We start from the raw sequence: 56,212 nt of genomic DNA, 5'->3' as shown, positions 1-56,212 counted from the left end.
CTGCTCGGCACGGACCTGGTCAAGGACGAGCAGGTGCTGGTCCGGGCGTACGACGACGCGGCCGGTGTGACGGCCGCGTTCGACAAGAACGTCCTGACCGTGGTCAACCGCGAGCTGGGCGCCGACTTCCACGCCGACGCCTTCGATCATGTCGCGCTGTGGGACGCCGAGAACGAGTGGATCGAGATGCGGCTGCGTTCGCGCACCGAGCAGACCGTGAAGATCCCCGCGCTGGACCTGGCCGTCGACTTCGGTGCGGGCGAGGAGCTGCGCACCGAGATCTCGGCGAAGTTCCGGAAGGAGGGTGTGCGCGCCGAACTGTCCACGGCGGGGCTGGAGTTGGCCCACTGGTGGACGGATGACGAGGGCCGCTTCGCGTTGTCGCTGAGCGTGGCGCGCTGACCGGTCGGTCCCAAGTGTCCAGTCAGTCCAGGGTGTTGAGCGCCTCGGTGATCCGCCGGGACGCCCGCTTGGCCTCCGTGGCCGGGTCGGCCCCGCCGAGCACCTTGGTCATGTACGCCTTGATCGGGTTGTCCGCCTCGACGGCACCCCACTGAGGCGTACTGGGGGTCGCCCGCCCCCGCGCGGCTCCGGCCGCCATGGCGGCGACCCCCTCCTCGTCGGCGACGTCCTTGGCGAGGGACTTCTTGTTGGGCACGTAGTTCATCGCCTTGGCCAGCCGGGTGTTCCACCGGGCACCGGCGAGCGCCGCGACGACGGCGACGGCGCCGTCCTGGTCGTGGGTGTTGTTCGGTACGACGAGGTCGGAGCCGCCGGTGAAAACGGCGCCGGGTCGGCCGGCCGTCTTGCCGGGCACGGCGAAGAAGCCCAGCTTGCCCTCCAGTTCCGGGTTCTGCTGGACCACGGTCCGGGCGAGCCCGGGGACGGCCACGATCTGCGCGACCCGGCCCTTCGCGAACTCGCCCGCCTGCGGCGGGTGTTCCTCGTCGGCGTCGACCGGCCCCTCGCCGAGCGCCTGCAGCCGCCGGTAGAAGTCCATCCCGCGCAGGGCCGCCGGGGTGTCCAGCGTTCCCCGCCAGCCACCGCCGCCCCCGTCGTCCGCGAGGCCGCCGCCCTCCTCCCAGATGAAGCCGGCGAGTGTGTACCAGTCCTGTCCGGCCAGGTAAATGCCTTGGTTCCCACCGGAGTTGAGCCGCTCGGTGAGGTCGAGCCACTCGTCGCGGGTGCGGGGCGGGGCCTTGACGCCCGCCCGTTGGAACAGGTCCTTGCGGTAGATGACGACGCGGTTGGCGGCGTACCAGGGGATCCCGTACTGGTGGCCGATGAACTGCCCCGGTTCGGCGAGGCCGGGCAGCCAGTCGCGGCTCCCCCAGTGCAGTCTCGACTCCAGCGTCAGGTCCAGCAGCCGGTCGCGCTCCACGTACTGCGAGACCTGGGTGTTGCCGACCTCGATGACGTCGGGTCCGTCGCCGGTGTCCTTGTCGAGGGCGGCCTGCACCTTGTCGCCGATGCCGGTCCACTCCTGGATGCGGATGTCGAGCCGGAGGTCGTCGTGGTCGCGTTCGAACGCGGCGGTGAAGTCGCGCACGAAGTCCGTCGAGGCGCTGTCCTTCATCAGCCAGACCTTGACCGTGCGCCGACCGCTGCCGCTGCCCGGCATGGCTCCGCAGGCGCTGACGAGACCGACTGGAGCGAGGGCGAGCAGGCTGCGGCGTCTCACGAGGGGTCCTGTTCTGTCTGGCGACAACTGTCTGGGGACAGGGGAACGGGCCCGACGTGGGGGGACGAGCGCAGGGCTCGTACGGGTGTGCTGGAGTTTGGTATGGACCAATGCGGACGTCAAGAGGTATCGGTTCGACCGCCCGGACGTCTCGCGCTCCGCCGCAGCTTGGGGCACGGTGGAGTGACGCGTGACACACGTGACGTTCCGTTCACCACGGACGCACGGAGAGGAGCACCCGCATGTCGAATCACACCTACCGGGTCACGGAGATCGTCGGGACCTCGCACGAGGGGATCGATCAGGCCATTCGCAACGGCGTCGGCCGTGCCTCACAGACCCTGCGCAACCTCGACTGGTTCGAGGTGACGCAGGTGCGCGGCCAGATCGAGGACGGGGACATCGCGCACTGGCAGGTGGGCCTCAAGGTCGGCTTCCGCCTGGACGAGTCGGACTGAGGCCACTCCCCCTCATCCGCGACTCAGGTCCGCCCGTCCCTCTCCTGCGCCGCGTTCAGGGCGTCGGAGGGGGCGGTCCAGTGGGCGCGTACGACCGTGAAGCCGGCGCGCCGGGCCTCCTCGCACACCAACTCGTCGTCGTCGACGAGCACTTGGACCTCCCGGGTGCGGGCGAGCCGGCGCAGCACCTCCAGCTTGGTGCGGCGAGCCGGCCTGCGGTCGTCGTTGCGCCGCATGTGGACCGGCCCTTCGGGCAGCCCGTGCGCGGTGAGCCAGGCGAGCGTGTCGCGCCGGCAGCGCTCGGGCCGCCCGGTCAGATAGACGACCTCGCACTCCTCGGCGCTCGCCAGCGCCAGCGCGATGCCCTCCGGGATCGGCGGATCGTGCGGCGCGGCGGCGAAGAACGCGTCCCAGTCCCGCGGGCTCCGTTCCAGGAAGCGCTGCCGATGAGCCGTATCGGCAAGGGTGTTGTCCACGTCGAACACGGCGAGGGGCCGTCCGCTGCTGTCGGTCACGTGATCACCCTAGACAGCCAGGGCGCGAGCGGTGTCGGTACGGTCTGGGCATGGTCTTCTACGTTCGCTCTCAGGACAAGCCCGAGGTCGGCGCCGAGTTGGACAGACTCGGCGAGGCGCACTGGTCGTACATGGACCGCTTCGCCGACCGGCTCGTACTCCGCGGGCCCACCCTGTCCGCGGACGGCTCCGAACACACCGGGAGCATCCATGTCGTCGACATGGACGACCGCGCGAGCGCGGAACGGTTCGCGACGCAGGAGCCGTTCTGGCAGGCGGGCCTGTACGAGGAGTTCACGGCCGTCCGAGCGGTCGTACTGCTTCGGGAAGTGGCCGACCCCGACATCCCGCACTCCCTGGTCACGGCCCGGTGGCCCCCGCTCCCCCGCACCGCCGACGACACCGACCCGCGCCTCCAGGACGACCGGCTGTCCTCCCTGCTCCTCCTCGTGGACGACGACGGATCCCGCACCACCGGTGTGGTGGCGACCGTGAGGGCCCTCCCGGACGAGGCACCCGGCCTCGTCCAGCCCTTCGCGGACCGCCTCACGGGCGGACCTGTGGCTCTCACCGCGCAGCGCTGGAGCCGCGGAGGGCGTTCGTAGAATGGATCATGCTCTGATCGGCGGCGCCCGACAGCGCCCCTGCACGCTCGTCGCGTGCCGGGGGTGTTGCTGCGGCGACCCTCGCAAGCATCCCGGCACCGATCACGTCGGGCAGTTGGACCGGCTGCGCGCGGCCGCTGCCGAGCACGGTTTCCAGGTGCGTACGACCGACTGTCTCGGCCCCTGTGACCAGGCGAACGTCATCGTCGTCCAGCCGTCGGCGGTGGGGCGCCGGGCCGGCGGGCGGGCCACCTGGGTCGGCTTCGCGATGGACGACGACTGCACGGAGGAGATCGTGGGCTGGGCGGCGGCGGGCGGGCCGGGCCTGGCCGAGCCGCCGGTCACGCTTGAGCTGCAGTTCATCCGGCCGCCTCGGGGAGCACGCGCGCGTACGGGACGACGATGAGCCGCACGCGCGGGAATCCCCTGGCGCCCAGGGCGTTGAACACCATGTGACCTCTGCATTCGAAGGCGTACGGTTCTCCGTCCTCGACCGGTCCCGCACCCGCGAGGGGCACCGGGACGGGGAGGCGCTGCGGGACACCGTGGCGCTGGCTCGGGAGGTCGAGGCGTTCGGGTACCACCGGTTCTGGGTGTCCGAGCATCACGGCGTGCCCGGGGTCGCCGGGTCGGCGCCGACCGTGCTGGCGGCCGCCGTCGCGGGGGCCACGCGGAGCATCCGGGTGGGCACCGGCGGCGTGATGCTGCCGAATCATCAACCCCTGATCGTGGCCGAGCAGTTCGGGGTGCTGGAGTCACTCTTCCCGGGGCGGGTCGACATGGGGCTCGGCCGGTCGGTGGGCTTCACCGACGGCGTACGCAAGGCACTTGGGCGCGACAAGGGGGACGCGGAGGACTTCGCCGGTCAACTCGACGAGCTGCTCGGGTGGTTCGGCGGTACGTCACCCACCGGCGTCCACGCCCGCCCGTCCGAGGGCCTGACCGTGTCGCCCTTCGTACTCGCGATGGGCGAGGGCGCCGAGATCGCCGCCCGCGCGGGGCTGCCGATGGTGATCGGCGACCTGCGCGGCCGGGAGAAGATGCAGCGCGGCATCGACCACTACCGCGGCTCGTTCCGACCCTCCCCCTGGGCGCCCGAGCCGTACGTCGTCATCTCCGGCACGATCGCCGTCGCCGCCACCCCCGAGGAGGCACGCCGCCTGCTGGTCCCGGAGGCCTGGTCGATGGCGTACTCCCGCACCCACGGCACCTTCCCGCCGCTGCCGCCCGCCGAGCGGGTCGAGAGCCTCGCCATGACCGCGAAGGAACGCGGGTTCTACGAGGCCGGGCTCGCCGGCCATATCGCCGGTACCGAGGAGCAGGTGGCCCACGAGCTGGAGACGGTGCTGAAGGAGACGGGGGCGGACGAGGTGCTCGTCACGACCAGCACCTACGACCGAGCGGCGCTGGTGGACTCGTACCACAGGCTCGGTCGAGTCTTCGGCGGCTGAGAACTCACCGGCCGGGCGCTCAGGCCTTGAGGCCGTCGACTATCAGGGCGAGGATCCGTGCCGCCCGCTCCTCGGCGCCGTCGCGTGCGGGGTCGATCCGCCACAGCACGCTGAGCTGGAGCAGCACGTCCTCCGGGTCGAGCCCGGACTTGAGGGAGCCGTCGGCGGCGCCCGCGTCCAACAGGACGCCGATGGCGTGGACGAAGGGCTCGTAGTACTCGTCGTCGAGGCCGCCATTGGTCGCCGCGTGGATGACCTCCGAGACCCCGAACTTGAGCCGGCCGTAGTGCGCGACCTCGTCGAACCAGCGGCGGAGGGCGACCAGGGGCTCGTGCTCCGTCAGCAGCGCGGGGGCGCGGTCCATCAGGTACTGGATGTCGTGCCGGTACAGCTCCAGGACCAGCGCCTCGCGGGTCGGGAAGTGGCGGTAGAGCGTGCCGATGCCGACGCCGGCCTGCCTGGCGATCGCCGAGAGGGACGCGGAGCCGGAGGTACCGAGCGTCTGGCGGGCGACCGTGAGGATCCGCTCCCGGTTGTCGAGCGCGTCTCTGCGGGTCGGTTTCGCGGGCGGCGGGGTCACGGGTACGTGGTGTCCAATCGGCTCGGATGTCGGCTCGCATTGCTAAGCGGAGGGGTCTCCGGTACGTTGCAGTCGTAGCGGAGGGGCCTCCGCTTCATTCTGGCACAGCACATCCCAAGCCGTGGAGGACAGTCATGCCCGAGCTCGTTCTGGTCACCGGGGGCAGCGGTTACATCGCCGGCTGGTGCGTCGCCGAGCTGCTGCGGCGCGGCTACCACGTACGGACCACCGTGCGCTCCCCGGAGCGCGAGAAGTCCGTCACCGAGGCGGTGTCGACCGCCGTCGACCCGGCGGGCCGGCTGAGTTTCGCGGTCGCCGACCTCACGGCGGACGAGGGCTGGGACACGGCCCTGAAGGGCGTGGACCACGTCCTTCACGTCGCCTCACCGCTCGGCGCCACCTCCGACGACCCCGCCGCCCTCATCGGCCCCGCCCGCGACGGCGCGCTGCGGGTCCTGCGCGCGGCGACCGCGGCCGGCGTACGGCGCGTGGTGATGACGTCGGCGGCGAACGCCGCGAGCCCGTCCTCGTACGCCACCGAAGGCGTCACCGACGAGACACTGTGGACCGACCCTGAAGACCCGACGCTCATCCCCTACCGCCGTTCGAAGACCCTCGCCGAGCGTGCCGCCTGGGGCTTCATGGAGACCTACGACGGTCCGACCGAGCTGACCACCGTGCTTCCCGGCGCCGTGTTCGGGCCGATCCTGACGTCGGACAACCTCGGCTCCGTCGGCATCGTCGCGCGCATGCTCTCCGGCGAGATGAGGGGCGTCCCGCGGATCGGACTGGAGGTGGTGGACGTCCGCGACCTCGTCGACGTACACATCCGGGCGATGACGTCACCGGCGGCAGCGGGTCAACGCTTCCTCGCCACCGGGGAGTTCGTGTGGATGGCGGACATGGCGCGCACCCTGCACGACGGCCTCGGCGAGCAGGGGAGCCGGGTCTCCACCCGGCAGGTCCCCGACTTCGTCGTCCGTCTGGTGGCACGCTTCCGGGACCCGTCGCTCCGCGAGATCACCCCGGCCCTGGGCCGCCGCAACCGGCACAGCACCGAGAAAGCCCGCACGCTCCTGGGCTGGGAGCCGCGCCCCGCTCGGGAGGCGGTGCTGGACTGTGCGCACAGCCTGATCGCGCACAAGGTCGTCCAGGACTCGCCCGGTCGGCCGTCTACGACCCACCCTGGTCCCGGACCGCGCTGACCTTGAGCTCCCCGTCCGCCGCGTCCACCCGCGCCCGGTCGCCGGCGTTCAACTCGCCCGACAGCAGCAGGTCCGCGAGCCGGTCGTCGACCTCGCGCTGGATGGTGCGGCGCAACGGGCGGGCGCCGAAGTCGGGTTGGTGGCCGATGTTCGCGAGGAGGTCCGCCGCCTCGTCGGTGACTTCCAGGGTGACGTCCTGGGCGTGCAGGCGGCGCCGGGTGTGTTCCAGCAACAGATCGACGATCTGGCGCAGTTGGGTGCGGTCGAGGCCGCGGAAGACGATGATCTCGTCGATGCGGTTGAGGAACTCCGGGCGGAAGTGCTGGTTCAGGACCGGCATCACGGTCTCGCGCACCTTGGCGTAGTCGTCCACCCCGGCCGCGAGGATGCGGTCCGCGCCGATGTTCGACGTCATGATGACGACGGTGTTCTTGAAGTCGACGGTACGGCCCTGGGAGTCCGTCAGCCGTCCGTCGTCGAGGAGTTGGAGCAGCGTGTTGAAGACGTCGGGGTGCGCCTTCTCCACCTCGTCGAGCAACAGCACGGCGTACGGCTGCCTGCGCACCGCCTCCGTGAGCTGCCCCGCCTCCTCGTGACCGACGTATCCGGGCGGTGCGCCGACCAGCCGGGAGACGGTGTGCCGCTCCTGGAACTCGCTCATGTCGAGGCGGATCATGCGGGTCTCGTCACCGAAGAGCGCGGCGGCGAGCGCGCGGGCCAGTTCGGTCTTGCCGACGCCGGTGGGGCCGAGGAAGAGGAAGCTGCCGACCGGGCGGTTGGGGTCGCTCATGCCGGCCCGGGCCCGCCGTACCGCGCGGGCGACCGCCGTGATCGCCTCGTCCTGGCCGACGACCCGCTCATGGAGGTGCTCCTCCAGCCTCATCAGCCGGGCCCGCTCCTCCTCGGTGAGCTGGGCGACCGGGATGCCGGTGGTGCGGGAGACGACCTCGGCGATGTCCTCGGCGGTCACCTTCGGCGCGTGTTCCTCGGCCTGTTCCGCGCCGGCCCGTTCGGCCTCGGCGTCCTTGATCCGGTCCCGCACCTCCTTGGCGCGCTCGTACTCCTCGTCGGCGACGGCCTGGTCCTTCTCGCGGTTCAGGGCGGCGATCCGGTCGTCGATGTCGCGGGTGTCGGCGGGCTGGGTCTTGGCGCGCAGCCGCACCCGGGCCGACGCCTGGTCCATCAGGTCGATGGCCTTGTCGGGCAGGAAGCGGGCGGTGATGTACCGGTCGGACAGTTCGGCCGCCGCGACGACCGCCTCGTCGGTGATCCGGACCTGGTGGTGGGCCTCGTAGCGGTCGCGCAGGCCGCGCAGGATCTCGATGGTGTCGTCGACCGTCGGTTCGCCGACCAGGATGGGCGCGAAGCGGCGCTCCAGCGCGGAGTCCTTCTCGATGTACTTGCGGTACTCGTCGACGGTGGTGGCGCCGATGAGGTGCAACTGGCCGCGGGCCAGGGCGGGCTTGAGCATGTTGCCCGCGTCCATGGCTCCGTCGCCGCCACCACCGGCGCCGACGACGGTGTGCAACTCGTCGAGGAACAGCACCAGTTCGTCGCTGTGCTCGCTCACCTCGTCGAGGACCTTCTTGAGGCGCTCCTCGAACTCGCCGCGGTACTTGGTGCCGGCCACCATCCCGGCGAGGTCCAGCGACACCAGCCGCTTGCCCTCCAGTGTCCTCGGCACATCGCCGGACACGATGCGCTGGGCGATGCCCTCCACGATCGCGGTCTTGCCGACGCCGGGGTCGCCCATGAGGACGGGGTTGTTCTTGCTGCGCCGGGAGAGGACCTCGATGGTCTGCTCGACCTCCTCGCCCCGGCCGATCACGGGGTCGAGCCGGCCGGCCCGGGCGTCCTCCGTGAGGTCACGGCCGTACTCGTCGACCGTGGGCGTACTGCTGGGCCGCTTGCGCTCGGACTCCGTACCCGAGGGCCGCCGGCCGCCCTCCCAGCCGCTGCCCGCGAGGGCCTGTCCGGCGGCCGACTCGGGGTTGGCGGCGAGGGCCCGCAGCAGGTGTTCGGGGCCGATGTACGAGGAGTCCTCGGCGCGGGAGAGCTGGTAGGCGTCGAGCAGCGCCCGCTTGGCCGCCGGGGTGAGCGTGGCGGGCTCGGTCTTCGCGCCGCCGCCTCCGCCGACGGACAGCCGCTCGCGGAGCCGGTCGGGATCGGCGCCCGCCTCGGCGAGCAGCCGGCGGGTCGACTCCTGCTCGGTGGCGGCGGCCAGCAGATGCCGGGCGTCGAGTTCCTCGCTGCCTTCCACGGCGGCGATGTCCCGCGCCTGGGCGACCAGTTCGCGCGCCCGCTCGGACAGCAGGCTGCCGATGTCGACGCGCTGCGCCCGACGCGACGGCGCCGCCGGGCCCGAGCCGCCGAAGTACCGGGACATCAGCTCGTCGAATTCCTCGAAGGGGCTGCGTCCGAAACCGAATCCGGGAGTGGTCATGACCACGGACCTTCCGTGCGGCGACTGACATGCGTGCGTTCTGGGCCTGCTGTACCTCCCACGCCTCTGTGCCTTCCAACGTGGCACAGGGCCGACGCCCCCGCACCCGAGCAGGTCAGCGGACGTCACGGGGTGGGGTCGCATAGACTCGCGGGGTCATGCAGACCCCTCACGACCCGTACGTCCGCGTCCGTGGCGCCCGCGAGCACAACCTCAAGGGCGTGGACGTCGACATCCCGCGGGACGTGTTGACCGTGTTCACAGGCGTGTCCGGTTCCGGGAAGTCGTCGCTCGCGTTCGGCACGATCTACGCGGAGGCCCAGCGCCGTTACTTCGAGTCGGTCGCGCCGTACGCCCGCCGCCTCATCCACCAGGTCGGCGCGCCGAAGGTCGGCGAGATCACCGGCCTGCCGCCCGCGGTCTCGCTCCAGCAGCGCCGCTCGACGCCGACCTCCCGCTCGTCCGTCGGCACGGTCACCAACCTCTCGAACTCCCTGCGCATGCTGTTCTCCCGCGCCGGCACCTACCCGCCCGGAGCCGAGCACCTCGACTCGGACGCGTTCTCCCCGAACACGGCCGCCGGCGCCTGCCCCGAGTGCCATGGGCTCGGCCGGGTGCACGGTACGACGGAACAGTCGCTGGTCCCCGACCCGTCGCTGTCGATCCGCGAGGGCGCGATCGCCGCCTGGCCGGGCGCCTGGCAGGGCAAGAACCTGCGCGACATCCTCGACGCGCTCGACTACGACGTGGACCGCCCCTGGCGTGAACTCCCCGCCGAGCAGCGGGAGTGGATCCTGTTCACGGACGAGCAGCCGGTCGTCACCGTGCACCCGGTCCGGGACGCGGACCGCATCCAACGCCCGTACCAGGGCACGTACATGAGCGCCCGCCGGTACGTCATGAAGACCTTCGCCGACTCCAAGAGCCCGGCCCTGCGCACCCGCGCTGAACGCTTCCTGACCAGCGCCCCCTGCCCGGTGTGCGGCGGCGGCAGGCTGCGCCCGGAGTCCCTGGCGGTGACGTACGCCGGCCGCACGATCGCCGAGGTGGCCGCGCTGCCGCTGGTGGAGCTGGCGGCGACCCTGGAGGGCTCCTCGGCGGCGGCCCGCGTCCTCACCGACGACCTCAAGTCCCGTATCGCGCCGGTCGTCGAACTCGGCCTGGGCTACCTCAGCCTGGACCGCCCGGCGCCCACCCTGTCCGCAGGCGAACTGCAGCGCCTGCGACTGGCGACCCAGCTGCGCTCCGGGCTCTTCGGTGTCGTGTACGTCCTCGACGAACCGTCCGCGGGACTGCACCCGGCGGACACGGCGGCCCTGTTGACCGTCCTGGCCCGGCTGAAGGCGGCGGGCAACTCGGTGTTCGTGGTCGAGCACCACCTCGACGTGATGCGCGGCGCCGACTGGCTGGTGGACGTGGGCCCGTCGGCCGGTGAGCACGGCGGGGAGGTGCTGCACAGCGGTCCGGTGGCGGAGCTGGCCGACGTGCCGGAGTCGGCGACGGCCCGCTTCCTCTTCGACCGCTCCCCCGCTCCGGTACGCCAAGTACGCACCGCGCGCGGCCAGTTGAAGGTCGGCCCGGTGACCCGGCACAACCTGCGCGGAGTGACGGCCGAGTTCCCCGTCGGCGTCTTCACCGCGGTCACCGGCGTCTCCGGGTCCGGCAAGTCCACGCTGATCGGGGAGCTGACCGAGGAACTGCCCGGCGTGGAGCGCCTGGTGTCCGTGGACCAGAAGCCCATCGGCCGCACGCCACGCTCCAACCTGGCCACCTACACAGGCCTGTTCGACGTCGTACGCAAGGCGTTCGCCGCCACCGACCAGGCCCGCGAACGCGGTTACGGCGTCGGACGCTTCTCCTTCAACGTGGCCGGCGGGCGCTGCGATACCTGCCAGGGCGAGGGGTTCGTCAGCGTCGAGCTGCTGTTCCTGCCGAGCACCTACGCCCCGTGCCCGGACTGCGGCGGGGCCCGCTACAACCCCGAGACCCTCGAAGTGACGTACCGGGGACGGAACATCGCGCAGGTGCTGGACCTGACGGTGGAGGGCGCGGCGGAGTTCTTCACGGACACCCCGGCGGTCGCCCGCAGTCTGGAGACCCTGCTCGACGTAGGTCTCGGCTACCTACGACTGGGCCAGCCCGCCACCGAGTTGTCCGGCGGTGAGGCACAACGCATCAAGCTGGCCAGCGAGTTGCAGCGCGGCCGTCGCGGCCACACCCTCTACCTCCTCGACGAACCGACGACCGGTCTCCACCCGGCTGACGTCGAGGTCCTGATGCGCCAACTGCACGGACTCGTCGACGCCGGCCACACCGTGATCGTCGTCGAGCACGACATGTCGGTCGTCGCGGGCGCGGACTGGGTGATCGACCTGGGGCCGGGCGGCGGGGACGCGGGCGGGCGGATCGTGGCGACGGGGACGCCGGTGGAGGTGGCGGGGGCGACTGCGAGCGCGACGACTCCGTATCTGGCGGCGGTGTTGGAGCCGTAGGTCGGTGGGGCCGTCGGCGTCGCCGCATGAAAACCCGCACCCGCGTCAGTGGTCGGCGTGCCCCCGCAAGCAGTCGATCAGAGTGTTCAGGGACGCTTCGAGCGCGACGGTGTCGCGGCGGGCCTGGGTGAGGACCAGGCCGCCCTGGACGGCGGCGAGCAGTGCGAGGGCGAAGGACTCGGGGTCGACCCGGTCGGGCAGTTCGCCGCGGGCACGCATCGCGCGCAGGCCGTCCCGCAGCGCCTCCTCCCAGCGGTTGAAGCCGGCCAGCAGGTCGGCCCGCGCCTCCGGGGCCGACCGGGACAGTTCGCTGGTCAACCTGCCCATCGGACAGCCCTGTTGGTTGCGCCCGTCCCGGTGGATGCTCAGGATGACGTCACGCCACGCCTCCAGTGCCTCGACGCTGTCGAGGTTGGCGAGCAGCGGCGTGTGCACCCCGAGCACGCTCTCGCACTGGTGGTCGATGACGGCGCGGACGAGGCCGTCCTTCTCGCCGAAGTAGTAGTAGATCTGCGAGGCGCTCACCCCGGCGGCGGTCTGCACGTCCTCGATCCTCGTGGACGCGACGCCGCGCTCGTACATCAGGGCGGCGGCCTCGGAGACGATGCGCCGGTACGTCTGCTGCCCCTTGCGGGTGAGGCGCTGACCACTTGCCGATTCCACGACGGGTGCAGTTGCCATGAAATCAGCCTAGCACCGAATGGAATACCTACTACATAAAATGCCCCGCCACCTGGCCTTCGAGACGGCCGCACCTCAGTAGCCGCATGGCAAGGAGCGGGATGCCGACCCCCAGCCGTGGGTTTTGTAGTTGTGACTCCATTTTTTTCAAGGAACCATCTGGAGACGTCACTCCAAACGGCCTGCCCGTGGAGCGGGTGGGTCACCGGCGCGGAACGAAGGTGGTCGGCATGGCCCAGTACAAGACCGAGGTCCGGGACGGTATGCGCGTCGACTGGGACGTGCCGATCACCATGGAGGACGGTGTCGTACTGCGCGCGGACGTCTTCCGCCCCGTGGCCGAGGGCCGGTATCCGGTGATCATGAACCATGGCCCGTATGCCAAGGGAATGGCGTTACCGTGCTGTTCCCGGTGGGCCTGGCGCTCACCGCGCTCTCGCTCTACCGGCCGTCCCTCGCACTCGTCCTGGTCGCCGCCGGACTGTCCGGCGCGGGCGCGGGCCTGCTGTTCATGGGGTCGGTCACCCAGAGCGCCACCGCCGCCGTCCCCGCTTCGCGCGCGGGCGTCCTGGCCGTCTTCTTCGCGATCGCCTACCTCGGAATGGGCTTGCCCTCGGTGGCCTTCAGCCTGCTGATCGAGCACGCCCCGCTGAAGACCACGATGATCGGCTTCGCGGCCGTGCTCTCGGTCGGCACGGTCGCCGCCGTCACCACCGCCGTCCGCGCCCATCGCAGGCCATAGGCGGCACACAGGCATCACCCGCCCCGTTCCCGCAGCCTTAACCTCGCCTCCACCCCACCACAATGACGTCCTGTCAGGGCCGCGACAGACTGGGGTAACCAGCGGTAACTTCTGCCATGTCCCTATGGCAACCGCTTACTTCCCCCAGGAGAAACAAGCCCATGCGCAGACTCCTCGCCTGCCTGGTGGCGGCAGCCGCCGCCGTCGGCGGGCTCGCCGTGGCCGCCCCGCCCGCGGCGGCCGCCGACTCGGGCACCTTCAGCGTGCTCAGCTACAACGTGGCCGGACTGCCCGAGGGGCTCTCCAGCGCGCCGACACCCCGTGAGTCCAGCACCACGACCATCGGCCAGCGGATCGCCCCGTACGACATCGTCCACGTCGAGGAGGACTTCAACTACCACGCCAACCTCTACGCGGCCGACACCGCGCACGCCTACCGCACCGCCACCAGCGGCGGGGCCGGCATCGGCAGCGGGCTCAACACGCTGTCGAAGATCTCCTACGACGCGGACGACTTCGAGCGCGTCGGCTGGAACTCCTGCCAGATCGACTCGGGTGACTGTCTGACCCCCAAGGGCTTCACCTTCATGCGCGAGCGCCTCGCCGAGGGCGTGTACGTCGACTTCTACAACCTGCACACCAACGCCGGTACCAACGACGGCGACCTGGCCTCCCGCGCCGACAACCTCAACCAGCTCACCGCGTTCATCGGCAGCCACTCGGCCGGCAACGCCGTCGTGGTGATGGGCGACACCAACACCCGCTACACGCGCTCCGGCGACACCATCGCCGAGTTCGCCGCCGCCAACGGCCTCACCGACCCGTGGGTGCAGCTGATCCGCGGCGGCACCCCGCCCGCCAAGGGCAGCGACGCGCTGGTCTGCGACCAGACCGGCACCACCGTGCCCAACACCTGCGAGGTCGTCGACAAGGTCCTCTACCGCGGCAGCAAGCTGGTCTCGCTGAACGCGACCTCGTACAACAACGAGCACTCCAAGTTTCTCACGGCCGACGGGCTGATGCTCTCCGACCACGACCCGCTCGCGGTCGGCTTCAGCTGGTCGCGCAACGCCTCCTTCCAGCTCAGCGACCAGTTCGGCGGCCCGCACGGCGACTACTTCACGGACATCAACGGCGTGCCGGCCGCCGCCCGGGCCACCACCATCGGCCTGCGCGCCGGATCCCGCGTAGACCAGCTGAGCGTGACGCTCTCCAACGGCACCACCCTCGCCCACGGCGGCACGGGCGGCACCGCGTCCTCACTGACCCTGGGCAGCGGCGAGTACGTCACCAGCGCCAACCTCTGCCAGGGCCAGAAGGACAGTCAAACCCGCATCTTCTACGCCAAGTTCACCACCAACCTCGGACGCACGCTGGCCGGTGGCACCACGACCTCCGACTGCGTGACCCGTACCGCGCCCTCGGGCTGGCAGATCGCGGGCTTCCACGGGCGCACGGGCGACGAGGTCGACAAGGTCGGCTTCATCTACACCCAGCGCTGATCCCGGTGACCAGCTCGCGGGGCAGACCGTAGGTGTCGTGGAGGTAGGCGTAGTCCTCCTCGTCCAGCGGCCGGTCGCGGAACTCCGTCCGTGACAGGACCCGCCGTCCCCTGTCGAGCAGTTCGCCGAACCGCCGTTCCTCGTCCAGGAGCACCTCCCGGACGAGGTCGGCGCGTTCGGTCTGCCGGAAGTGGTCCAGCGTGTGCTCGATCAACTCCGTGGGTACGTCGGTGAGTTCGCGCGAGGTGTCGTCGGGGCGCAGGGCGGTGAGGAGTCAGCGGATCAGACGGCGCAGTACGTAGCCGCGGCCGGTGTTGGAGGGGCGTACGCCGTCGCCGATGACCACGAGGCTCGACCGCAGGTGGTCGCAGACCAGACGCGTGGACCGCTCGTCCAGGTCCCACAGCGAGGGGATCGTCCGCATCCACGGCTCGAACAGGTCCGTCTCGTAGACCTCGCGGCGGCCCTGAAGGACCGTCACCAGCCGTTCCAGGCCCATGCCCGTGTCGACCCCGGGCTGCCGCAGAGGCTCCAAGGTGCCGTCCTCGTGGCGGTGGTAGCGCAGCTGGACGTGGTTCCAGACCTCGACCCAGCGCGGGTCGGTGGTCGGGGTGCGTCGGGGTGGGACGTCGCCGGTCCACACGAAGATCTCGGAGTCGGGGCCGCAGATGCCGACGGGTCCGTTGGACCACCAGTTGTCGTCGCCGGTGAGCTCCACCGGCACGCCCAACTCCTGCCAGGTGCGCAGTGATTCGTTGTCGGGGCCGACCTGGTCGTCGCCGCCGAAGACGGTGGCGTAGAGGCGCTCGCGCGGGATACCGAAGCCGTCGCGCAGCAGCTCGTACCCCCAGCGCAGGCTCTGTGGGTGTCCGTAGTCGCCGAGCGACCAGGAGCCGAGCATCTCGAAGACGGTCAGGTGTGTGGCGTCGCCGACCTCGTCGAGGTCCGTGGTGCGCAGGCAGCGCTGGACGTTCAGCAGGCGCCGGCCCTGCGGGTGGGGTCGGCCCTGGAGATAGGGCGTGAGGGGGTGCATGCCGGACGTCGTGAAGAGCACCGGGTCCGTGGGCGGGGGCAGCAGCGAGGTGCCGGTGACGGTCCGGTGCCCGCGCTCGCGGAAGAAGTCGGTGAACGTCCGTACGGTCTGGTGGGTGTCCATGGCGGTGTTCCTTCGCATCTGGTCGTGGAGACCGGGAAGGACCGCGCGAGCACGAGGAGTGGGAAAACGGAAGGTCGTCCCGGCGGTCCGTCTCCGGCCGCCGGGGAAGAGTGACGAGGTCAGACGTCGGCAGCCGGGGAGCTGGTCGCTCGCGCGGCTGCGATGTGGGTACGCCTGGTGTCCTGCATGGGCTCCACGCTAACAGCGTCCCTTCGGAACGTCCTCGGGATTTCCGCCCGGGCCACCAGCACAGTGTGGGTCCAGTCCGGCTGGGCGGTCTTCGCGGGCTGCGCGGCCCGGGCCAGCGACCGGCGGTCGGGGTGGGTGCCCGGCGCGATGACGGCCCGTACGTCGACCTCGGCCACCAGGCCGCGCGTCGACACCACCCGCCACACCGAGGACAGCAGCGAGTCCTGCCCTATGAACGCGGGCGCCGTGGTCGCCGGGCCGCCCTCGATCCGGTACTGCAGCCGCACCGGCTGCACGGGGACCCCGGCGTCGAGGGCGGCCTGGAAGACGGCCCGGCGGAACGAGCCCTGCGCCCGCCCGCACCAGGTGCTGCCTTCCGGGAAGACGGCCACCGCGCTGCCGGAGCCCAGCGCGCCCGCGATGCGGGCGACCGTCTCGGGGAGCGCGCGCAGCCGGTCCCGGTCGATGAACAGGGCACCGCTCCCGGCGGTCAGCGCCCCCGCCACCGGCCAGCCCCGGATCTCCGCCTTGGCGAGCATCCGGGCCGGACGTACGGCGGCCATCAGCGGGATGTCCATCCACGAGATGTGGTTGGCGACCAGCAGCAGGCCGCCGCCGGACGGCGCGACGCCGGTGATCCGAAGCCGCACCCCCGCGGCCCGTACGATCCCGCGGCACCACAGCCGCACCGCCGCGGCGGGGATCAGCCCGCCGAGCGGCATCAGCGTGATCCCGGCGAGCACCACGACGACGACCGCCGTGAGCCGCAGCACGGCGCGGGGTACGGCCGTGAGGGACCGCGTGGGTTCGATGCACGCCCTGGGGGTGCAGGGCGCGCTCGGCAGCCAGACGCTCATCAGGCCGGGACGAGCGAGAGGAAGTGCCGCAGATAGCGCGGGTTGACCCGGCGCATCGACAGCAGCACGTACAGGTCGGCGACGCCGAAGTCGGGGTCGTGGGCGGGTTCGCCGCACACCCAGGCACCGAGGCGGACGTACCCGCGCAGCAGCGGCGGGAGTTCGACGCGGCCGGTGGGGCGGGCGACGCCGTCCGCGCTCCAGGGCAGCAGCGGTCGCACCCGGAACTCCTCCGGGGCGAGGTGCTTGGCGCTGACCCTGTCCCAGGTGCCGGCGGCGAGAGCACCGCCGTCCGCGAGCGGGATCGAGCAGCAGCCGGCGAGCCATTCATGGCCGCGGTCCACCATGTAGCGGGCTATGCCGGCCCAGATGAGGCCGATGACCGTGCCGTCGCGGTGGTCGGGGTGGACGCAGGAGCGGCCGACCTCGACGAGGCCGGGGCGGATCCCGTCGAGCGGGCTGAGGTCGAACTCGCCCTCGGAGTACAGCCGTCCGGCGACCGCGGCCCGGGCCGGAGGGAGCAGGCGGTAGGTTCCGACGACCTGTCCCGACACCTCCTCGCGGACCAGCAGGTGGTCGCAGTAGGCGTCGAAGGGGTCGATGTCATAGCCGGGCTGCGGGGTGGCCAGCAGGGCACCCATCTCCCCGGCGAAGACGTCGTGCCGCAGCCGCTGCGCGGCCCGCACGTCGGCCTCGTCCCGGGCGACGGAGACGGTGTAGCGGGTGGGCGCCGCGGGCTGCGGGGGGCGGTCGAGCGTGGAAACGCCGGTCATGGCTCTCTCCTGGTCGCGGGGCCGGATTTCGGCGGAGCAACGAGTGGGGCCGGTAACGTAGAACCGGCCGCAACAGTTCTTCCGACGCCGGTTGGCGTGCACGTGACGAGTGCCGAGAGAGCGGATGTGGACCTGTTGAATGGCGGGGGGCGGCGAAAACGCGAGACGGGGCCGGGGGTTGAGCACCACATCCGGCCCCGCCCGTCCGCACCCTCGGCGAACGTCTGCGGCGCTACCTCTTGGCCACCTTGCGCGTGGCCCGCAACCACTCCTTGTTCATGCTCGTGATGGACACCAGGGGAATTCCCTTGGGACAGGCGGTGGCGCACTCGCCGGCGAGTGTGCACCCGCCGAACCCCTCCTCGTCCATCTGCGCGACCATGTCGAGGACGCGGGTCTCGCGCTCGGGCGCACCCTGCGGCAGCACGTTGAGGTGGTTGACCTTGGCCGAGGTGAACAGCATCGCCGCGCCGTTCGGACAGGCCGCCACACACGCCCCGCAGCCGATGCACTCGGCGTGCTCGAAGGCGAAGTCGGCGTCCGGCTTCGGGACGGGGGTCGCATGGGCCTCGGGCGCGGCGCCGGTCGGGGCGGTGATGTAGCCGCCGGCCTGGATGATCCGGTCGAACGCCGAGCGGTCCACCACCAGGTCCTTGATCACGGGGAACGCCGAGGCCCGCCAGGGCTCGATGTCGATCGTGTCGCCGTCCTGGAAGGACCGCATGTGCAGTTGGCAGGTGGTGGTGCGCTCGGGGCCGTGCGCGTCGCCGTTGATGACCAGCGAGCACGCGCCGCAGATGCCCTCGCGGCAGTCGTGGTCGAAGGCGACCGGGTCCTCGCCCTTGAGGATGAGCTCCTCGTTGAGCGTGTCGAGCATCTCCAGGAAGGACATGTCGGAGGAGATGCCGTCCACCTCGTACGTGGACATGGCGCCGTCGGCGTCGGCGTCGCGCTGCCGCCAGACGCGCAGGGTGAGCTTCATGCGTAGCTCCGCTGAGTGGGGTGGACGTACTCGAAGACCAGGTCTTCCTTGTGCAGGACGGGAGCCTCGCCGGTGCCGGTGAACTCCCAGGCGGCCGCGTAGGAGAACTCCTCGTCCCTGCGGGCCGCCTCGCCGTCCAGGGTCTGGGACTCCTCGCGGAAGTGGCCGCCGCAGGACTCGGCGCGGTGCAGCGCGTCGAGGCACATCAGCTCGGCCAGCTCCAGGTAGTCGACGACCCGATTGGCCTTCTCCAGGGACTGGTTGAACTCCTCGCCGGTGCCGGGCACCTTGATCCGCCGCCAGAACTCCTCGCGGATCTGCGGGATGCGCTCCAGTGCCTTGCGCAGTCCGGAGTCGCTGCGGGCCATGCCGCAGAACTCCCACATCAGCTCGCCGAGTTCACGGTGGAAGGAGTCGGGCGTACGGTCGCCGTCCACCGACAGGAGCAGGTTGAGCCGGTCCTCGGTCTCGGCCAACACCTCCTGGACCTCGGGGTGTTCGTCGGTGACCGCGCTCTGGTGCGGGTTGCGGGCGAGGTAGTCGTTGATGGTCGCCGGCAGCACGAAGTAGCCGTCGGCCAGGCCCTGCATCAGCGCGGAGGCGCCCAGGCGGTTCGCCCCGTGGTCGGAGAAGTTGGCCTCACCGATCGCGAACAGGCCGGGCACGCTGGTCTGCAGGTCGTAGTCGACCCAGAGGCCGCCCATCGTGTAGTGCACGGCCGGGTAGATCCGCATCGGGACGGTGTACGGGTCCTCGGCGGTGATCCGGGCGTACATGTCGAAGAGGTTGCCGTACTTCTCCTCGACGGCCTTGCGCCCCATGCGCTGGATGGCGTCGGCGAAGTCGAGGTAGACGCCCTGTCCGCCGGGCCCCACTCCCCTGCCCTCGTCGCAGACGTTCTTCGCGGCCCGGGAGGCGATGTCACGCGGGACCAGATTGCCGAAGGACGGGTAGATGCGCTCCAGGTAGTAGTCGCGCTCGTCCTCGGGGATCCGGTTCGCCGGCCGGTCGTCGCCCTTGGCCTTCGGCACCCAGATCCGGCCGTCGTTGCGCAGCGACTCGCTCATCAGCGTCAGCTTGGACTGGTGGTCGCCGGTGCGCGGGATGCAGGTCGGATGGATCTGCGTGAAGCAGGGGTTGGCGAAGTGGGCGCCGCGCCGGTGCGCCCGCCAGACGGCGGTGGCGTTGGAGTTCATGGCGTTGGTCGACAGGTAGAAGACGTTGCCGTAGCCGCCGCTGGCGAGGACGACGGCGTCGGCGTAGTACGTGTCGATCTTCCCGGTGATCAGGTCACGGGCGACGATCCCGCGCGCCTTCCCGTCGATGACGATCAGGTCGAGCATCTCGGTGCGCGGGTGCATCTCGATGTTCCCGGCGGCGATCTCCTTGCTGAGCGCCTGGTAGGCGCCGAGCAGCAGTTGCTGGCCCGTCTGGCCGCGGGCGTAGAAGGTCCGGGACACCTGCACGCCACCGAACGACCGGGTGTCGAGCAGGCCTCCGTACTCCCGGGCGAACGGCACGCCCTGCGCCACGCACTGGTCGATGATCTCGACCGAGATCTGCGCCAGGCGGTGGACGTTGGACTCGCGTGCCCTGAAGTCGCCGCCCTTGACGGTGTCGTAGAAGAGGCGGTGGATGGAGTCGCCGTCGTTGCGGTAGTTCTTGGCGGCGTTGATGCCGCCCTGCGCGGCGATGGAGTGGGCGCGGCGCGGGGAGTCCTGGTAGCAGAACTGGACGACGTGGTAGCCCTGTTCGGCCAGTGTGGCGCCTGCCGAGCCGCCGGCGAGGCCGGTGCCGACGACGATCACGGTGTGCTTGCGGCGGTTGGCCGGGTTGACCAGCTTGGCCTCGAAACGGCGGGTGTCCCAGCGCTCGTTGACGGGGCCGGTCGGTGCCTTGGTGTCGACGACGGGTTCCCCGGTCGTGAAGTCCGCGTATTCAAGGGGCATTTCAGCTCACCACTCCGGTCATGACGCCCACGGGGACGGCGATGAAGCCGGCCGTGAGCAGCAGTGCGAGGGCATTGGCGGTGGTCTTGAGGGCGCGGTCGCGGCTGCGGCTGCCGGCGCCGAGGGTCTGGGCGGCGCTCCAGAAGCCGTGCCGTACGTGCAGGCCCAGCGCGAGCATCGCGACGATGTAGATGACGTTGCCGTACCAGGTGGAGAAGGTGTCCACGACGTTCTGGTAGGGGTGGCCCTCCTGGAAGCCGCCGGAGTGCACGGTGCCCGTGGTCAGGTCCAGGATGTGCCAGGCGATGAACAGGCCGAGGATGATCCCGCCCCAGCGCATCGTGCGCGTCGCGTAGCTGGCCCGCGCCTTCTTGTGCACGTACTTGCTGGGCCGCGCCCTGATGTCGCGGCGGCTGAGCTGGTAGGCGGAGGTGGCGTGCGCGACCACGGCGACGACCAGGACGATCCGGATGAGCCAGAGCGTCCACTCATAGTGCATGAAGGGTTCGCCGACGGTGCGCAGCCAGTGCGCGTAGTGGTTGAACTCGCCCGACCCGAAGAAGATCTTCAGGTTCCCGATCATGTGGACGACCAGGTAGAGCAGCATGATCAGGCCGCTGACGGCCATCACGGTCTTCTTGCCGACGGAGCTGTCCCAAACGGTCCGCGCCATCGACGGCCGTCGGTCCGTCCGCGTTGCCAGAGCCATGGCAACGACGCTAGGCCCCGGAATGCCGATCGGTCCAAGACATGGTCCGGCTTGATTCGATAGGCAGCAGCTATCGTACGAGTATGCAGTTCCAGCAGCTCCAGTACTTCGTGGCCGTCGCCGAGACGCGTCACTTCACCCGGGCCGCGGACCTGGTCCACGTGGCCCAGCCGTCCCTCTCCCAGCAGATCAAGGCGCTGGAGCGGGAGCTGGGGGCGGATCTGTTCCTGCGGGCGCGCGGCAACATCGCCCTCACCGACGCAGGCGAGGCGCTGCTGCCGCTCGCCCGCCGCATCCTGGCCGACGCGGACACGGCCCGGCACGAGGTGCAGGAGCTGGTGCAGCTGCGCAGCGGGCGGGTACGGCTGGGGGCGACGCCGAGTCTGTGCACGGGCCTGCTGCCGGATGTGCTGCGTGCCTTCCACGACCGCTATCCCGGCATCCGGCTGTTGATCGAGGAGAGCGGCTCGCACGACCTCGTACGGGAGCTGGCGCGCGGGGCGCTGGATCTCGCGCTTGTCGTGCTCCCGCTGCCTACGCCGTCTCCGGCACTGACGACGGTGGAGCTGCTGCGGGAGGACCTGGTCGTGGTGTCCTCACCGGAGGCGCCCGCGCCGGGTGGGCCGGGGCGGCGGACCGTGCGGGTCTCCGACCTGGAGGGTGAGCGGCTCGTCATGTTCCGGCACGGGTACGACTTGCGGGAGTTGACCGTCGCCGCGTGTCGCTCCGCGGGGTTCGAGCCGACTTTCTCTGTCGAGGGGGGTGAGATGGACGCGGTGTTGGGGTTTGTGCGGGCGGGGTTGGGCGTGGCCGTGGTGCCTCGGATGGTTGCGGCTCGGTCGGGGCGGGGGTTGCGGGTTACTCCGTTGGCTCGGCCGGGGTTGTCTCGGACCATTGCGTTGGCTCATCGGAGTGATGTGGCTCCGCCTCGGGCTGCGCGGGAGTTGCAGAGGATGCTGTTGGAGGGGTGATGGATCGTGGTTGTCTGCGGCGCCGATGTGGCTGGTCGCGCCCGCGCGGCGGAGCCGCAAATCGATACGGCCCCGCGCCCCTTACGGGGCGCTCCAGGTGCCCCTCACTCCTTCGTTGAACCCGCCAACATTCCTGACACCAACGTGCGTTGGGAGAACAGGAAGAGGACTAGCACCGGCAGGATCGCCACGATGATCGCCAACGCCAGTTCGGGGATGGTGATGTTGAGGCCCGCGCCTGCTACCGGGTTGAACGACGGTGTGGACGTGAGGAGTTGGTTCAGGCCTACCTGGACGGGGAACTGCTTGCTGTTCGGCAGGACCAGGTAGGGGAGGAAGAAGTTGTTCCAGTTGCCTACGAAGCTGAAGAAGGCGACGAGTCCGATCACCGGCTTCGCCAGCGGGAGCGCGATGCGTGCGAAGAGCTGCCATTCGGTGCAGCCGTCGATCCTCGCCGCCGACAGCAGGTCTCTCGGCAGGCTGCTGCCGAAGTAGATGTACACGAGGTACACGCCGAACGGGTAGAAGGAGAAGGGCAGGATCACCGACCAGACGGTGCCGATGAGGTGGAAGCGGTTGAGCTCCAGGAAGACCGGGAGCACCAGGGTCGCCTGCGGCATGATCATGGTGACGAGCGTGATCACGAGCAGGGTCTTGCGTCCCCTGAACTTCGTCAGGGCCAGTGCGTAGCCGGCCGGCACGCTGACGGCGAGGGTCAGGATGAGTGAACCGCCGGAGTAGATCGCCGAGTTGCGCAGCCAGGTGAGCATGGCGCCGTCCTGGAAGGCGAACAAGTGCCGCCAGGCGGCGCCGATCTGGTGGAACGAGCCGAAGGAGAGCGGGTTGTCCCGGACCGCCTCGCCGGCGGTCTTGGACGGCGCGAGCAGCAGCCAGACGACCGGCAGGACGAAGAACACCAGCAGGAAGGACAGCAGCAGGGCCACGACCAGGAAGGAGAGGGCTCGGGACGGCCGGACGTGCCGGATCGCCGCTGCCGGGGGGAGAGTTGATGGCGTCATGACTCATCCAACTTGAACAGGTTCGAGCGGGCGACCAGCAGGCCCGCGGCCAGCAGGCCAACGGCCAGGAGAACGACGGAGATGGCTGCCGCGCCGTTGAAGTCGCCCTGCTGGAAGGCGTAGACGTAGGCGAGTTGGTTGGGCGACCAGGTGGGGCTCACCCGGCCGAGGCTGGCCGTCTGGAGCAGCTGGGGCTCGACGAACAGCTGGGTGCCGGTGGCGAAGGCCATGATGGTCATGTAGACGATCCACTGACGGATCATCGGGATCTGGATGTGCCAGGCGGTGCGCCAGGGGCCCGCACCGTCCATGCGGGCGGCTTCGAGCACCTCGTCGGGGATGTTGTTGAGCGCCCCGTACATCACGACCATCCAGCCGCCCGCGCCCGTCCAGAAGGCGATGAGCATGAGGATCAACGGCAGGTTGCCGGGGGCCAGTACGGCCGCGAAGGTCTGCATGCCCAGGCTCTTCAGGAGCCAGGACACCGGGCTGACGTCCGGGTCGAGCATGAACAGCCAGACCAGGACGCTGGCCACACCGGCGAGGGCGCCGGGGATGTAGTAGAGGAAGCGGAAGAGGGCCGAGGTGGCGGGGCGGACCCGGCTGCGCAGGATCACGGCGGTCAGGACGACCAGGACCACGAGGGCGACCAGCCACAGCACCAGGTAGACGAGCATGTGGGCGAAGGCGGGGCCGACGCGGTAGTCCTGGACGACCTTGACGAACTGGTTGAGGCCGGTGAACTGGCCCTGGTCGTTGGTGAACGCCAGCCAGAAGGAGTAGGCGGTCGGGACGATCCCGAACGCGAGCAGCAGGACGGCGTATCCGGCGACGAAGTAGTAGCCCGCGCGGCCGCGGGCCCTGCGCCGCGGCGGGGTGCCGCGGCGCAGGGGGGAGACGGCGACGCGCTCGGTCTCCAGCAGGGTCACTGGTCGGCCACCTTGTATCCGTGCGCCTTCGCCTCGTTGGCGATCTCCTTCTGCCAGGCCGGGAGCGTCTCGGTCAGGCTCTTGCCTGCGGTGAGGGCGGGCAGGACGACGCTGGACCAGGCGGTGGCGTCCGAGAACCGGGTGTTCGACCAGCCGGTCCACACCTCGTCGGCTGCCTGCTCGAACGCCCCGCTCACGTCACCGGCGAAGTAGTCGCTGTTGGCGGGGTTCTTGAGCCAGGCCTGCGCGGCAGCGGTGTACGCGGGGTAGGTGGGCGCGGACGCCTGGTTCTCGTCCGACGTGGTCAGCCAAGTGACCAGGTCCGTGGACGCCTTGAGGTTGGCGCTGTGCGAGGACACCATCCAGACCCCGCCGCCGACGTTGCCGGTGGCCGCCTTCGTCTCCCCCTGCCAGGTCAGCGGGGGCGCCGCGGCGATCTGCTTGGCCGGCGCGTTGAACGCGGCCTTGAAGAGGTACTGGCCGTACCAGGACGGGCCGTACGCCATCAGGACCTTGCTGCCGCTCTCCTTGGCGAAGCCCTGACTGAAGAAGCCCTTGGTGGTGACGGCCTTGGCGTCGATCAGGCCGTCCAGGAGCTTCGCCGTGCGGGTGCAGTTGGCGTCCTGGAGATCGGTGCGCAGGGTGTCCGGCTTCACCAGGTCGAAGGCGGGGCACTGGCCGGACCAGAAGTACGACTCGTGGGAGTTGGTGTCGCCGACCGAGCCGACGAGGTAGCCGGGGTGGTCCCTGGCCACCCGCTTGCCGAGGGCCTCGTACTCCTCCCAGGTGGTGGGGACCTGGTAACCCCACTTGTCCATGAGGGACTTGTTGTACCAGAGGACCACCTGGGCGATGTCGTTGCGCAGGCAGTAGGTGTGGCCGTCGAACTGACAGGGCGTCAGGGAGCCCTTGGCGAAGCCCTTCAGGGTGCTCTGCGGGACGAGCTTGTCGTCCAGCGGGGCGGCGAACGGCCGCGCTCCCGGCTTGGTCGGTTCCGACGCCCAGGTCACGTCGGTGGGCGAGCCGAACACCACGTCCGGCCAGCCGCTGCCGGTCCGGTCGAAGAGCTGCACCTTGGACTGCAGGTAGGTCGAGCCGTCGGCCCCGCCGTCGTACGTGACGATGTCCATCTTCACGTCCGGGTGCGCCTTCTGGTACTTCTGCACCGACGGCAGGCGGGTCGAGTCCGCCCAGACCGTGATCTGCGAACCCTCCTTCTGCGTGGCCGGCTTGAAGGCCGACCGGTCGGCGGAGGACCGGGAGGTGGTGTCGGCACTGGCACAGCCGGCCAGGAGCGCCGCGGTGGTCAGGGAGAGCACGGCGGCGGCCGTACGCAGCGCGGTGCGGCGGCGGCCCGCCCTCATGATCCCGGCTTCCGTGGCCCCAACTCTCGTGGCCCCGGCTCTCGTTGACGTGGAAGACCTCATCGTCTTGCCTTTCTGTTCTGCCGTCAGCGCGGCTGTTCGACGAACGGCAGGAGTTCGCTGCCGTAGCCGTAGTCGAGGGGGAGCGCGATGCCGGGTGCCGTGGGGGCGTGCACCAGGCCCTGGTCGTCGACGTGGCGCTCGCGCACCACCCGGGTCGCGGTCACCAGCGACTCGTAGTAGGTGGTGTTGGAGATCGCCATGCACAGGTGGTGGTTGGGGATGTCCGAGCCGTGCACCTCGGCCCGCAGCCGGTAGGCGTCGGCGAGATGGGCGGTGCGCATGGCGCCGGTGATGCCGCCGCGCAGGGTGGTGCCGGCCCGCACCCCGAAGGTGGCGGCGCCGGCACGGATGAAGTCGGCGGAGTTCATGTGAGCCCCGTCGGAGGTCTCGGCCACCAGCAGCGGGACGTCCACGGACTCGGCGAGCTGCCGGTACGCGGAGACGCTGAACTCGCGCATCGGCTCCTCGTACCAGAGGTAGTCCGCCTCGGACAGCGCCCGGCCCACGCGGATCGCGTCGGGCAGGTCGAAGCCCGCCGAACCGTCGTACATCAGAGGGACGTCCGGCCCGACGTGCTCGCGCAGGGCCAGACACAGTCGGGCGTCCCGGCGGGCGTCGCCCCAGGCGTGCAGCTTGATGCCCCGGTAGCCGAGGGCCAGGCACTGGTCGGCCACGTCGAGGAACTCCTCGGTGCTGGAGAACGTCGAGGTGGAGGCGTAGGCGGGAATGGACTCACGGAAGCCGCCGAGCAGCCGCCAGACCGGCTCGCCGTGGTACCGGCCGGCCAGGTCCCACAGCGCGGTGTCGATCAACCCCAGGGTGGGGAGCGGGAGTTCGTGGATACGGTCCAGCTCCCACACCCGGTGCCACAGCCACTCCCGCTGGACCGGGTCGGCTCCGGTCAGCTCCTCCCGGAAGACCCGGTCCACCAGCTCGGTGAGCGTGGTGAACGCTCCGGGGCGGGCGAACAGGGCCACTCCCTCGGCTCCCTCGTCGGTCCCGATGCGCAGTACAGCGCCGTCGCCGACCGGGGCGCTTCCGCTCAGCCCGTTCCGCCAGCGGAAGGGCGGGGCGGCCGCCGGAACGTCGATCCGGTGTACTTCGACATGGGTGATCTTCATCCTGGCTTTCGTCTCTGTAAGGGGAGATGCCGACGTCAAGGGCGGTGCCGACGTCTGTGTACCGGGAGCTGCCGACCGGGAGCCGTCGGCTCAGAAACCGCCGTACGCCTGGAGTTCGTAGACGCTGCCGCCGTTCCAGTTGGAGCCGGTGACGGTCAGGCGCAGGTAGCGGGCGGTGACGGGGGTGTCGGCGAAGGAGTAGGTGGCCTGGGTGACGGTGCTGTCCGCGGTGTGGTCCTCGAACGTCGACCAGTTCTGGCCGTCGGTGGAGTACTCCAGGCGGTACTTGTAGCCGCTCGCCAACTCGAAGGTGGTGACCACGGCGGAGACGCTGGTGTCCTTGCCTAGGTCCACCTGGAGCCAGGACGGGTCGGGCAGCCCCAGCCCCTGGGCCCAGCGCGTCGACAGGTCGCCGTCGACGGCCTTCGCCGGGGTGTGGCCCTCCGAGTCGGAGGACGCGGTCGCCGTCTTGTTCACGGCCAGGTCGTTGTCGGCGGGGGTGGTGAACTCCGCCGTCCGGCTGGGCTCGGAGGCGTTGAGTTCGGCGTCCCTGGCCACGACGGTGAACGAGTACGCCGTCGCCGGCTTCAGGTTCGCGACCCGCAGTGTCGTCGCGTCGGTGACGGCGATCCGCCTGCCGTCCTGGTAGACGACGTAGCTGGTCACTCCGGTGTCGTCGCTGGCGGCCGGCCAGCTGACGTCCACGAGGCTGGGCAGCAGCGCCTTGACGGTGGGCCGCTCGGGGCTCGTGGGGGCGGTGTGGTCGGAGGCGGGGGCACTGGCGGTGCCGTAGGCCTGGAAGTCGTAGATGCTGCCGCCGTTGCCGCTGGAGCCGGTCACGGTCAGTCGTACGAAGCGGCCGGTGACCGGGGTGTCGGTGTGGGCGTAGTCGGTCTGCGCCGCGGTGTTCTCGGCGGTGCGGTCCGCGAGCGTCGTCCAGTGGACCTCGTCGCGCGAGACCTGGATACGGTACTTGTAGCCCTTGCTCAGCTCGAAGGTGGTGATCGCCCCGCTCACGTCGTACGAGGCTCCGAGGTCCACCTGGATCCAGGACGGGTCGGGCAGCCCGAGGCTCTGGGCCCAACGGGTCGTCAGGTCACCGTCGTTCACCTTCGCCGGGACGTTGCCCTCCGAGTCGGAGGACGCGGTGACCGGCTTGTTCAGGGCCAGGTCCTGGCCGTCCGGCATGGTGACCTTCAGGGACATGCTCGGCGCGGACTCGTTGCCGGCCGCGTCACGGGCGGTGACGGTGAAGGTGTACGTCCGACCCGCGGTCAGGCCGGAGATGCGTACGGAGCTCTTGCCGGAGGCGTTGACCAGCTTGCCGTCCTGGCGGACCGAGTAGCCGGTGACGCCGGTGTCGTCCGTGGCGGCGGGCCAGTTGAGGTCGGCGACGGTCGGGAAGTCGGTCGTCGCGGTCGGGGTGCCGGGGGCGGTGGGTGCCTGGTGGTCGGTGACCACGGGGCCCGGGTCTAGGTGCCTGTAAGGCGCTTCGAGACCGGCGTTGTTCACGATGGAGGCGGGGAGCTGGTCGCAGGCGCCGACCGTGATGTTGCCGTTGACGTCGTTGTTCTTGCTCAAGTACTGGACGCTGAAGGCGGGTTGGGTCGTGTAGTTGCCCTTGGCCGTGTTCTCCTCGGCGTGGTTCATCAGCAGCCACTGGAAGGAGATGTCGCAGAAGGCGTTGCCGGTGTTCTGCCAGTGGCGGCTGCCCTCGTCGTGGTAGACGGCGCCGTAGGCGGGGGCCGGGACCCCGTGGATGTAGTTCCCGGACACCGTGCCGCCGGGGTTGCTGCTGAGCGTGTAGATCGCTCCGCCGTCGGCCTGCGACTTCATGATGTCGCTGATCTCGTTGTCGGTGACGACGGTGTCGCGGCTGATGGTGGGGGCGTCGGAGACCGGGATGCCGGCGTTGTTCGGGTAGGCAGAGTTGCCGCCCTGGTCGGTCAGGCCCCAGCCCCAGCCGACGGAGATGCCGGAGTAGGGCAGGTCGTGGACCTTGTTGTGGGTGATCACCGTGGAGTCGGTGTAGCCGGCCAGGATGCCCACCGAGCCGTTGTACTGGTCGGCGACCTGGGTGACTACGTTGTCATTCACCAAGGTGTCCTTGGTGACGTCCCGTGCGTCGTCGGGGTGGGCGTCGCCCCACTCGACCCCGCCGACCTGGATGCCGGTCGCGGCGATCTGACGGAAGACGTTGCCGGTGATCGCGGTGTGCTGGGTGCCGGTGTTCAGGTTCAGGCCCACGGCACCTAGGTTCGTGAAGGTGTTGCCGGCGAACTCGACGTCCCTGCCGTGGCTGACGTTGACGGCCCCGGGTGTCTTCTTCCAGTGCAGGCGCGTGGAGTCGAAGTCCGGGTTGTCCTCGCCGACCATCCGGAAGCCGGCCTGGCCCTCGATGAAGCCGTCGGGCGAACTCGGTTCGAGCCAGGTGGAGTCGGAGAAGGTGATGCCCCGGAAGGACACGTCCGTGACGGGGTGCGCGCTGGTGCCGTTCAGATCGACCAGGTCCTGGACCGCGGGCACGGTCACGTCCACGGTCTTCATGTTCTCGCCCTGCTCGGGCTGGTAGTAGACGTAGCCCGCGCTCGTGTCCAGGTACCACTCCCCCGGACTGTCCAGCAGCTCGCGGGCGTTCTCCAGCCAGGTCGGGTTCTGGATCTCCTGGCCCGACTGGAGGTGGGCGTTGCGCCAGCACGGCTGCTTCATCGTCATCGCGTTGCCGGAGATCGACTCGACGGGGCAGCGCATGAGCTTCCAGCCCCAGGAGCTGACCACTTCGAGGTCCGACGGGTGCTTGTACGCGCTGATGGCGGAGTCGGTGAAGGTGTAACCGGTGGACGTCTTGCTGAACCCGGCGGGGTTCTTCCCGCTGCGGGCCCGGGTCCTCAACTCGCCGTTCACGTAAAGCTGTCGGGTGTCGAGGCCGGTCAACTTCGCCTTGTAGACCTTCCCTTCGGCGTCGGCCTTGGTCCAGCCGGTGACCTGCTTGCCGCCGCTGATCACGGGGTGGGCGCCGGGCGCGGCCTCGTAGACGATCCGCTGCCCGTCCGTGCCGGAGTCCTTGGCGGTCAGGGCGAAGGTGCGGCTGAGCTGGTACGTGCCCGACTTGAGCCGGACGTGGATGTCGCCGTGCGCCTTGGACTTGGCGTCGCGCACGTAGTCCCGTGCGTGTTCCAGCGTCCTGAAGGGGTGGTCGGCGGTGCCGCGGCCGGTGTCCTTGCCGGACGGGGAGACGTAGACGGTGAGGCCGGACGATCGCGCGGCGGCCTGCGCCGGGGTGACGGTCAGCGGCGCCACCGCGGCGGCCAGGGACACGGCGGCTATGAGGGCTCTTCGCAGGGGCACCCGCGGCCCACTGCGCACAGACGGAACAGACACGGAAATCCAATCGCCTGAAGGATGTGGCGCGGTAGGCCGGTCGTCCACCGGCCTACCGGGACATGGGACGGGAAGGCGCCCGTGCGAAGCCGGTTTACGACGCCGACGTCTGCGGGGGCTGCGAGGAGTCACCGGGACCGGCGCCCGTCGACGGCCGCGCGGGTGCCCCGGGGGCGGCGCGGTCACCGAGGTTGAACAGCCGGTCGCGGATCTTCCGCTCGAACTGGGTCCGCGTGGTGGCGATGTGCTCCACCATCAACTCGCTTGCGAGATCGGCCTCCCCCGCGGCGACCGCCTCGGCGATGGCGAGGTGCTGTCGTGCGGCGACCTCCAGCGAACCGGGGGCGTCGCCGTGGAAGAGCAGCACGTCGGACTGGGAGGCGAGGCGCCGCACGCCGGCGACGCTCGACCTCAGGAACACGTTGTGCGAGGCCGCGCCCAGCGCGTCGTGGAAGGCCTCGTCGGCCCGGGCGAAGGCGAGCGCGTCGTCGTGCTGGGCGGCCGTCAGTGAACTCTGCGCGCCCTCCCGGACGGTGCGGACCTCGATGGGGGTGGCCAGGCCGGCGGCCCGGCGGGCCGTCTCCGACTCGATCACCGTGCGGTAGTCCAGGAGCATCAGGACGTCGTTCATGCTCGTTGGACGGAAGTGCGCGAACTGATCGTCCACCAGTCCGCCGGAGGCCTCCGCGACGAAGATGCCGGCGCCTCGCCGCACGCTCAACCGGCCGATGGCGGCCAGGACTTTGACCGCCTCGCGGGTGACGTTGCGGGACGCGCCCAGGACTTCGGCCAGTCCCTGCTCCGTGGGGAGCCGGTCGCCCGGCCGCAGGTTCTGCTCGGCGATGTACTCCAGCAGCTGCTCGGCGACCAGCTCGTACCCCGGCCGGTAGGGACCGTCGGACCCCGGTGACGGATCGGCCACTGTGCAACCCTCCATGCCTGCGGATTAATCAGGTTCATCGGCGGTGGCCACTATGGCATCCGCGTCACAGGGAGGGAAGACGTCGAACGGAACCGGATTCATGTGACGGACGAGGCAGATGCATCGCCGAATGAAACAGATCTATTTTCCGGTGGGAGTGTCCGGCCGGGGAACGAGAAAGGGCGTCGGCCGAGGAGAAGGATCTCCTCGGCCGACGCCCTTTGCGTGCGGACGGCTCAGCCGGTCGCGTCCACCAACGCCAGTTCGTGCAACCGCTCCGGCGGGCCCGGGCGGGCGTAGTACCAGCCCTGGGCCGTGTCGCAGCCCAGTATGCGGAGTTGTTCGGCCTGGGCTCCGGTCTCCACGCCCTCCACCGTGACCGCGAGGTCCAGGCTGTGGGCGAGGGAGACGATGCCTTCGACGATCTTGAGGTCGACCGGGTCGGCCGGGAACTGCTGCATGCTCTGGGTGAAGGAGCGGTCCAGTTTGAGGATGCTCACCGGCAGGCGGCGGAGGTTGGCCAGGTTGGAGTAGCCGGTGCCGAAGTCGTCGAGGGCGATGTCGACGCCCATCTCGGCGAGCCGGCGCAGCGGTTTGAGGAGGTCGTCGTCGGCGCCGATGAGCGCGGACTCGGTCACCTCCAGGCAGAGGACGTCCGGCGGGACGCCCATGCGCTCCAGGATGTCGACGGTGTCCTGGACCAGGCCAGGATGGGTGAGCTGGCAGGGCGAGAGGTTGACGTTGATGCGCATCGGGCCGGCGTCGTCGTACCGCTCGCGCCACTCGCGCGCCTGGCGGACGGACTGTTCCAGGACCCAGCGGCCCAACGGGACGATGAGGCCGGTGTGTTCGGCGAGCGGGATGAAGCGGTCCGGGCCGAGGACGCCGTGCTGCGGATGCAGCCAGCGCACCAGGGCCTCGGCGCCGCGGACGCTGCCGTCGCCGAGGTGGACCAGGGGCTGGTACTCGATGAAGAACTCGCCGCGCTCCAGGGCGGTGGGCAGGGCCGTGGTGAGTCCGTGCCGGGTGATGGCGCGGGCGTCGGCCTCCTCGTCGGCGAGCTCGTAGCGGTTGCCGCCCGCCGACTTGGCGCGGTACATCGTGATGTCGGCGCTGCGCAGCACCTCGGCGGGGGTGCGTTCGCCCGCCGGGCCCTCGACGATGCCGATGCTGCCGCGCACGAGGAGTTCCCTGCCGTCCACGCTGACCGGCGTGACCAGGGCGTTCATGATGCGCTCGGCGAGTTCGTCGACCTCGCGCTCGGTGCTGGTTCCGGTGGTCAGGGCGACGAACTCGTCGCCGCCGAGGCGCGCGACCATCTCGCCGGGCGCGGTCGCGCAGGCCTGGAGCCGGTCGGCGATCTCGACGAGCAGCCGGTCGCCGGCCGCGTGGCCGAGGCTGTCGTTGATGGCCTTGAAGCCGTCGAGGTCGAGGTAGCACAGGCCGAAGCGCTGGCCCGCGGCGGCGCTGAGTGCCTTTTCCAGACGCTCGAAGAAGAAGGTCCGGTTGGGCAGGCCGGTGAGCGCGTCGTGGGTGGCCTCGTAGCGCAGCCGGAGATTGAGCAGCCGGCGCTCGGTGGTGTCCTCCATGAGGGCGAGCTGGTACTGCGGGTTGCCGTCCGCGTCGCGCAGCAGGGAGACCGTCAGATTGGTCCAAAGGGCCGTTCCGTCGGGCCGGGAGAAGGCCTTCTCCACGTGGTAGTGCTCGCGCTCGCCGCGGACCAGCTCGTCGTAGAGCGTCCAGGTCTGGGGCGCGTCCTCGGGGTGGGTCCACTCCTGGACCCGACGGCCGCGGATCATCTGGTCGGTGAGGCCGAACATGCGCAGCAGTGCGCCGTTCACCTGCAGGATGTTGCCTTCGAGGTCGGCGATGCCGATTCCTATGGCCGCGCCCTCGAAGACGGCCCGGAAGCGGGCCTCGCTCGCGTGCAGCGCCTGGGCGACCACGCCCTGCGCCTTGAGGGCGGCCGCCGAGATGGCTTCCTGTTCGGCCAGTGTGCGCTCGCGCAGCGCCTGGGCGTACCCGGCGGCCATGGCGTGCTGCAGGCGGGCGGCGCGGGCGCGCAGGTCCTCCTGGTCGCCGTCCTCGCCGCAGTAGAGCACCAGATAGGCGTGCACACAGTCCATCGAGCGGCTGAGCGCCTCGGGGTCGGTGCAGTGCGCGGTGACGAGGCCCGCGCCGACCGCCCTGCCCTCGTCCGCGTCGAGCGTCCGGGTGTGCAGCGCCTGGCTCAACCGGCGTGCCAGCGGCAGGAGTTGCTCCTCGAACTCCGGCCGGGTCAGCGACGTCGAGGTCACCGGGAACACCGCACGGCTCCAGATCGTCGCGAACCGGCGCAGTCTGTCCTCCGGCCCGTCCGGCTCCGCGCTCACGCCGTGCGCCCCACGCCGGCGAACCCGGAGAACGCGTATGGATCCTCGTCCTCCAGTGCCGTCTCCGGCCGCCAGTGCGGCATCGGCACCAGTCCCGGTTCCACCATGTCGTACCCCTCGAAGAACCGCGCGATCTCCTCGCGCGAGCGCATGATCAGCGGGTTGCGAATGTCCTTGTACACGTCCACCGTGCCCGCGGCCCGCTCCGGGGGGAGCGGGATTCCCTCGTACGAGGCATGGGTGAGGATCAGCAGGCTGCCGGGCGCGAGCGCGTCGCGCAGCTGGGCCACCGCTTCGTACGGGCTGTCCTCGTCCTCCACGAAGTGCAGTATGGCAACGAGAAGCAGAGCCACCGGCCGGTTCACGTCGATCAGTCGCTGCACCTCGGCACTGGCGAGGATCTCCTGGGGCTTGCGGAGATCGGCGGCGACGACGTCCGCGTCCTCGTTGCCCGCCAGCACCGCCTGGCTGTGCGCGACGGCCACCGGGTCGTGGTCGACGTAGACGACGTGCGCGCCGGGCCGGGCCGACTGGGCGACCTCGTGGACGTTTCCGAAGGTCGGGATGCCGGAGCCGATGTCCAGGAACTGCGTGATGCCCTCGTCGAGGGCGAACCGCACCGCGCGGCGCATGAACGCCCGGTTCGCCTGCATGATCTTGGGAAGTCCCGGCAGGAAGTCCATGGCCTTGCGGGCCGCTTCCCGGTCGACCTCGAAATTGTGCGAACCACCGAGGTAGTAGTCGTAGATGCGCGAAACGCTGGGCACCGAGATGTCGATGCTCCGTGGGGCCCAGGCGGGACGCTCCATCTATGTCTCCAAGGCGTAGGCGATCCGGTGTTCGAGCTGAGGCTACTGATCGCCTGCCAACGGGGCGAGCCCAAACGGAAATTGACCGTCCGTTCCCGGTCACTGCCCGCGGCACATGCCGTTACTCACCCATTCAAAAAGGGCAACTCGACAACACGGGAAAACACAAAAGCGGTCCGCCCCCTCCGTGCGGTGCGGAGGGGGCGGACCATTCGATCGTGCGCTGCCCGGTGCGATCAGCCCTGGGGAGGTGATCCCTACTTCTTCGGAGCGCCGATCGGCTTTCCGTCGGGCGCCATGACGTACCAAGTACCGCCGACGCCCTGACCGTTGGTGTCCCCGGGGGCCTCGTCACCGGCGAAGGTGTACGCCGGCCAGCAGTCGACGGTCATCTGCTTGATGCCGTCGGGCCGGGTGATGGCCATGAGGCCGCTCTTCTTGAGGCCCTTGGTGTCGTTGGCCTCGACCGGGCCGACGGCCGGCCACTTGTCCAGGCAGGCACCGATGCAGTTCGAGATCGGGTCGGGCCAGGCCACGTCCTTCAGGAAGCGGTAGACCGTGTGACCGTTCTTGTCGACGACGATGTCGCCGAGCTTGGCGTCCTTGCGCACGGAGAGTTCGGGCAGGCTCGCGAGGGTGGCCTTCTTGCCGTCGGGGGCCAGCGCGAACCACTTCTTGCCCACGCCCTGGCCGGTGGTGTCGCCGGCCTTGGCGTCCTTGGCATAGCGGTACGCGGGCCAGCCGCCGATGGTCAGCTGCTTGGTGCCGTCGGTCCGGGTGACCTCGCCGAGCAGGGCCTTGTCGACACCGGCGCCGGCCGAGGCGTCGTCCGCGGGCACGGGCGGCCAGGCGGTGGCGCAGTCGCCGTCGCAGCTCGACTTGGGCGGCTCGGCGGTGTCGTCGTCGAATCGGTAGAGCGTCAGCCCCGCACCATCGGTGAGCATCTTGCCGAGTTCCGCGTTGTCGGTAACGGCGAGCTTGCCCGCAGGGGTTGTCTGGGTCCCCAGATTCTGACCGTCGGCGCCGTAGCCATTGCTGGGGCTGGCACTCGTGCCGGCCGCCGGAACGCTTCCGTAGTCGCCCGCGGCGGCCGTGGCGCCCACATTCTGGCTACCCACCGCCGACGTTCCGCTTTCCTGACCGCACGCCGTCGTCAGCGCCAGTACAGCCGCAGCGCTTGCCACGAGTGAGGCGCTCCGCCAGGAGGTCTTCATCTTCAACTCCCCATAATCCCAAGGCTATTGCAGCGCCCTGCTGCGCCGCCGCACGGCACTGAGTACGCATGGGGCCTGCGGTTGTGTTCAACCGCCCCGCAAATTTCTTTCCGGAACCTGTGACACAGGCGCACCGACCTGTACGACTCGCCCTGTTTCTCGCACATACGTACGCATTAGCGGAGACGTGAGCGAGTCCTGATCAAACCCCCGGGCCCACTACTTCCTCCGTTCGGGCCAATCCTTCTGCGCCATCGCGTGCGCGGGCCCGCGAGGGCTCATGATCTCCGTCGTGCATCGACCCGAACCGACCCGATCCGGCCTCACCGCCCGGCTGTTGGCCCTGGTGACGCTGGCTTGGCTGCTGACGGGGGCACCGGCGGGCGTGGCGGTGGCCGACGCGTGCGCGTACGCCTCGACCGGCCCGGACGGCACGGAGGCGGTGGCGGTCGCCGGAAGCCTCGACCGGCCGACTCCGCCGGCCTGCCCCAAGCCCCCGCCGCCTCCGCCCTGTCCCGAGCCCACGCCGACCCCGACGCCCAGCCCCCCGCCAACTCCCCCGCCACCCAAGCCGAAGCCCACGCCCAAGCCCACGCCGAAGCCGCCGCCTCCGAAACCGAAGCCCACCCCGAAGCCCACACCCACCCCGCCACCTGCCCCCGCCCCACCGCCCGCCGCCCGGCCGGTGCCGCGCCCGGTGGCCCCGACTCCCCCGCCGCCTCCGAAGCCCACACCCACTCCCCCGCCGAAGCCCTCGGTCAAGCCCGCCCCCGGCCCGAGCCCCGGCCCGGTGAGCTACCCGCACTACCGGGCTCCGGCCCCCAGACGGCCGACCCACAACAGTCCGTCCCCGCTCACTTTCGTCCTGCTGATCACGACGCCCGCCGTGATCGCCGTCGCCGCGCTGCGGCCACGATGATTCCTGGAGGCACCTCTTGCCGGAATGGCTTGTTCTCACTCTCGCGATGCTCGCTGCCTGCGTCGTGGTGGTCATCATCACCTTCCTGCGGCACCGCACGGCGTCCGACGACGAGGACACCAGTGAGACCCCGGACGTCATCGAGTACATGACGATGTGGATCGGCGTGGTGTACGCCATCGTCCTGGGCCTGGCCATCGCCGGGGTGTGGGAGGCCCGCAGCGCCGCCCAGGACCACGTGCAGGCCGAGGCCGTCGCGCTGCACGAGATCTCGGAACGGGTCCGGGTCTACCCGCCCGACGTACGAAACCGTATTCGGGACGATGTCAACGCCTATGTCGGACAGGTCGTCCACGCCGAGTGGAAGTCGATGGCCGACCACGGCGAGGTCACCCAGCGGGGCACCGATCTCCTGCAGCGGATCCGCGTGGACGTCACCGACTACCGGCCGACGACGGACTTCCAGGCGCAGGCCTACCAGCCGCTCGTCGACCAGGTCATGGCGGCGGACCAGGCTCGCAACGCACGGGCGGCCGCCATGGGGGCGACCATGCCGGGCGTGGTGTGGTTCGGGTTGCTGACCGGAGCCGTGGTCACCATCGGGATGGTCTTCGCCCTGCAGATCCGGCGCACCATGCGCGAACTGATCCTGGCCGGGCTGTTCTCCGCCCTGATCGCCTTCCTGCTGTTCCTCATCTGGGACTTCGACTCGCCCTACAGCCGGGGCATCACGGCCTCGGCGGAGCCCTTCCTGCGGCTCTTCCCCCACATCGGGGGCTGACGGCCCTTCAAACGCCGTTCCCCTGAGCGGCCCACACAGTTGCCCCATTCGCACGACTGCGATCGCGCACACGTACACATGTTCCTAGCGTTTCGATCATCGAGGTGCATTTCCGGCGCAAGCGGAAAAGGTCCGCTGCTGCTCCTCGGGGACCGGAGGAACCACCATGCGCGCGATACGCGTCGCTTCGGCCGCACTGCTGGGCATCAGCGCCCTCGCCCTTTCCGCACCCGCAGCCGTCGCGAGCGGCGGCGGCAACATCACGCCGTTCGGCTTCAGCGTCCTGCCCTCGACCATCGCGGCGGGCGGTCAGGTCACGCTCCAGTTGAACCGTGACGGCGGCTGCAGAGGCGCGGCGACGGTCACGTCGGGCGTGTTCGACACGGTCACGATCCGCCCCGGCCAGTCGTCGGCGACGGCGATGGTCGACTGGGACGCCAAACCGGGCGCGATGTACCAGGTGACGTTCGCGTGTGACGGCGCGAGCGGATCGACGGATCTGACCATCGCGGGCGGACGCCCGGTCAATCCCACACCGGTGCCGCTCAACCCCTACCGGGGCGTGCACGCCGGTGAGGGCGGCAGCATCGCCGGGTTCGACGTCAAGGAGATCGGCATGGGTGCCGCGCTCATCGTGGGCTCGGTCGGGGCGGCGTACCACTTCTCGCGCCGCCGCACCGGCGAGGACGGCGCCTGACCCGCGCCCCTCACCCGCACAGGCCTTCGCCCCGGATCCTGACAAGGGATCCGGGGCGAAGGCCTGTTGTGCGTGCGATCCGCCCTCCGAAGGGGGTGAGGTCAGATGCGCCGCTCGGACCTCCTGCGCATCCAGAACAGTCCGCTGCCGACGACGGCCGCGGCCACCAGACCGCCGCCGATCGCCATGTCGGTCGGCGTCGCCCCGCTGGTGCTGCTGCCGCCGAGACCGCCGCGGACACCGCCGATGACGGTGAACGCGGCCGGGTTGACCACGGACCCGTTTTGGCAGGTGACCGTGATGCTGTGCGAGCCCGTCCGCACGTTCCGGTGAACCGTCGCGGTGCCCCTCATCAGGCTGCTGGTGCCCGAGAGCGTGGTCGCCGGGAAGGCGTCCGAGGTCGCGGTGGCCGGGCCTGTGCAGTTGTCGACGGTGAGGGTCAGCTGCCCGCCCCGGGCGATGACGCTGGGCAGCGCGACGATGTTGCTGGGACTCAGGTTCATGCCGTCGCGCGCGACGGCTGCCGGGGCGGCAAGTCCGAGTGCGGCGACCGCGGCGGCCGAGGCCGCCAGGGCACGAGTGGTACGCATGTGATCCTCCGCGGAAGACGCCCCGGGACCCGTTCCCCGGTAGATCGGCGAGAAAGCGCCTCCCAGACAGACCCTCAGTTGCCGTGCGCCCGGCCGCATTTCGGCACTGGTCCGTCCTGGTGAGAAGACACGCCGAAGGATAACCGCACAATCGGATATCGCCGCAGGTCACAGACCGTCAGAAAATTCCTGTGCACGGCAACTCGGATGGCGCACCAAAAGAGTGCGGCCACCCGTTCGCTTCTCCCCCGTCGCCGGTTTCGCACGCGGCACTTAGCGTTCTCGTATGCGCGAATGACGTGGCGACGGCCGCGTCGAGAGGGGAAATCGAATGTCTGCGTTCGAGCTGGCCGACGAGGAGGAGCCGCAGCCGAAGAAGCGCGCTCCTTGGGGCGTGATAGCGCTTGTTCTGCTGACCGGCCTCGCGCTCATTCGGAATGGTTCGGGAGAGTTCGACGTGGGTCCGCCGCAGCCGGCCTCGGCGGCCGCGGCCGACAGCCGGGTGCCGGGGACCTTCGCCAAGGCCCAGCCGCTGGCGTTCTCCATGCCCGACCGGGTGCGGATTCCCTCGATCCGGGTCGACGCGCCCGTCATGCCGGTCGGCCTGGACGCGGACGGCTGGGTCGGGGCGCCGCCGCCGGAGGATCCGAACCTGGCGGGCTGGTTCACCGGCGCGGTCTCGCCCGGCGAGAAGGGCACGGCGGTCGTGGTCGGCCACGTCGACAACAAACAGGGCCCCGCCGTGTTCTACGGACTCGGGGCCCTCAAGAAGGGAAATCGCGTCGACGTCGCGCGCAAAGACGGGAAGACCGCCGTGTTCGAGATCTACGGCATCGAGGTCTTCGCGAAGAACGACTTCCCCGGCGACCGTGTCTACGGCTCCAAGGGCACCCCCGAATTGCGGGTCATCACCTGCGGGGGCGGTTTCTCCAAGCAGCACGGATACGACGGGAACGTCGTGGTCTTCGCCCGCCTGGTCGAGGTCCGCTGAGCGTTCCCCGACCGGGCGGGCGTAATGCGGTCTACGCGGTACGCCTTCTCGGCACGGTCATGTGATAGCCGGAATCCAGCAGTTGCGGCAGATAGTCACGCAGGGCCCGGACACTCTGGGAGCGGTCGCCCCCGGCGTCGTGCGAGAGCACCACGACGCCGGGGGCTGCGCCACCCTCCACCCGGTGGACGATGGAGCGGGTGCCCGGGGTGGTCCAGTCGAGGGTGTCGACCGTCCAGGCGAGGGGCTCCATGCCCATCTCTGCGCCGAGTTGGAACGCGGCCCGGTTCCAGGCCCCGTAGGGCGCGCGGAACCACTGCGGCCGCTCCCCGTACGCGTCCTCGATCACGTCGCTGGTGCGGTCCATCTCGGAGCGGATCTGCCCGCGGGTCATCCGGGTCAGCAGCGGGTGGGACCAGGTGTGGTTGCCGACGACGTGCCCCTCGTCGGCCATGCGGGCCAGCAGGTCCTGGTTGTCGACGGCCATCTCCCCGCACACGAAGAACATGGCCCGGACGTCGTACTCGGCGAGGGTGTCCAGGATGTGCGGGGTGTAGCGGGGGTCGGGTCCGTCGTCGAAGGTCAGCACCATGGTGCGGCCGCGACCGGACATCTTCAGAAAGGGCTCGTGCCGTACGAGGGTCCGGCCGGGGGTGGTGCGGGGCGGGCCGTAGCCGGTCAGGGGCTGGAGCCGGTAGGCGGACGGCTTGAGCGGGCGGCTCGCCTGCGGTCCCGCGGCGGGAGCGGGCGGCTTTGCCTGCCCGCCGCCGGTCCCCCACAGCACCGCGCCGGCGGTGCCGGCCGCCCCCAGAGCGGCGGCGCCGGCGAACAACGCCCCGCGCCGCGTGAGCAACTGATCCTTCTTCATGACTCATGAGTCGCCCGGCCGAAGGCCGACGCACCACAGCAACACCGGCGCGGCGGCAGTAATACACCCACACGGCCCAACGATCGGTGTCAGCGGCGGCGCACCAGGGGGAACGGGAGCGTCTCACGGATCGTCAGGCCCGTGAGGAACATGACCAGTCGGTCGACTCCGATGCCGAGGCCTCCGGTGGGCGGCATGGCGTATTCGAGGGCGTCGAGGAAGTCCTCGTCCAGCTCCATCGCCTCGGGGTCGCCGCCGGCGGCGAGCAGCGACTGGGCGGTGAGGCGGCGGCGCTGTTCGACGGGGTCGGTCAGTTCGGAGTAGGCGGTGCCGAGTTCGGTCCCGAAGGCGACCAGGTCCCAGCGTTCGGCCAGGCGCGGGTCGGTGCGGTGCTGGCGGGTGAGCGGGGAGACGTCGGTCGGGAAGTCCTTGTAGAAGGTCGGCAGCTGGGTCCGCTCCTCCACCAGCCGCTCGTACATCTCCAGTACGACGTCCCCGCGCCCGTCCTCGACGCCATACGGCACCTTCGCGTGGTCGCACAACCGGTGCAGTGCGGGCAGTTCCGTGTCGGCGTCGATCTCCTCGCCCAGCGCCTCGGAGATCGCCCCGTAGACCGTCTTGACCGGCCAGGGCCCGGAGATGTCGTACTCCTGGCCGTCCTTGCGGGCGACGGCGGAGCCGAAGGCGGCGGTCGCGGCACCCTGGATCAGTTCGCGGGCGAGGTCGAGCATCACGTCGTAGTCGGCGTAGGCCTGGTAGGCCTCCAGCATCGTGAACTCGGGGTTGTGCTTGTAGGAGACGCCCTCGTTGCGGAAGGTGCGACCCATCTCGAAGACCTTCTCCAGGCCGCCGACGCACAGCCGCTTGAGGTACAGCTCGGGCGCGATCCGCAGGTAGAGGTCGAGGTCGTAGGCGTTGATGTGGGTGGTGAAGGGGCGGGCGTTGGCGCCGCCGTGGATCTGCTGGAGCATCGGGGTCTCGACCTCCAGGTAGCCGCGCGCCAACAGGCCCTGGCGCAGGGCCTGTACGGCGGTGGAGCGGGCGCGGACGACGTCGCGGGCGGCTGGGCTGGAGACCAGGTCGAGGTAGCGCATACGGACCTTGGCCTCGGGGTCGGTCAGGCCGCGGCGCTTGTCGGGCAGGGGGCGCAGGCACTTGCCGGTCAGCTGCCAGGAGGTCACGAAGACGGTGGTCTCGCCCCGGTCGCTGGTGCCCGCGCGGCCGGTGGCGGTGATGTGGTCGCCGATGTCGGTGTCGGCGGTGAAGCGGTCGAGGGCGGCGCCGGACTCCGCGCGGGTGAGGGCGAGTTGGCCGTCACCGGACCAGTCGCGCAGCCCGACGAAGACGATGCCGCCGAAGTCGCGCACCAGCATGACCCGGCCGGCGACGGTGACCTCCTCGCCCGGGCGGACCTCGGCGAGGGTGTGGGTGCGGGCCGGGATGCCGACCGGGTAGGGGTCGGTGCCGTCGGCGCGCAGCCGGTCGAGCGTGCGGTGGCGGACGCGGACCTGTTCGGGCAGGCCGGTGTGCTGGTCGCCGGGCCCGGCCTCGTCCCCTCCGGCGAGGCCGAGCGCCGACAACGACGGCAGGCCCTCGGTCGTCGCGGGCCTGGGCGCCCCTTTCGAGTGCCCCTTTCCCCAGAGTTTGCGCAACGACGGTACGGAGACGAAGCCTTCGGCGATTCCGGAGGCGAGGCCGATCCGGGCAAGGGAGGCGGTGTCGCCGTAGCAGATGAAGCGCGGGTACCACTCGGGGTGGTACTTGGCGTTGGAGCGGTAGAGGGCCTCCAACTGCCACCACCTGGAGAAGAACAGGAGCAGACGACGCCACAGGCGGAGCACCGGGCCCGCGCCGATGCGGGCGCCCTCCTCGAAGACCGAGCGGAAGACGGCGAAGTTGAGGGAGATCCGGCGCACGCCCAACTTGGGTGCGGCGGCGCACAGTTCGGCGACCATGAACTCCATGACCCCGTTGGGCGCGGTGCGGTCGCGGCGCATCAGGTCGAGCGAGACGCCGTCCTTGCCCCAGGGCACGAAGGAGAGCAGGGCGAGCAACCGGCCGTCCTCGCCCAGGGCTTCGACGAGGAGACAGTCGCCGTCGGCCGGGTCGCCGAGGCGGTCCAGGGCCATGGAGAAGCCGCGTTCGGTCTCGGTGTCCCGCCATGCGTCGGCCTTGTCGACGACCTCCTCCATCTCCTGGTCGGTGAGGGCGGAGTGGCGGCGGACGCGGGTGGTGGCGCCGGTGCGGCGGACGCGGTGCACGGCCTGCCGGGTCACCCGCATCTCGCGGCCGCTCAGGTCGAAGTCGGCCACGTGCAGGATGGCCTCGTCGCCGAGTTCCAGCGCGCCGAGCCCCGCGCGGGCGAAGGCCTTGGCGCCGTCCTCGGAGGCGCCCATCGCGGCGGGCGCCCAGGCGTGCTTGCGGGCCACGTCCAGCCAGGCGGCGAGGGCGTGCGGCCAGGCCTCGCGGTCACCGACGGGGTCGCCGCTGGCGAGGCAGACGCCGGCCTCGACGCGGTAGGTGACGGCGGCCTTGCCGCTGGGCGAGAAGACGACGGCCTTGTCGCGGCGGGTGGCGAAGTAGCCGAGGGAGTCCTGCTCGCCGTAGGCCGCAAGGAGGGCGCGGATGCGGGACTCCTCGTCGCCGTGCAGGGCGGCTTCCATGCGCTGTGAACGGAACATGGTGGCGGCGGCGCTGAGCAGGGCGAGCGCGCCGAACAGGCCGAGCGGGAAGTACAGGGCGCGCGGCGGACGGCCGTCGAAGGAGCGGGCGGAGACCAGGCCGCCGCAGACCCGGTTGGCGGCCCAGGCCAGGCGCTGGCCGTGCGGCAGGGTGCCGGGGAACAGCTCGACCAGGCCCCAGCCGGCGAGGACACCGAGGACCAGGCCGACGAAGAGGACGAGCAGGGCGCGGCGGACGGCTGCGCGACGGGAGGCGGCGTAGAACTCCTTGCGGGCGACGATCAGCAGGATCAGGGCGAGGCCGCAGACGATCAGGGACGGCAGGGAGTCGAAGTACAGGCCGACCGCCACGCCCAGGGCGTCGGTGAGGACGAGCAGGCCCAGATAGACGACGACCAGCCACCAGGCGGCCTTCTTGCGGGCGGCGGTCGCGGCGGCCAGCAGGAACAGGAAGACGGCGTAGGCGAGGTTGGCGCTGACCGGGACGATCAGCAGGTCCAGGAAGCGGACGACCGGGCGCAGCAGGGTGCGCAGCGGTGGGATGAAGGCCAGCAGGACGCACAGCAGGCCCAGGGCGCCGAAGAAGGCCGCGAAACCCTCGGGCACCCTGCTCAGCGGCCCGCTGCCGGGCGGCCGGGCCGAGCCCGCGATGTCCTTGGGCGTCGCGGCCTCCACGGTGGCAGTCATGGTTCCGACTGTAGGAAGGCCCCGGCCACCGCGCCCGTCGAGGCGTCCCGACCGGGGGCGGGACCTGCGGTTTCCGATAGCCTCTGCGCCGTGACGGAACAGCACTCGCACCAGTTCGAGCGGGGCACGGACGGCCCCAAGGTAATCGTGGTCGGCGTGGACGGCTCCGCCTCCTCGCTCCGCGCCGCCTCCTACGCCGGTGGCCTGGCCCGACGACAGCACGCGTTGCTCGCCATCGTGTACGTGCAGCCGGTGATGGCGGCGGGCGCCGCGCTCGGCGCTCCGGTCGCCGAGACGACGGACGAGATCGCCGAGGAGCTGATGGCGCAGATCCGGCAGGCCACCGAGCAGGTCAAGGGGATATTCGACGTGCGCTGGGAGTTCCACACCTTCCGCGGCGACCCCTACGGCGGGCTGGCGAAGGCGGCGGACGATCTCAAGGCCGACGCGGTGGTGGTGGGCGCCTCGGAGCAGGCCGGTCACCGCTTCGTCGGTTCGGTGGCGGTGCGGTTGGTGAAGACGGGGCGGTGGCCGGTCACGGTGGTGCCGTGACCGGCGCTGGGCGCCGACGGGGCGTCAAAGAGTGCGCGGCCGCCAGAGGCCGCGCGGTCAGAGGCAGCGCAGGAAGTCGAGCAGCGCCGCGTTGAAGGCGTCCGGCCGCTCCAGGTTGGGGAAGTGTCCGGCGTCCTCGATCGTCACGGAGCGGCCGTTCGGGACGGTCCTGGCGAAGCGTTCGGCCATGTCGATGCCGTCGTCCGCGTCGAGTGCGCCGTGGACGGCGAGAACGGGTACGTCGATCTTCGGCACCCTGCTCCAGGGGGCGTCGAGCGGCACGTACCAGTTCGTCTCCCCGACGGTGTGCTTGGCGACGGTGTGCGCCGCCATCTCCCGCATCCGGCGCACCAGTTCCGGGTCGATGTCGGCGACTGAGCGGTGCGGTCCGGCCACGTTCTTGGCGAAGGTCTCGATCCAGCCGGTGAGGTCACCGGCGGCCACCAGCCGGGCCGACTCGGCCGCGCGCTCCAGTGTCCACGGGTCGGTGTGCTCGAACACGCTGGTGCCACCCCCGGCGACGACCACGGCACGGACCAGCTCGGGGTGTTCGAGCACGGTGTCGGTCACGACGGCCGCGCCCATGCACGCACCGACCAGGACGGCGGGTCCCCCGTCCAGGTGACGCAGCAGTGCGCCGAGGTCGTCGGCCCAGCGGAACGGCTTGCTCGCGTTGGCCGAGCAGCCGTGGCCGCGCACGTCGGGGGCGATCACCCGGTACCCCGCCGAGACGAGGGCCGGTATCTGGTCGTCGAAGATCCGGTGGTCGACGTATCCGGGGTGCACGAGGACCACGAGGTCACCGGCACCGCTGTCGCGGTAGGCGAGGTCGCCGTCGGCGGACGGGAAATGGCTCAGATCTGAATGGCCCAGTTCCGCATTGCTCAGTTCCGAAGCAGCTGTCATGACAACCAAGGTGTCATCTCCAGTCGACTTTGGCAACCAAGGTGTCATCATGGCTGGGTGAACGACATCGACGCACCGCTGCCCCCCGACGATCTCGGCGACCGCGTCAGCGAGGTGTTCGATCTCATCGGCGCGCTCTACCGGCGCGGCCTGCGCAAGCTGGAGCAGGACGAGGCGGTCGAGGGGGTGTCCGTCGGCGTGCGCTCGGTGCTGGTCCTGCTGCACAGGTACGGGCCCATGACGGTGCCCCAGATGGGCCGTGTCATGGCGCTGACCCGGCAGTTCGTGCAGCGCATGGTCAACGACGCGGTGGACCGGGACTGGGCCGAGGCCACACCCAACCCCGCGCACCAGCGATCCTCGCTGATCCGGATCACGGGCGAGGGCGAGGCCGTCATCACCGCGATCCTCGCGCGCGAGCACGCCCTGAACCGACAGGTCGGCGGGGATCTGACCGACGCCGAACTCCGGGCGTGCGCACGCGTGTTGAAGGAGATGCTGCGGACCTTCGACCCCGCGGACGCGGACTGACCCACGCCCCGCCGGCCACTCCCCCGCCACCAGCCCCCCCGGCTACTCGCCCATCACCAGCCCGTCCTTGCCCGCGCCCCGGCTGAGCACCACGTCCCGGATGCGGTCGCGGACACTGCGCACGTCGGCCCCCTCGGCGAGCGTCCGGTTGAGGTCGGTCACGCGTCCCGCGTCGATGTCGAACTGCTGGGGGATGAACTCGGCCTTGGTCACTCGCCACCGGGTACCCGGCGACGCCGGCGGGGCGAAGGTGAAGCGGGCGATGGTGGACTCGTTGCCGCGCGGGTCCTGGACGCCCTCGTAGTTGGTCATCTCGCCGGCGATCTGGTCGCCCATGCCGTAGACCACCCAGGTGCCGTTGACCTTCTCATAGGCCTGCGGGACGTGCGCGTGGGTGCCGAGGACGAGGTCGATGTCGGGGCGGCCGTCGGTCTGTGCGGCGGTGAGTGTTTTGGCCAGGGCGAGTTGCTGCTCGTCGGGGGCGTCCTGCCATTCGGTGCCCCAGTGCAGCGAGACGACGACCACGTCGGCGCCGGCCCGTCGGGCGGCCCGGGAGTCCGCCAGGATCTTGTTCTGGTCGATGAGGTCGACGGCCCACGGCTCGCCCGGCGGCAGCGGGAAGCCGTTCGTGTCGTAGGTGTAGGCGAGGTGGGCGACCTTGGCCCGGCCGGCGCGCAGGACGGTGACGGCGCTTGCCTCGGCCGCCGTGCGCGCCGTGCCCGCGTGGCCCACGCCCGCACGGTCGAGGGCGTCGAGGGTGCGCAGAATGCCGGCGGCGCCGTCGTCGAGGCTGTGGTTGGAGGCGGTGGAGCAGCCGTCGTAGCCGGTGGCGGCGAGGGCCCGGGCCACCTCGGGCGGGGACTTGAAGGTCGGATAGCCGGTGTAGTCGCCGTTCGCGCCGTAGACGGTCTCCATGTGACACAGCGCCAGATCGGCGCCGGAGACGATCGGCTTGACGCCTTCGAGCATCGGCCGGAAGTCGTAGCCCTTGCCGCCCCCGTCGAAGAGCGCGCGGTCGATGATCGAGCTGTGCGGGAGGACGTCACCGGAGGCGACGAGCGTGAACCCGCCGTCCGGCGACGCCGCCGGGGCCGGGTGTCCGGACCGGGCGGACTCCTGGTGGTCCTGGGCCTGACAGGCGGCACCTCCGACGAGGATCGCGGTGAGGGCCAGGGCCATCTGCCGTCTGCGTGCAATCATCAGCTCACCCCACTGTGGTCATCTTTAATGACAAAAGGTACGGAGCCGAGGGCGCCCTCGAACGCCCTCGACACGCCGATTGACCCGTCCGGTGCGCGGGATGGGGCTTCCCGGCGCAGCGCGCGTAGCGGACGGAACCGTTCATCGGACCGTTCGTCGACGCGATCGACCGTCCGCCGCAGATCCTTGTGCGCGCCCTGTCCCGAAACGGCCCCCTGCGATGCCATACGCCCATGACGGCCGGAACCACCCTCACGAACGGGACGACCGCCGAGCACGAGCTCGTCGCGCTGCAGCGCGAGCACGGCCGGCCCCTCTTCGCGCTCCTGCTCCGGCTCTGTGACGGCGACCGGCAGCGCGCCGAGGACCTCGTCCAGGAGACGCTGGTGCGGGCCTGGCAGCATCCCGAGGCCCTGCGCGCCGACGACTTCGACTCCGTACGGCCGTGGCTGATGACCGTGGGGCGGCGGCTCGCCATCGACGCGCGGCGGGCCCGGCAGGCACGTCCGCCCGAGGTCGGGGACGCGATCCTGGAGAACTCACGCGTGATCGCCGACCACGCCGAGCGGGCGGCCGCCGCCCTCGACGTACGCGAGGCTGTGAAGACACTCACTCCGGAGCACCGTGAAGTCCTGGTGCTCGTGTACTTCCAGGGGGCGAGTGTGGCGGAAGCCGCCGAAACGCTGGGGATCCCTGCCGGTACCGTGAAGTCCCGCGCGTACTACGCGCTGCGTGCCCTGCGTCGGGTGCTTCCCGGATATGCAGCCGACCTGCGGTGAAACCGAAGGCTTGGTCAAACCTCTGTAAAGCGCCTTGCTGACGACCATGGTTGAGTAATCGGCTGTCTTCATCCGTGTTCCGCACTGGGGCCCGGCGACGGGCATCGCGCACGCACCGGAGGAAGGCAGGAAGGGATGCTGCACAGAGGTCACGAGAGCGCGGACGGCACAGGCGAAGGCGAACTCATCGTCCCCATGGCCTGGTTGTACGCCGAGTACATCGCCGACGAGCTGTTGCGGACGGGCGATCTCATGCCGCCTACGTCCTTCGAGTTCCGCGCCGGGCGGGATGCCCTGGCGCTCACCATCTTCCTGTCCGACACCGACGGCGAACTCTCGGGCATCCGGGTGGTCTCCCAGTTGGAGACCTGGCTGTCACTGACCGCGTACGACCAGCCCTGGCAGGACTGGGTGGGCGAGCGGATGACCCTGCTCGCCACCGAGGCGCTCGAATCCGGCGCACCCGCACCGGACTTGGCCCTGGCGGAGGAGGCCTGGCGCTGGCTGGAGGAGACGGAGTTGCTCGCGCCCGACCTCAACGCGGCGGTGCCGGGCGGCGGTCCGGCGGTCGGCGAGGACGAGGGACCCAAGGTGTGGACGAAAGCGTGGCAACTCGGCCTGCCCCTCGGCCACCTCGCCATCCACCTTTTTTAAGTCCGTTTCGAATCCGGACCAATCCGGGGGCTGGGGCGCTACGAATCCCTTGATTGCGATTCTGTATGTGCCTTGAGTGATTCGGCGGTCTGGTGCGTACCGGTGGGAGCAACGAGTAACCCAACCCGCACCCAACGGCACGAGGATTCGGCATGAGGTCCCTGGAGAGGCATCGCGACGTCGCCGCGTACGCGCTCGGCGTGCTGGACGAGGCGGAGGCCTTCCGCTTCGAGGACCACCTCATGGAGTGCGCGCGCTGCGCGGCACACGTGACCGAGTTCGGGCCCATCACCCGGCAGATGATGCTGTATCGCCGGGCGACCCCGCGCTTCGTGCACCCCATGGCCAAGCCCGGTCCGCAGCTGCTCGACCGGCTGCTGGGCGCGGTGGCGGCCCGACATCAGGCCGGACGCCGGCGCTTCCTGTACGCGGTCGCCGCCTCCGTGGCGATCGCCGTGGCCGGCCCCGGCATCGCGATGTACGCGGGCGGCGGCGACCACGACGTGCAGGTCGCCGCGACCGACGCGAAGACGGGCGTGTGGGCGGAGGTGAAGGTCGCCGACGACGAGTCGGGCAGCGCGATCCAGGTCCAGGTGAAGGACGGCGCGGGACCGCGCTCCTGCCGCCTCGTCGTGGTCGGCCGCGACGGCTCCGAGCAGACCGTCACGAGCTGGACCGTGCCCAGCCACGACGCCCGGCCCAACACCATCCAGGGCACTGCGGCCATGCACCCCGACGAGATCGACCACTACGAGGTGCGCACGGCGGACGGCGAACACCTGGTGACGCTCGACCCGGCCTAGGGCTCGTCGAGGACCGCCCGCGTGCGGCGAGCGAGAGCCTCCTACTTCAGCAGCTTCGACATCCGCCGGTCCGCGAGTGGCTTGCCGCCGGTCTGGCAGGTCGGGCAGTACTGGAGCGAGGAGTCGCTGAAGGAGACCTCGCGGATGGTGTCGCCGCACACCGGGCACGCTTCGCCGGTGCGGCCGTGGACGCGCAGGCCGCTCTTCTTCTCCGCCTTCAGACGGCCGGCGGCCACGCCGCGGGAGCGCTCGACCGCCTCGGTGAGCGTGCCGCGCAGAGCCTCGTAGAGGCGGGTGGTCTCCTCCGGGGTGAGCGACGCGGCAAGTTTGAACGGGGACATCTTCGCGGCGTGCAGGATCTCGTCGCTGTACGCGTTGCCCACGCCCGCGATGAGGGTCTGGTCGCGCAGTGCCCCCTTGAGTTGGCGTCTCTCGGTCTTGAGGAGCTCCGCGAAGGCCTGTTCGTCGAAGGCGTCGGCGAGCGGATCCGGACCCAGGCGGGCGACGCCCGGGACCTCCTGGGGGTCCTGGACGACATACACCGCGAGGCGTTTCTGGGTGCCCGCCTCGGTGAGGTCGAAGCCCTCTCCGGTCTCCAGGGCCACACGCAGGGCGAGGGGGCCCTTGCCGGGGCGGGGCGGGCCGTCGGGGAGCTTGTCCTTCCAGTGCAGCCAGCCGGCGCGGGCGAGGTGGGTCACGAAGTGCGGGCCGCCGGCCGTCTCCAGGTCGAGGAACTTGCCGTGCCGGTGCACGGCGACGACCTCGCGGCCCTCGACGGCGGTGAGCGGGGGGTCGTACGTCTTCAGGACGCTGATCGCGACGGGCAGCACGCGGACGATCTCGCGTCCGACCAGGTGCTCGGTCAGGAAGTCCTTGAGCGCTTCGACCTCGGGGAGTTCCGGCATACGTCCAGGGTGCCATCCGGCGCCGACAACGCCAGGTGGGTTCAGTCGCGGTCCGGCACCACGAACTCGCACCACACGCACTTGCCGCCGCCCCGCGCCTCCACGCCCCACACGTCCGTGAGCAGGTCGACCAGGAGCAGGCCGCGTCCGGAGACGCCCGACTCCCCCGCCTCACGGCGGCGCGGCAGGGCGCTGGAGGAGTCCTCGACCTCGACACGCAGGCGGCGGTCGCCGTCGGTGAGGACCCTGAGGGTGACGATCGCGGCGCCCTCGGTGTGCATGAGGGCGTTGGTGATCAGTTCGTCGGCGACGAGTTCGATCTCGTCGGCGCGGTCGCGGGCGCCCCAGGCCCGGACCGCCGCCCGGATCATGTGGCGGGCCTGGGTCAGCGCCTCGGGGTCGCCCGGTGCCACGTGCTGCTGGAGCCGGCCGCCGGACTGCTGGGCCTCCAGGCCCCGGCGGCGCAGCAGGAGCAGGGCCACGTCGTCGTCGCCGTTGCGCTCCTCGGCCACGTCGATCAGACAGTCCGCGAGATCCCGTACGTCGTCCGGTCCGTTGCGGATGAGGGCGGTGAGGGTCTGCATGCCCTCATCGAGGTCGGCGCCGGGCATCTCGACCAGGCCGTCGGTGCACAGCAGGAGGGTGTTGCCGGGGTCGAGCTCCAGGGTCGCGACGGGGTAGTCGAGGCCGGCGAACTCGGCGGACAGGCCGAGCGGGAGGCCGCCCTCGACGGGGATCCGGCGGCAACTGCCGTCGGCGTACCGGATCAGCGGGTCGATGTGGCCGGCCCGGACGACCTGGACGACACCGGTGGCCAGGTCGGCCTCCGCGTACAGGCAGGTCGCGAAGCGGTCCGTGTCGAGTTCGTGCAGGAAGACGGAGGCGCGGGCCATGACGGTGGCGGGGGTGTGGCCCTCGGCGGCGTAGGCGCGCAGGACGATGCGGAGCTGGCCCATCACGGCGGCCGCGTGCGTGTCGTGGCCCTGGACGTCGCCGATGACGGCGCCGACCCGGCCGCCGGGCAGCGGGATCAGGTCGTACCAGTCGCCGCCGATGTCCCGGCCGAAGGTGCCCGCGGCGGAGCCCGCACGGTAGCGGACGGCGACGTCGGCGCCGCGCACGCTGGGGATGGACCGCGGCAGCATCGCCTGCTGGAGGCTGGTGGCGAGGTCCTTCTCCTGCTCGTAGAACATGGCCCGCTGCAGGCTCTGCGCGATGCTGCTGCCGAGGGCGACCAGGACGTTGCGCTCCTCCGGCGAGAAGCCGCGCCGGTCGCTGTAGAGCAGGCCCATCGCGCCGATCGGACGGGCCTGGGCGATCAGCGGGAGGTAGGCGGCGGCGGTGATGTTCAGGTCGGTGAGGTGCGGCCAGAGGATCGGATAGCGCTCGGCGAACTCCTCGGGGGACTCGATGAAGCGCGGGGTGAGGGTCCGTACGACCTCGCCCATCGGGTAGGGCTCGTCGATCCGGGTGACGAGGGTGCCGGGCACGAAACTGCCCGCGGGGCCCTCGGCGATCAGCCGGATCCGGCCGGCCTCGACCTGGCCCATGACCAGGCTGGTGGCGCCCAGATGGGTGAGGCCGTGGGTGTCCTTGAGGACGTCGATGACGTCCTGGACGGAGCGGGCGTGCGCGAGGGCCGCCGTGGTCAGCTGGACGACGTTGGTCTGCTCGCGCCGGGCCGCGTCCTGGGCGGCCTGCTCGCTGCGCGCCTCGGTGTCGCTCAGCTCCTGGGTGGCGTCACGGAGGATGCCGATGATCCGGCGGGGACGGCCCGTCTCGTCGCGCCGGATGTAGCCCTGGGTGTGGGTCCAGCGCAGGGTGCCGTCACGTCGGCGGATGCGGAAGTAGGCGCCGTAGTTCTCGCTGCCGTCCTTCAGCGCCTGGGAGACCAGGGCGTCGAGCCGGTGGCCCTCGGCCGTGGGGACCCGCACGGCGAGGCTCTCGGGGTGGTCGTCGTACTCGTCGGGGCGCAGGTCGAAGACCTCGTGGGCCTGGGCGTCCATGTGGAACAGGCCGTTGTCCAGGTCCCAGTCGAAACTGCCCATGCGATTGAGCGCCAGGATCGGATCCGGGTGGGCCGGCCAGTCGTCCGGGAGTGACAGGGCGCTCGCTCCCCGATCAACCATGGGCCCACCTTGCCAGGATTCGCCGGATTCTTCGACCCGGCCGGAGCGGTCCTGCACGGGCCCTGGCCGGGTCCGGGACTCGGTCCCGGTCCGAGTCCGAGGTCAGCCGCCGAGGAGGTCGGTGGGGCTGTCGAGAGTCCTGCGGGTCGTGTCCGTCTCGTCGGGGATCAGCCCGCCGCCGTCGGGCAGGTCCGGGGTCTCCGGGACGGTCTCGGGCCCGATCTCGTCGGCGGAGTCCGGCGGGGACTCGGGTTCCCCCGGCACGGTGGTCGTCAGCCCGGGCGTGAGGGAGTCGGGGGCGGTCGTCGGCGCGGTCGCGGGCGGTGTGGCCGTGACCGTCGCCGTCGGGCAGGCCGGGCGATCGATGGGCGGCCGGGACGGCACCACGTCGTCGGTGGCGCCCGGGGTGACGGTCACGGTCGGGGTGACGCAGTCCGTGGCCGACGGGGACGTGACGGCGTTCTCGTCGCTCTCGCCGGTCGGCGACGTGCTGTTCTCCCGCGGTGAGGCGTCGGCGCTCGACTCGCTGTCGTACGGGCTCGGCGTGGGTGTCGTCGGGCTCGGCGTGGGTGTGGGCGTCGGGGTCAGCGGGAGCGGCGACGGAACGACGTGGTCGTGGTGGACGTCGTGGCCGATGGGCCGCTCGATCCAGGTGTTGTCGACGATGTTGATGATCGTGACGTTGGTGATCACCTGGGGAGCCGGGGTCACGACGACGACCTGGGCGGGCCGGTAGCCGGACCACGGGCGCCCGCTCGTGGCGTAGCCGCCGTGCTGGGCGACCGGCGGCTTCAACGGGTTGCCGCAGGCGCAGCGGACTCGGGGTACGCCCCCGTTGTCGACGAGGACTGCGGTGCCGGCCTGGAGGACGGACTGGAAGCCGGTCGTCCGTCCGGCGCGGTAGCCGTGGTTGGTGACCCGGGTGTCGGCGCGCAGCACCACGGGAGCCAGACCGCGCAGAAAGGCGGGGACGGACGCCTGGGAGACGCCCTCCGCCTGCGCGAAGGCGCGGGCCCTGGACGGGTCGGCGTTCAGGTAGTCGATCTGCCGGTTCACGTCACAGCTGCCTACGCGTGCGGTGCCGGCGTAGAGGCCCGGGGTGCCGCCCTGGATGGACCGGACGTCGTGACCGGAGACAGTCGGCGCCGTGTGGTTCGTACGGGCCGGTCGCGGCTCTCGGGTGACCGGCGACGGCGTGACCGGCGCGGTGGCCGTCGACTCGGTGAAGGGGTCGGGTCCCTGCGCCGCTGCCGGCTGCAGGAAGACCTCTCCGCTCGACTTCGTGTCCTTGCCGCCGTCGCCGCCGCACCCGGCGACGAGGAGCGCCGCCGAGAGCGCGCAGGCTGTGGCGATGGTTCCGGTGACTGTTCGCACCTGGTCCTCCCGCCTCACTACAGGCAGATCGTCACCATTGTCTGCTTCACTCACTTGGGTTACGCAAGCGGAGGCGGGATATACGGAGAGTGACATAGGGTTCCGACGCGAACAGGGCAGCGGAGGCGGAGGGAGGTGGGGGCGGCCGTGGAGTGGTTCACCGCATCCGACTACTGGTGGAGCCGACTGGTCTTCCAGCGGGCTCTCGCGGGCATGTACCTGGTGGCGTTCCTGACGGCGGCCCTGCAGTTCCGTGCACTGATCGGCGAACGCGGCATGCTTCCCGTCTCCCGACTGGTCGCCCGGGTGCCTTTCAAGCAGGCGCCGAGCCTCTTCCAACTCCACTACTCCGACCGGTTCTTCGCGTCCTGCGCCTGGACCGGCTGCGGGGTGTCGGTCGCCCTGATCGCAGGACTGGACTCCCAACTACCGCTCTGGGCAGGGATGTTGCTGTGGCTGGTGCCGTGGGCGCTGTACCTGTCGATCGTGAACGTCGGCCAGACCTGGTACGCGTTCGGCTGGGAGTCGCTGCTCCTTGAGGTGGGCTTCGTCGCGGTCCTCCTCGGCAACGACGACGTGGCTCCACCGGTCGTGCTGCTCTTCCTGCTGCGTTGGATCCTGTTCCGCGTCGAGTTCGGCGCGGGTCTGATCAAGATGCACGGCGACGCCTGCTGGCGGAAGCTGACCTGCCTCTACCACCATCACGAGACCCAGCCGATGCCGGGCCCGCTGAGCTGGTTCTTCCACCATCTCCCCCGCCCGCTGCACCGGGTCGAGGCAGCAGCCAACCACGTCACCCAACTCATCGTGCCCGTCCTGCTGTTCACCCCACAGCCGGTCGCCACGGCCGCCGCGTCCCTGATGATCCTGACCCAGCTCTGGCTGGTCCTGTCCGGCAACTTCTCCTGGCTGAACTGGATCACCATCGTGCTCGCGCTCTCCGCGCTGCGACTCCCGGGCAAGGCACCGGCGTCGGTGCCCGCCGCCCCACTCTGGTACGAGGTGCTGGTCCTCGCCGTCACCACCCTGCTCGTCGGCCTCAGCTACCAGCCGGTCCGCAACATGCTCTCCCGCCGCCAGGTCATGAACCGCTCCTTCGACCCGCTCCATCTGGTCAACACCTACGGCGCGTTCGGCACGGTCAGCCGGGTCCGGTACGAGGTGGTGATCGAGGGCACGGCCGAGGACGTGCCCCGCGAGGACTCGGACTGGCGGGAGTACGAGTTCAAGGCCAAGCCGGGCGATCCGCGCCGCCGGCCACGCCAGTTCGCGCCGTACCACCTGCGCCTCGACTGGCTGATGTGGTTCGCGGCGCTCTCGCCGGCCTATGCCGAGACGTGGTTCGGCGCGCTGGTGGAACGCCTGCTGGAGAACGACCGCGACACCCTACGACTCCTGCGCCACTCCCCGTTCCCGCCCGACGCCCCGCCCCGCTATGTCCGCGCCCGGCTGTTCCGGTACCGGTACACCAGCTGGCGGGAGTTGCGGGAGACGGGGGCGTGGTGGGAGCGGACGTTCGTGCGGGAGTATCTGCCGCCGACACGGCTGGCCGGGGTGGCTCGGAGTTCGTAGCCGCCGGAGGCCGCAACCTGCAAGGCCCAAGCACTCAGAGGTCGTAGACGCGGGTGGCGGTGGTCTCGAAGATCTGGGTGTGCGTGGACTCGGGCGTCAACTCCCGTGCCGCGTCCATCACTTGTCCGTACGTCGCGCCCAGCAGGGACACCGGCCAGTCCGAGCCGAACATCAGCCGGTCGGGGCCGAAGGCGTCCAGGGCCACGTCCGTGTAAGGCCTCAGGTCGGCGACGGTCCACGTCTCCAGGTCCGCCTCGGTGACCAGACCTGAAAGCTTGGCAACCACGTTGGGCAGGGCGGCGAGCGTGCGGAAGTCGGCGGACCAGGGATCCAGGGCGCCGGACGCGATCGGAGGCTTGCCCAAGTGGTCGAGGACGAAGGTGAGTTCGGGGTGGGACGCGGCGGCCTTGGCACTGGCGGGGAGCTGGTGGGGCTGCACGATCAGGTCGTAGACCAGGCCCGCCTCCGCGATCGCCGCCAGGCCCCGGTGGACGTCCGGGCGCAGCAGCCACTCCGGGTCGGGCTCGCCCTGGACCTGGTGGCGGATGCCCTTGAGGTAGTGGCCGCCGGGGAGTTCCCGCAGGCGGGCCAGTTCGTCGGCCACGTCCGGGCGGGTGAGGTCGGTCCAGCCGACGACGCCGGCGACGAGGTCGTGTGCGTCCGCCAGGGCCAGGAACTCCGGGGTCTCTTCCGCCACGGTGATCGTCTGGACGAGGACGGTGCGGTCGACTCCGGCCGCGCGGGCCTCGGGGGCGAGGTCGGTGAGGGTGAAGTCGCGGCGCAGGGGGCTGTGTTCGGGGATCCAGTCCTGGTCGCGGACCGAGAGGTCCCAGATGTGGTGGTGGGCGTCGACGGTCATGGCAGCTCCCATACGACGGGCAGGCTCGCGTCGGTGCCTTCGTCGGAGTAGTCGTGGACCACTTCGAGGAGTTGGACCATCCGTGCCTGCCAGGCGACGTTGACGGGGAGTTCCTTCAGCGCGGCGAGGAGGCGGGCGTAGTCCTCGCACTCCAGGAGGTGGAAGAGGTGGGTGCCGCTGCGCCAGATGGTCCAGGAGGTGGCGCCGGCGTCGCGGATCGCGGCCGTCAGTTCCTTGGGGACCTCGCGGTGGGCGGCCTCGTACTCGTCGACGCGGTCCGCGCGGACCTTGGTGTGCAGGGCGACTCTCATGACGGCTCCTCGACACCGGGCGCGGGCTCGGAGGGCACGGGCGCGTCGGGCGGGATCAGGCCCTCGGCGCGCAGTTCCGCCCAGAACTTCTGCGGCACGGGCGCAGCGAACTGCTCGGCGCAGTCCCGGACTTCGGCCGCCGACCGCGCGCCGACCAGAACGCTCGCGACCACCGGATGCGCGGCGCAGAACGCCAGGGCGGCGGCGCGCAACGTCGTGCCGTGGTGCTCGGCGAGGGACTGCAGGCGCAGGGCCCGGTCCAGCAACTCCCTTGGTGCGGCGGCGTAG

Annotated in this window: 50 protein-coding genes and 1 pseudogene (2 of these 51 only partly in view); 20 read left to right on the top strand and 31 right to left on the bottom strand. The window is 70.6% G+C overall.

Annotated elements, in window-relative coordinates; all coding sequences use genetic code 11:
• Positions 1-402: the 3' end of an L-histidine N(alpha)-methyltransferase gene (egtD, locus tag M2283_RS40330; protein ID WP_280881519.1), read on the top strand. 561 nt of this gene lie to the left of the window's left edge; only the last 402 of its 963 coding nucleotides appear in the window; the start codon falls outside the window, past its left edge; the stop codon is at positions 400-402.
• 22 nt (positions 403-424) lie between these two features.
• Here egtD and M2283_RS40325 read toward each other — a convergent pair whose 3' ends face one another.
• Positions 425-1,621, bottom strand: a complete 1,197-nt coding sequence (locus M2283_RS40325) for an extracellular solute-binding protein (protein ID WP_280881578.1) — start codon at positions 1,619-1,621, stop codon at positions 425-427.
• Between the two features lie 302 nt (positions 1,622-1,923).
• Between M2283_RS40325 and M2283_RS40320 the strand changes: the two genes are divergently transcribed.
• A complete protein-coding gene (locus tag M2283_RS40320; protein ID WP_123996504.1) occupies positions 1,924-2,139 on the top strand; it encodes a dodecin in 216 nt (71 codons plus the stop codon).
• A 23-nt stretch (positions 2,140-2,162) separates the two neighbouring features.
• Here M2283_RS40320 and M2283_RS40315 read toward each other — a convergent pair whose 3' ends face one another.
• Positions 2,163-2,654, bottom strand: a complete 492-nt coding sequence (locus M2283_RS40315; RefSeq protein WP_280881518.1) for an LNS2 domain-containing protein — start codon at positions 2,652-2,654, stop codon at positions 2,163-2,165.
• Positions 2,655-2,704: 50 nt separating this feature from the next.
• On the opposite strand from M2283_RS40315, the gene M2283_RS40310 reads away from it, so the two are divergent.
• From M2283_RS40310 to M2283_RS40300, 3 genes are read left to right on the top strand one after another with little or no spacing between them, the layout of a single operon-like run.
• The gene (locus tag M2283_RS40310) at positions 2,705-3,259 is read left to right on the top strand and encodes a YciI family protein (protein ID WP_280881517.1); all 555 of its coding nucleotides are present in this window, start codon (positions 2,705-2,707) and stop codon (positions 3,257-3,259) included.
• 1 nt (position 3,260) lies between these two features.
• Positions 3,261-3,665, top strand: coding sequence for a (2Fe-2S) ferredoxin domain-containing protein (locus tag M2283_RS40305; protein ID WP_280881516.1), 405 nt, complete (start codon positions 3,261-3,263; stop codon positions 3,663-3,665).
• Positions 3,666-3,711: 46 nt separating this feature from the next.
• Complete coding sequence (locus M2283_RS40300) at positions 3,712-4,710, top strand: LLM class flavin-dependent oxidoreductase (RefSeq protein WP_280881515.1); 999 nt, start codon at positions 3,712-3,714, stop codon at positions 4,708-4,710.
• A 19-nt stretch (positions 4,711-4,729) separates the two neighbouring features.
• Here M2283_RS40300 and M2283_RS40295 read toward each other — a convergent pair whose 3' ends face one another.
• Positions 4,730-5,290, bottom strand: a complete 561-nt coding sequence (locus tag M2283_RS40295) for a TetR/AcrR family transcriptional regulator (RefSeq protein ID WP_280881514.1) — start codon at positions 5,288-5,290, stop codon at positions 4,730-4,732.
• A 134-nt stretch (positions 5,291-5,424) separates the two neighbouring features.
• Here M2283_RS40295 and M2283_RS40290 point away from each other — a divergent pair, with 134 nt between their 5' ends.
• The gene (locus M2283_RS40290) at positions 5,425-6,495 is read left to right on the top strand and encodes an NAD-dependent epimerase/dehydratase family protein (protein ID WP_280881513.1); all 1,071 of its coding nucleotides are present in this window, start codon (positions 5,425-5,427) and stop codon (positions 6,493-6,495) included.
• Here the strand turns inward: M2283_RS40290 and M2283_RS40285 are convergent.
• On the bottom strand, positions 6,464-8,938 hold the full coding sequence (locus M2283_RS40285; RefSeq protein WP_280881512.1) for an ATP-dependent Clp protease ATP-binding subunit: 2,475 nt from the start codon (positions 8,936-8,938) through the stop codon (positions 6,464-6,466). The genes M2283_RS40290 and M2283_RS40285 overlap by 32 nt on opposite strands.
• Before the next feature lie 158 nt (positions 8,939-9,096).
• Here M2283_RS40285 and M2283_RS40280 point away from each other — a divergent pair, with 158 nt between their 5' ends.
• Complete coding sequence (locus tag M2283_RS40280; RefSeq protein ID WP_280881511.1) at positions 9,097-11,430, top strand: excinuclease ABC subunit UvrA; 2,334 nt, start codon at positions 9,097-9,099, stop codon at positions 11,428-11,430.
• A 45-nt stretch (positions 11,431-11,475) separates the two neighbouring features.
• Here M2283_RS40280 and M2283_RS40275 read toward each other — a convergent pair whose 3' ends face one another.
• Entirely contained in the window at positions 11,476-12,111 is a 636-nt protein-coding gene (locus tag M2283_RS40275; protein ID WP_280881510.1) for a TetR/AcrR family transcriptional regulator, read from the bottom strand.
• Positions 12,112-12,511: 400 nt separating this feature from the next.
• On the opposite strand from M2283_RS40275, the gene M2283_RS40270 reads away from it, so the two are divergent.
• On the top strand, positions 12,512-12,853 hold the full coding sequence (locus M2283_RS40270) for a hypothetical protein (RefSeq protein WP_280881509.1): 342 nt from the start codon (positions 12,512-12,514) through the stop codon (positions 12,851-12,853).
• Between the two features lie 161 nt (positions 12,854-13,014).
• Complete coding sequence (locus M2283_RS40265) at positions 13,015-14,355, top strand: jacalin-like lectin (protein WP_280881508.1); 1,341 nt, start codon at positions 13,015-13,017, stop codon at positions 14,353-14,355.
• On the opposite strand, the pseudogene M2283_RS40260 reads toward M2283_RS40265, so the two are convergent.
• From M2283_RS40260 to M2283_RS40235, 6 genes and pseudogenes are all read right to left on the bottom strand, one after another.
• Positions 14,336-15,511: pseudogene (locus M2283_RS40260) on the bottom strand (alanine--tRNA ligase-related protein). The gene M2283_RS40265 and the pseudogene M2283_RS40260 overlap by 20 nt on opposite strands.
• A gap of 119 nt (positions 15,512-15,630) precedes the next feature.
• On the bottom strand, positions 15,631-16,557 hold the full coding sequence (locus M2283_RS40255; protein ID WP_280881507.1) for a lysophospholipid acyltransferase family protein: 927 nt from the start codon (positions 16,555-16,557) through the stop codon (positions 15,631-15,633).
• Positions 16,557-17,330, bottom strand: a complete 774-nt coding sequence (locus tag M2283_RS40250) for a GNAT family N-acetyltransferase (protein ID WP_280881506.1) — start codon at positions 17,328-17,330, stop codon at positions 16,557-16,559. The genes M2283_RS40255 and M2283_RS40250 overlap by 1 nt, the downstream gene beginning before the upstream one ends.
• A gap of 232 nt (positions 17,331-17,562) precedes the next feature.
• Positions 17,563-18,312 (bottom strand): succinate dehydrogenase/fumarate reductase iron-sulfur subunit, encoded by a 750-nt coding sequence (locus M2283_RS40245; protein WP_280881505.1) that lies wholly within the window; start codon positions 18,310-18,312, stop codon positions 17,563-17,565.
• Positions 18,309-20,261 (bottom strand): fumarate reductase/succinate dehydrogenase flavoprotein subunit, encoded by a 1,953-nt coding sequence (locus M2283_RS40240; RefSeq protein ID WP_280881504.1) that lies wholly within the window; start codon positions 20,259-20,261, stop codon positions 18,309-18,311. Before M2283_RS40240 ends, M2283_RS40245 begins: the two co-directional genes overlap by 4 nt.
• 1 nt (position 20,262) lies before the next feature.
• On the bottom strand, positions 20,263-20,934 hold the full coding sequence (locus M2283_RS40235) for a succinate dehydrogenase (RefSeq protein ID WP_280881577.1): 672 nt from the start codon (positions 20,932-20,934) through the stop codon (positions 20,263-20,265).
• 119 nt (positions 20,935-21,053) lie between these two features.
• On the opposite strand from M2283_RS40235, the gene M2283_RS40230 reads away from it, so the two are divergent.
• Positions 21,054-21,941 (top strand): LysR family transcriptional regulator, encoded by an 888-nt coding sequence (locus tag M2283_RS40230; RefSeq protein ID WP_280881503.1) that lies wholly within the window; start codon positions 21,054-21,056, stop codon positions 21,939-21,941.
• A gap of 104 nt (positions 21,942-22,045) precedes the next feature.
• Here the strand turns inward: M2283_RS40230 and M2283_RS40225 are convergent, their stop codons facing one another.
• From M2283_RS40225 to M2283_RS40185, 9 genes are all read right to left on the bottom strand, one after another.
• The gene (locus tag M2283_RS40225) at positions 22,046-22,960 is read right to left on the bottom strand and encodes a carbohydrate ABC transporter permease (protein ID WP_280881502.1); all 915 of its coding nucleotides are present in this window, start codon (positions 22,958-22,960) and stop codon (positions 22,046-22,048) included.
• Entirely contained in the window at positions 22,957-23,889 is a 933-nt protein-coding gene (locus M2283_RS40220) for a carbohydrate ABC transporter permease (protein WP_280881501.1), read from the bottom strand. The genes M2283_RS40225 and M2283_RS40220 overlap by 4 nt, the downstream gene beginning before the upstream one ends.
• Positions 23,886-25,253: an ABC transporter substrate-binding protein gene (locus M2283_RS40215; protein ID WP_280881500.1), complete on the bottom strand. Its 1,368-nt coding sequence runs from the start codon at positions 25,251-25,253 to the stop codon at positions 23,886-23,888. Before M2283_RS40215 ends, M2283_RS40220 begins: the two co-directional genes overlap by 4 nt.
• An 86-nt stretch (positions 25,254-25,339) precedes the next feature.
• Positions 25,340-26,437: an enolase C-terminal domain-like protein gene (locus M2283_RS40210; protein WP_280881499.1), complete on the bottom strand. Its 1,098-nt coding sequence runs from the start codon at positions 26,435-26,437 to the stop codon at positions 25,340-25,342.
• Positions 26,438-26,527: 90 nt separating this feature from the next.
• Positions 26,528-29,785: a discoidin domain-containing protein gene (locus M2283_RS40205; protein WP_432423192.1), complete on the bottom strand. Its 3,258-nt coding sequence runs from the start codon at positions 29,783-29,785 to the stop codon at positions 26,528-26,530.
• Positions 29,786-29,912: 127 nt separating this feature from the next.
• Entirely contained in the window at positions 29,913-30,755 is an 843-nt protein-coding gene (locus tag M2283_RS40200; RefSeq protein WP_432423191.1) for a FadR/GntR family transcriptional regulator, read from the bottom strand.
• A 221-nt stretch (positions 30,756-30,976) separates the two neighbouring features.
• Positions 30,977-33,112: a putative bifunctional diguanylate cyclase/phosphodiesterase gene (locus M2283_RS40195; RefSeq protein WP_280881497.1), complete on the bottom strand. Its 2,136-nt coding sequence runs from the start codon at positions 33,110-33,112 to the stop codon at positions 30,977-30,979.
• Complete coding sequence (locus tag M2283_RS40190; protein WP_280881496.1) at positions 33,109-33,921, bottom strand: SAM-dependent methyltransferase; 813 nt, start codon at positions 33,919-33,921, stop codon at positions 33,109-33,111. Before M2283_RS40190 ends, M2283_RS40195 begins: the two co-directional genes overlap by 4 nt.
• A gap of 257 nt (positions 33,922-34,178) precedes the next feature.
• The gene (locus tag M2283_RS40185) at positions 34,179-35,135 is read right to left on the bottom strand and encodes an SCO0930 family lipoprotein (protein WP_280881495.1); all 957 of its coding nucleotides are present in this window, start codon (positions 35,133-35,135) and stop codon (positions 34,179-34,181) included.
• 292 nt (positions 35,136-35,427) lie between these two features.
• Here M2283_RS40185 and M2283_RS40180 point away from each other — a divergent pair, with 292 nt between their 5' ends.
• The 3 genes from M2283_RS40180 (at position 35,428) to M2283_RS40170 (ending at position 37,532) form a co-directional block, all read left to right on the top strand.
• Positions 35,428-36,054, top strand: a complete 627-nt coding sequence (locus tag M2283_RS40180; RefSeq protein ID WP_280881494.1) for a hypothetical protein — start codon at positions 35,428-35,430, stop codon at positions 36,052-36,054.
• Positions 36,055-36,100: 46 nt separating this feature from the next.
• The gene (locus M2283_RS40175) at positions 36,101-36,835 is read left to right on the top strand and encodes a DUF4239 domain-containing protein (RefSeq protein WP_280881493.1); all 735 of its coding nucleotides are present in this window, start codon (positions 36,101-36,103) and stop codon (positions 36,833-36,835) included.
• Positions 36,836-37,001: 166 nt separating this feature from the next.
• Positions 37,002-37,532, top strand: coding sequence for a hypothetical protein (locus M2283_RS40170; protein WP_280881492.1), 531 nt, complete (start codon positions 37,002-37,004; stop codon positions 37,530-37,532).
• 101 nt (positions 37,533-37,633) lie between these two features.
• On the opposite strand, the gene M2283_RS40165 is transcribed toward M2283_RS40170, so the two are convergent.
• Complete coding sequence (locus tag M2283_RS40165) at positions 37,634-38,122, bottom strand: hypothetical protein (protein ID WP_280881491.1); 489 nt, start codon at positions 38,120-38,122, stop codon at positions 37,634-37,636.
• Between the two features lie 331 nt (positions 38,123-38,453).
• Between M2283_RS40165 and M2283_RS40160 the strand changes: the two genes are divergently transcribed.
• Positions 38,454-39,113 (top strand): class F sortase, encoded by a 660-nt coding sequence (locus M2283_RS40160; protein ID WP_280881490.1) that lies wholly within the window; start codon positions 38,454-38,456, stop codon positions 39,111-39,113.
• Positions 39,114-39,144: 31 nt separating this feature from the next.
• On the opposite strand, the gene M2283_RS40155 is transcribed toward M2283_RS40160, so the two are convergent.
• Positions 39,145-39,981 carry a polysaccharide deacetylase family protein gene (locus M2283_RS40155; protein WP_280881489.1) on the bottom strand — a complete coding sequence of 279 codons (837 nt, stop codon included), beginning with the start codon at positions 39,979-39,981 and terminating at the stop codon, positions 39,145-39,147.
• Between the two features lie 89 nt (positions 39,982-40,070).
• Positions 40,071-43,349 carry a bifunctional lysylphosphatidylglycerol synthetase/lysine--tRNA ligase LysX gene (lysX, locus tag M2283_RS40150; RefSeq protein ID WP_280881488.1) on the bottom strand — a complete coding sequence of 1,093 codons (3,279 nt, stop codon included), beginning with the start codon at positions 43,347-43,349 and terminating at the stop codon, positions 40,071-40,073.
• Positions 43,350-43,439: 90 nt separating this feature from the next.
• Between lysX and M2283_RS40145 the strand changes: the two genes are divergently transcribed.
• Positions 43,440-43,901: a universal stress protein gene (locus tag M2283_RS40145; protein ID WP_280881487.1), complete on the top strand. Its 462-nt coding sequence runs from the start codon at positions 43,440-43,442 to the stop codon at positions 43,899-43,901.
• Between the two features lie 57 nt (positions 43,902-43,958).
• On the opposite strand, the gene M2283_RS40140 is transcribed toward M2283_RS40145, so the two are convergent.
• Positions 43,959-44,807 (bottom strand): alpha/beta fold hydrolase, encoded by an 849-nt coding sequence (locus tag M2283_RS40140; RefSeq protein WP_280881486.1) that lies wholly within the window; start codon positions 44,805-44,807, stop codon positions 43,959-43,961.
• A 57-nt stretch (positions 44,808-44,864) separates the two neighbouring features.
• On the opposite strand from M2283_RS40140, the gene M2283_RS40135 reads away from it, so the two are divergent.
• Positions 44,865-45,338: a MarR family winged helix-turn-helix transcriptional regulator gene (locus M2283_RS40135; protein WP_280881485.1), complete on the top strand. Its 474-nt coding sequence runs from the start codon at positions 44,865-44,867 to the stop codon at positions 45,336-45,338.
• Between the two features lie 42 nt (positions 45,339-45,380).
• On the opposite strand, the gene M2283_RS40130 is transcribed toward M2283_RS40135, so the two are convergent.
• Positions 45,381-46,538 (bottom strand): CapA family protein, encoded by a 1,158-nt coding sequence (locus M2283_RS40130; RefSeq protein ID WP_280881484.1) that lies wholly within the window; start codon positions 46,536-46,538, stop codon positions 45,381-45,383.
• A gap of 233 nt (positions 46,539-46,771) precedes the next feature.
• Between M2283_RS40130 and M2283_RS40125 the strand changes: the two genes are divergently transcribed.
• From M2283_RS40125 to M2283_RS40115, 3 genes are all read left to right on the top strand, one after another.
• The gene (locus M2283_RS40125) at positions 46,772-47,317 is read left to right on the top strand and encodes a sigma-70 family RNA polymerase sigma factor (RefSeq protein ID WP_280881483.1); all 546 of its coding nucleotides are present in this window, start codon (positions 46,772-46,774) and stop codon (positions 47,315-47,317) included.
• A 135-nt stretch (positions 47,318-47,452) separates the two neighbouring features.
• Entirely contained in the window at positions 47,453-47,971 is a 519-nt protein-coding gene (locus M2283_RS40120; protein WP_280881482.1) for a hypothetical protein, read from the top strand.
• Between the two features lie 152 nt (positions 47,972-48,123).
• Positions 48,124-48,774: a zf-HC2 domain-containing protein gene (locus M2283_RS40115; RefSeq protein ID WP_280881481.1), complete on the top strand. Its 651-nt coding sequence runs from the start codon at positions 48,124-48,126 to the stop codon at positions 48,772-48,774.
• A 41-nt stretch (positions 48,775-48,815) separates the two neighbouring features.
• Here the strand turns inward: M2283_RS40115 and M2283_RS40110 are convergent, their stop codons facing one another.
• From M2283_RS40110 to M2283_RS40100, 3 genes are all read right to left on the bottom strand, one after another.
• Positions 48,816-49,679: an Fpg/Nei family DNA glycosylase gene (locus M2283_RS40110; RefSeq protein ID WP_280881480.1), complete on the bottom strand. Its 864-nt coding sequence runs from the start codon at positions 49,677-49,679 to the stop codon at positions 48,816-48,818.
• A 41-nt stretch (positions 49,680-49,720) separates the two neighbouring features.
• Entirely contained in the window at positions 49,721-51,808 is a 2,088-nt protein-coding gene (locus M2283_RS40105) for a SpoIIE family protein phosphatase (protein WP_280881479.1), read from the bottom strand.
• 102 nt (positions 51,809-51,910) lie between these two features.
• Positions 51,911-53,182 (bottom strand): DUF6777 domain-containing protein, encoded by a 1,272-nt coding sequence (locus tag M2283_RS40100; RefSeq protein ID WP_280881478.1) that lies wholly within the window; start codon positions 53,180-53,182, stop codon positions 51,911-51,913.
• A 147-nt stretch (positions 53,183-53,329) separates the two neighbouring features.
• Between M2283_RS40100 and M2283_RS40095 the strand changes: the two genes are divergently transcribed.
• Complete coding sequence (locus M2283_RS40095; protein WP_280881477.1) at positions 53,330-54,754, top strand: lipase maturation factor family protein; 1,425 nt, start codon at positions 53,330-53,332, stop codon at positions 54,752-54,754.
• A gap of 34 nt (positions 54,755-54,788) precedes the next feature.
• On the opposite strand, the gene M2283_RS40090 is transcribed toward M2283_RS40095, so the two are convergent.
• The 3 genes in view from M2283_RS40090 to M2283_RS40080 are tightly spaced (each overlapping or abutting the next) and all read right to left on the bottom strand, a layout consistent with a single transcriptional unit that may run on beyond the window.
• Entirely contained in the window at positions 54,789-55,613 is an 825-nt protein-coding gene (locus M2283_RS40090; RefSeq protein WP_280881476.1) for an amidohydrolase family protein, read from the bottom strand.
• Positions 55,610-55,924, bottom strand: a complete 315-nt coding sequence (locus M2283_RS40085; RefSeq protein ID WP_280881475.1) for an L-rhamnose mutarotase — start codon at positions 55,922-55,924, stop codon at positions 55,610-55,612. Before M2283_RS40085 ends, M2283_RS40090 begins: the two co-directional genes overlap by 4 nt.
• On the bottom strand, positions 55,921-56,212 hold the end of the coding sequence (locus M2283_RS40080; RefSeq protein ID WP_280881474.1) for an aldo/keto reductase. The gene runs 716 nt beyond the window's last position; the window shows 292 of its 1,008 coding nt (coding positions 717-1,008); its start codon lies beyond the right edge, outside the window; its stop codon occupies positions 55,921-55,923. Before M2283_RS40080 ends, M2283_RS40085 begins: the two co-directional genes overlap by 4 nt.

Origin of the sequence: Streptomyces pseudovenezuelae, assembly GCF_029892565.1 — a bacterium.
GTDB lineage: Bacteria > Actinomycetota > Actinomycetes > Streptomycetales > Streptomycetaceae > Streptomyces > Streptomyces pseudovenezuelae_A.
This window is presented reverse-complemented; position numbering and strand designations above follow the sequence as displayed.

Excerpts from the sequence above, each read along its gene's own strand:
- M2283_RS40325 (WP_280881578.1), bottom strand. The coding sequence starts at position 1,621 with ATGCCGGGCAGCGGCAGCGGTCGGCGCACGGTCAAGGTCTGGCTGATG.
- M2283_RS40320 (WP_123996504.1), top strand. The coding sequence starts at position 1,924 with ATGTCGAATCACACCTACCGGGTCACGGAGATCGTCGGGACCTCGCAC.
- M2283_RS40310 (WP_280881517.1), top strand. The coding sequence starts at position 2,705 with ATGGTCTTCTACGTTCGCTCTCAGGACAAGCCCGAGGTCGGCGCCGAG.
- M2283_RS40305 (WP_280881516.1), top strand. The coding sequence starts at position 3,261 with ATGGATCATGCTCTGATCGGCGGCGCCCGACAGCGCCCCTGCACGCTC.
- M2283_RS40290 (WP_280881513.1), top strand. The coding sequence starts at position 5,425 with ATGCCCGAGCTCGTTCTGGTCACCGGGGGCAGCGGTTACATCGCCGGC.
- M2283_RS40285 (WP_280881512.1), bottom strand. The coding sequence starts at position 8,938 with ATGACCACTCCCGGATTCGGTTTCGGACGCAGCCCCTTCGAGGAATTC.
- M2283_RS40280 (WP_280881511.1), top strand. The coding sequence starts at position 9,097 with ATGCAGACCCCTCACGACCCGTACGTCCGCGTCCGTGGCGCCCGCGAG.
- M2283_RS40275 (WP_280881510.1), bottom strand. The coding sequence starts at position 12,111 with ATGGCAACTGCACCCGTCGTGGAATCGGCAAGTGGTCAGCGCCTCACC.
- M2283_RS40265 (WP_280881508.1), top strand. The coding sequence starts at position 13,015 with ATGCGCAGACTCCTCGCCTGCCTGGTGGCGGCAGCCGCCGCCGTCGGC.
- M2283_RS40255 (WP_280881507.1), bottom strand. The coding sequence starts at position 16,557 with ATGAGCGTCTGGCTGCCGAGCGCGCCCTGCACCCCCAGGGCGTGCATC.
- M2283_RS40250 (WP_280881506.1), bottom strand. The coding sequence starts at position 17,330 with ATGACCGGCGTTTCCACGCTCGACCGCCCCCCGCAGCCCGCGGCGCCC.
- M2283_RS40245 (WP_280881505.1), bottom strand. The coding sequence starts at position 18,312 with ATGAAGCTCACCCTGCGCGTCTGGCGGCAGCGCGACGCCGACGCCGAC.
- M2283_RS40240 (WP_280881504.1), bottom strand. The coding sequence starts at position 20,261 with ATGCCCCTTGAATACGCGGACTTCACGACCGGGGAACCCGTCGTCGAC.
- M2283_RS40235 (WP_280881577.1), bottom strand. The coding sequence starts at position 20,934 with ATGGCGCGGACCGTTTGGGACAGCTCCGTCGGCAAGAAGACCGTGATG.
- M2283_RS40230 (WP_280881503.1), top strand. The coding sequence starts at position 21,054 with ATGCAGTTCCAGCAGCTCCAGTACTTCGTGGCCGTCGCCGAGACGCGT.
- M2283_RS40225 (WP_280881502.1), bottom strand. The coding sequence starts at position 22,960 with ATGACGCCATCAACTCTCCCCCCGGCAGCGGCGATCCGGCACGTCCGG.
- M2283_RS40215 (WP_280881500.1), bottom strand. The coding sequence starts at position 25,253 with ATGAGGGCGGGCCGCCGCCGCACCGCGCTGCGTACGGCCGCCGCCGTG.
- M2283_RS40210 (WP_280881499.1), bottom strand. The coding sequence starts at position 26,437 with ATGAAGATCACCCATGTCGAAGTACACCGGATCGACGTTCCGGCGGCC.
- M2283_RS40200 (WP_432423191.1), bottom strand. The coding sequence starts at position 30,755 with ATGGAGGGTTGCACAGTGGCCGATCCGTCACCGGGGTCCGACGGTCCC.
- M2283_RS40190 (WP_280881496.1), bottom strand. The coding sequence starts at position 33,921 with ATGGAGCGTCCCGCCTGGGCCCCACGGAGCATCGACATCTCGGTGCCC.
- M2283_RS40185 (WP_280881495.1), bottom strand. The coding sequence starts at position 35,135 with ATGAAGACCTCCTGGCGGAGCGCCTCACTCGTGGCAAGCGCTGCGGCT.
- M2283_RS40175 (WP_280881493.1), top strand. The coding sequence starts at position 36,101 with ATGCTCGCTGCCTGCGTCGTGGTGGTCATCATCACCTTCCTGCGGCAC.
- M2283_RS40170 (WP_280881492.1), top strand. The coding sequence starts at position 37,002 with ATGCGCGCGATACGCGTCGCTTCGGCCGCACTGCTGGGCATCAGCGCC.
- M2283_RS40165 (WP_280881491.1), bottom strand. The coding sequence starts at position 38,122 with ATGCGTACCACTCGTGCCCTGGCGGCCTCGGCCGCCGCGGTCGCCGCA.
- M2283_RS40160 (WP_280881490.1), top strand. The coding sequence starts at position 38,454 with ATGTCTGCGTTCGAGCTGGCCGACGAGGAGGAGCCGCAGCCGAAGAAG.
- M2283_RS40155 (WP_280881489.1), bottom strand. The coding sequence starts at position 39,981 with ATGAAGAAGGATCAGTTGCTCACGCGGCGCGGGGCGTTGTTCGCCGGC.
- lysX (WP_280881488.1), bottom strand. The coding sequence starts at position 43,349 with ATGACTGCCACCGTGGAGGCCGCGACGCCCAAGGACATCGCGGGCTCG.
- M2283_RS40140 (WP_280881486.1), bottom strand. The coding sequence starts at position 44,807 with ATGACAGCTGCTTCGGAACTGAGCAATGCGGAACTGGGCCATTCAGAT.
- M2283_RS40130 (WP_280881484.1), bottom strand. The coding sequence starts at position 46,538 with ATGATTGCACGCAGACGGCAGATGGCCCTGGCCCTCACCGCGATCCTC.
- M2283_RS40125 (WP_280881483.1), top strand. The coding sequence starts at position 46,772 with ATGACGGCCGGAACCACCCTCACGAACGGGACGACCGCCGAGCACGAG.
- M2283_RS40120 (WP_280881482.1), top strand. The coding sequence starts at position 47,453 with ATGCTGCACAGAGGTCACGAGAGCGCGGACGGCACAGGCGAAGGCGAA.
- M2283_RS40115 (WP_280881481.1), top strand. The coding sequence starts at position 48,124 with ATGAGGTCCCTGGAGAGGCATCGCGACGTCGCCGCGTACGCGCTCGGC.
- M2283_RS40110 (WP_280881480.1), bottom strand. The coding sequence starts at position 49,679 with ATGCCGGAACTCCCCGAGGTCGAAGCGCTCAAGGACTTCCTGACCGAG.
- M2283_RS40105 (WP_280881479.1), bottom strand. The coding sequence starts at position 51,808 with ATGGTTGATCGGGGAGCGAGCGCCCTGTCACTCCCGGACGACTGGCCG.
- M2283_RS40090 (WP_280881476.1), bottom strand. The coding sequence starts at position 55,613 with ATGACCGTCGACGCCCACCACCACATCTGGGACCTCTCGGTCCGCGAC.
- M2283_RS40085 (WP_280881475.1), bottom strand. The coding sequence starts at position 55,924 with ATGAGAGTCGCCCTGCACACCAAGGTCCGCGCGGACCGCGTCGACGAG.